The 56,187-nt window shown below is 63.0% G+C and carries 55 protein-coding genes and 3 pseudogenes (1 of these 58 only partly in view); 38 read left to right on the top strand and 20 right to left on the bottom strand.

All coding sequences use genetic code 11. The annotated features are described in order from the left end of the window. The 7 genes from LCF60_RS11880 to LCF60_RS11850 all read right to left on the bottom strand — a co-directional run. Positions 1-97: the beginning of an AarF/ABC1/UbiB kinase family protein gene (locus LCF60_RS11880; RefSeq protein WP_292292008.1), read on the bottom strand. The gene continues 1,223 nt to the left of window position 1, outside the view; only the first 97 of its 1,320 coding nucleotides appear in the window; the start codon lies at positions 95-97; its stop codon lies off the left edge, out of view. An 80-nt stretch (positions 98-177) separates the two neighbouring features. After that, complete coding sequence (gene yghU, locus LCF60_RS11875; RefSeq protein WP_292292007.1) at positions 178-1,044, bottom strand: glutathione-dependent disulfide-bond oxidoreductase; 867 nt, start codon at positions 1,042-1,044, stop codon at positions 178-180. Between the two features lie 93 nt (positions 1,045-1,137). Next, positions 1,138-1,569, bottom strand: a complete 432-nt coding sequence (locus LCF60_RS11870; protein ID WP_292292006.1) for a DUF1489 domain-containing protein — start codon at positions 1,567-1,569, stop codon at positions 1,138-1,140. Positions 1,570-1,703: 134 nt separating this feature from the next. Further along, a complete protein-coding gene (locus tag LCF60_RS11865) occupies positions 1,704-2,198 on the bottom strand; it encodes a YetF domain-containing protein (RefSeq protein WP_292292005.1) in 495 nt (164 codons plus the stop codon). Beyond that, positions 2,185-2,829, bottom strand: coding sequence for a DUF998 domain-containing protein (locus LCF60_RS11860; RefSeq protein ID WP_292292003.1), 645 nt, complete (start codon positions 2,827-2,829; stop codon positions 2,185-2,187). Before LCF60_RS11860 ends, LCF60_RS11865 begins: the two co-directional genes overlap by 14 nt. Positions 2,830-2,940: 111 nt before the next feature. After that, positions 2,941-3,171, bottom strand: coding sequence for a hypothetical protein (locus tag LCF60_RS11855; protein WP_292292002.1), 231 nt, complete (start codon positions 3,169-3,171; stop codon positions 2,941-2,943). A 118-nt stretch (positions 3,172-3,289) separates the two neighbouring features. Continuing rightward, positions 3,290-3,496 carry a cold-shock protein gene (locus LCF60_RS11850; protein ID WP_292292000.1) on the bottom strand — a complete coding sequence of 69 codons (207 nt, stop codon included), beginning with the start codon at positions 3,494-3,496 and terminating at the stop codon, positions 3,290-3,292. A gap of 336 nt (positions 3,497-3,832) precedes the next feature. On the opposite strand from LCF60_RS11850, the gene LCF60_RS11845 reads away from it, so the two are divergent. From LCF60_RS11845 to LCF60_RS11825, 5 genes are all read left to right on the top strand, one after another. Next, entirely contained in the window at positions 3,833-6,124 is a 2,292-nt protein-coding gene (locus LCF60_RS11845; RefSeq protein ID WP_292291998.1) for an adenosylcobalamin-dependent ribonucleoside-diphosphate reductase, read from the top strand. Positions 6,125-6,996: 872 nt separating this feature from the next. Beyond that, entirely contained in the window at positions 6,997-8,544 is a 1,548-nt protein-coding gene (locus tag LCF60_RS11840; protein WP_292291997.1) for an alpha/beta fold hydrolase, read from the top strand. A 5-nt stretch (positions 8,545-8,549) separates the two neighbouring features. Continuing rightward, complete coding sequence (gene fabI, locus LCF60_RS11835) at positions 8,550-9,323, top strand: enoyl-ACP reductase FabI (protein ID WP_292287360.1); 774 nt, start codon at positions 8,550-8,552, stop codon at positions 9,321-9,323. After that, positions 9,313-10,719: a bifunctional enoyl-CoA hydratase/phosphate acetyltransferase gene (locus LCF60_RS11830; protein ID WP_292291996.1), complete on the top strand. Its 1,407-nt coding sequence runs from the start codon at positions 9,313-9,315 to the stop codon at positions 10,717-10,719. Before fabI ends, LCF60_RS11830 begins: the two co-directional genes overlap by 11 nt. Further along, positions 10,716-11,867, top strand: a complete 1,152-nt coding sequence (locus tag LCF60_RS11825; protein ID WP_292291995.1) for an acetate/propionate family kinase — start codon at positions 10,716-10,718, stop codon at positions 11,865-11,867. The genes LCF60_RS11830 and LCF60_RS11825 overlap by 4 nt, the downstream gene beginning before the upstream one ends. Positions 11,868-11,913: 46 nt before the next feature. Here LCF60_RS11825 and LCF60_RS11820 read toward each other — a convergent pair whose 3' ends face one another. From LCF60_RS11820 to LCF60_RS11810, 3 genes are all read right to left on the bottom strand, one after another. Then, positions 11,914-12,606, bottom strand: coding sequence for a DUF4386 domain-containing protein (locus LCF60_RS11820; protein WP_292291994.1), 693 nt, complete (start codon positions 12,604-12,606; stop codon positions 11,914-11,916). A gap of 33 nt (positions 12,607-12,639) precedes the next feature. After that, positions 12,640-13,335, bottom strand: a complete 696-nt coding sequence (locus LCF60_RS11815; RefSeq protein WP_292291993.1) for an NAD(P)H-binding protein — start codon at positions 13,333-13,335, stop codon at positions 12,640-12,642. A 134-nt stretch (positions 13,336-13,469) separates the two neighbouring features. Next, entirely contained in the window at positions 13,470-13,577 is a 108-nt protein-coding gene (locus tag LCF60_RS11810) for a hypothetical protein (protein WP_292292016.1), read from the bottom strand. A gap of 323 nt (positions 13,578-13,900) precedes the next feature. Between LCF60_RS11810 and LCF60_RS11805 the strand changes: the two genes are divergently transcribed. From LCF60_RS11805 to ugpC (LCF60_RS11750), 12 genes and pseudogenes are all read left to right on the top strand, one after another. Further along, entirely contained in the window at positions 13,901-14,860 is a 960-nt protein-coding gene (locus LCF60_RS11805; RefSeq protein WP_292291991.1) for a LysR family transcriptional regulator, read from the top strand. Positions 14,861-14,931: 71 nt separating this feature from the next. Beyond that, on the top strand, positions 14,932-16,449 hold the full coding sequence (locus tag LCF60_RS11800; protein WP_292291990.1) for an alpha-N-arabinofuranosidase: 1,518 nt from the start codon (positions 14,932-14,934) through the stop codon (positions 16,447-16,449). A gap of 31 nt (positions 16,450-16,480) precedes the next feature. Then, positions 16,481-17,566: a sn-glycerol-3-phosphate ABC transporter ATP-binding protein UgpC gene (gene ugpC / locus LCF60_RS11795; RefSeq protein ID WP_292291988.1), complete on the top strand. Its 1,086-nt coding sequence runs from the start codon at positions 16,481-16,483 to the stop codon at positions 17,564-17,566. Positions 17,567-17,595: 29 nt separating this feature from the next. Beyond that, positions 17,596-18,873 (top strand): extracellular solute-binding protein, encoded by a 1,278-nt coding sequence (locus tag LCF60_RS11790; RefSeq protein WP_292291987.1) that lies wholly within the window; start codon positions 17,596-17,598, stop codon positions 18,871-18,873. 64 nt (positions 18,874-18,937) lie between these two features. Then, the gene (locus tag LCF60_RS11785; RefSeq protein WP_292291985.1) at positions 18,938-19,822 is read left to right on the top strand and encodes a sugar ABC transporter permease; all 885 of its coding nucleotides are present in this window, start codon (positions 18,938-18,940) and stop codon (positions 19,820-19,822) included. Beyond that, positions 19,819-20,643 carry a carbohydrate ABC transporter permease gene (locus tag LCF60_RS11780; protein WP_292291984.1) on the top strand — a complete coding sequence of 275 codons (825 nt, stop codon included), beginning with the start codon at positions 19,819-19,821 and terminating at the stop codon, positions 20,641-20,643. The genes LCF60_RS11785 and LCF60_RS11780 overlap by 4 nt, the downstream gene beginning before the upstream one ends. Positions 20,644-20,647: 4 nt before the next feature. Beyond that, positions 20,648-20,845: pseudogene (locus LCF60_RS11775) on the top strand (dihydroxy-acid dehydratase); the annotation flags it as partial. Between the two features lie 71 nt (positions 20,846-20,916). Further along, positions 20,917-21,897 (top strand): aldose epimerase family protein, encoded by a 981-nt coding sequence (locus LCF60_RS11770; protein WP_292291982.1) that lies wholly within the window; start codon positions 20,917-20,919, stop codon positions 21,895-21,897. Positions 21,898-22,100: 203 nt separating this feature from the next. Then, entirely contained in the window at positions 22,101-23,348 is a 1,248-nt protein-coding gene (locus tag LCF60_RS11765) for an extracellular solute-binding protein (protein WP_292291981.1), read from the top strand. A 10-nt stretch (positions 23,349-23,358) separates the two neighbouring features. Beyond that, complete coding sequence (locus LCF60_RS11760) at positions 23,359-24,309, top strand: sugar ABC transporter permease (RefSeq protein ID WP_292291980.1); 951 nt, start codon at positions 23,359-23,361, stop codon at positions 24,307-24,309. Then, positions 24,306-25,145 (top strand): carbohydrate ABC transporter permease, encoded by an 840-nt coding sequence (locus LCF60_RS11755; protein WP_292291978.1) that lies wholly within the window; start codon positions 24,306-24,308, stop codon positions 25,143-25,145. The genes LCF60_RS11760 and LCF60_RS11755 overlap by 4 nt, the downstream gene beginning before the upstream one ends. 52 nt (positions 25,146-25,197) lie before the next feature. Beyond that, positions 25,198-26,262 (top strand): sn-glycerol-3-phosphate ABC transporter ATP-binding protein UgpC, encoded by a 1,065-nt coding sequence (gene ugpC / locus LCF60_RS11750; RefSeq protein WP_292291977.1) that lies wholly within the window; start codon positions 25,198-25,200, stop codon positions 26,260-26,262. Between the two features lie 375 nt (positions 26,263-26,637). Here the strand turns inward: ugpC (LCF60_RS11750) and LCF60_RS11745 are convergent, their stop codons facing one another. From LCF60_RS11745 to araD, 4 genes are read right to left on the bottom strand one after another with little or no spacing between them, the layout of a single operon-like run. Continuing rightward, positions 26,638-28,164, bottom strand: coding sequence for an aldehyde dehydrogenase (NADP(+)) (locus LCF60_RS11745; RefSeq protein WP_292291975.1), 1,527 nt, complete (start codon positions 28,162-28,164; stop codon positions 26,638-26,640). Positions 28,165-28,178: 14 nt separating this feature from the next. Then, positions 28,179-28,904 carry a ribonuclease activity regulator RraA gene (locus LCF60_RS11740; protein ID WP_292291973.1) on the bottom strand — a complete coding sequence of 242 codons (726 nt, stop codon included), beginning with the start codon at positions 28,902-28,904 and terminating at the stop codon, positions 28,179-28,181. 10 nt (positions 28,905-28,914) lie between these two features. Then, complete coding sequence (locus tag LCF60_RS11735; RefSeq protein ID WP_292291971.1) at positions 28,915-29,814, bottom strand: dihydrodipicolinate synthase family protein; 900 nt, start codon at positions 29,812-29,814, stop codon at positions 28,915-28,917. Then, complete coding sequence (araD, locus tag LCF60_RS11730) at positions 29,814-31,556, bottom strand: L-arabinonate dehydratase (protein WP_292291970.1); 1,743 nt, start codon at positions 31,554-31,556, stop codon at positions 29,814-29,816. The genes LCF60_RS11735 and araD overlap by 1 nt, the downstream gene beginning before the upstream one ends. Before the next feature lie 230 nt (positions 31,557-31,786). Here araD and LCF60_RS11725 point away from each other — a divergent pair, with 230 nt between their 5' ends. The 4 genes from LCF60_RS11725 to LCF60_RS11710 all read left to right on the top strand — a co-directional run bounded on the left by LCF60_RS11725 (position 31,787) and on the right by LCF60_RS11710 (position 35,901). Continuing rightward, complete coding sequence (locus LCF60_RS11725; RefSeq protein WP_292291968.1) at positions 31,787-32,836, top strand: hypothetical protein; 1,050 nt, start codon at positions 31,787-31,789, stop codon at positions 32,834-32,836. 61 nt (positions 32,837-32,897) lie between these two features. Further along, positions 32,898-33,317: a tripartite tricarboxylate transporter TctB family protein gene (locus LCF60_RS11720; protein WP_292291966.1), complete on the top strand. Its 420-nt coding sequence runs from the start codon at positions 32,898-32,900 to the stop codon at positions 33,315-33,317. A gap of 12 nt (positions 33,318-33,329) precedes the next feature. Then, positions 33,330-34,832: a tripartite tricarboxylate transporter permease gene (locus LCF60_RS11715; RefSeq protein WP_292291964.1), complete on the top strand. Its 1,503-nt coding sequence runs from the start codon at positions 33,330-33,332 to the stop codon at positions 34,830-34,832. Positions 34,833-34,863: 31 nt separating this feature from the next. Beyond that, positions 34,864-35,901 carry a LacI family DNA-binding transcriptional regulator gene (locus LCF60_RS11710; protein WP_292291963.1) on the top strand — a complete coding sequence of 346 codons (1,038 nt, stop codon included), beginning with the start codon at positions 34,864-34,866 and terminating at the stop codon, positions 35,899-35,901. A 75-nt stretch (positions 35,902-35,976) separates the two neighbouring features. Here LCF60_RS11710 and LCF60_RS11705 read toward each other — a convergent pair whose 3' ends face one another. The 4 genes and pseudogenes from LCF60_RS11705 to LCF60_RS11700 form a co-directional block, all read right to left on the bottom strand. Further along, entirely contained in the window at positions 35,977-36,516 is a 540-nt protein-coding gene (locus LCF60_RS11705) for an anti-sigma factor (RefSeq protein ID WP_292291961.1), read from the bottom strand. Between the two features lie 34 nt (positions 36,517-36,550). Further along, positions 36,551-36,772 (bottom strand): annotated as a pseudogene (locus tag LCF60_RS24610) (hypothetical protein); the annotation flags it as partial. 6 nt (positions 36,773-36,778) lie between these two features. After that, entirely contained in the window at positions 36,779-36,892 is a 114-nt protein-coding gene (locus LCF60_RS24605) for a hypothetical protein (RefSeq protein WP_363318406.1), read from the bottom strand. Positions 36,893-37,172: 280 nt separating this feature from the next. Beyond that, a complete protein-coding gene (locus LCF60_RS11700) occupies positions 37,173-39,749 on the bottom strand; it encodes an AAA family ATPase (protein WP_292291960.1) in 2,577 nt (858 codons plus the stop codon). Between the two features lie 169 nt (positions 39,750-39,918). On the opposite strand from LCF60_RS11700, the gene LCF60_RS11695 reads away from it, so the two are divergent. Then, the gene (locus LCF60_RS11695) at positions 39,919-40,143 is read left to right on the top strand and encodes a hypothetical protein (RefSeq protein ID WP_292291958.1); all 225 of its coding nucleotides are present in this window, start codon (positions 39,919-39,921) and stop codon (positions 40,141-40,143) included. A 265-nt stretch (positions 40,144-40,408) separates the two neighbouring features. Here the strand turns inward: LCF60_RS11695 and LCF60_RS11690 are convergent, their stop codons facing one another. Beyond that, entirely contained in the window at positions 40,409-40,606 is a 198-nt protein-coding gene (locus LCF60_RS11690; protein ID WP_292291956.1) for a hypothetical protein, read from the bottom strand. Between LCF60_RS11690 and LCF60_RS11685 the strand changes: the two genes are divergently transcribed. From LCF60_RS11685 to LCF60_RS11655, 7 genes are all read left to right on the top strand, one after another. Then, complete coding sequence (locus tag LCF60_RS11685; protein ID WP_292291954.1) at positions 40,605-40,871, top strand: hypothetical protein; 267 nt, start codon at positions 40,605-40,607, stop codon at positions 40,869-40,871. The two genes, LCF60_RS11690 and LCF60_RS11685, sit on opposite strands and share 2 nt — an antisense overlap. After that, positions 40,871-42,091 (top strand): glycosyltransferase, encoded by a 1,221-nt coding sequence (locus LCF60_RS11680; protein ID WP_292291952.1) that lies wholly within the window; start codon positions 40,871-40,873, stop codon positions 42,089-42,091. The genes LCF60_RS11685 and LCF60_RS11680 overlap by 1 nt, the downstream gene beginning before the upstream one ends. Positions 42,092-42,125: 34 nt before the next feature. After that, the gene (locus LCF60_RS11675; protein ID WP_292291951.1) at positions 42,126-43,373 is read left to right on the top strand and encodes a glycosyltransferase family 4 protein; all 1,248 of its coding nucleotides are present in this window, start codon (positions 42,126-42,128) and stop codon (positions 43,371-43,373) included. Further along, a complete protein-coding gene (locus LCF60_RS11670; RefSeq protein WP_292291950.1) occupies positions 43,370-44,518 on the top strand; it encodes a glycosyltransferase in 1,149 nt (382 codons plus the stop codon). Before LCF60_RS11675 ends, LCF60_RS11670 begins: the two co-directional genes overlap by 4 nt. Further along, the gene (locus LCF60_RS11665; protein WP_292291949.1) at positions 44,518-46,356 is read left to right on the top strand and encodes an ABC transporter ATP-binding protein; all 1,839 of its coding nucleotides are present in this window, start codon (positions 44,518-44,520) and stop codon (positions 46,354-46,356) included. Before LCF60_RS11670 ends, LCF60_RS11665 begins: the two co-directional genes overlap by 1 nt. Then, on the top strand, positions 46,271-48,478 hold the full coding sequence (locus LCF60_RS11660) for an aminoglycoside phosphotransferase family protein (RefSeq protein ID WP_292291948.1): 2,208 nt from the start codon (positions 46,271-46,273) through the stop codon (positions 48,476-48,478). Before LCF60_RS11665 ends, LCF60_RS11660 begins: the two co-directional genes overlap by 86 nt. A 209-nt stretch (positions 48,479-48,687) precedes the next feature. Then, positions 48,688-50,124: a DUF6880 family protein gene (locus tag LCF60_RS11655; RefSeq protein WP_292291947.1), complete on the top strand. Its 1,437-nt coding sequence runs from the start codon at positions 48,688-48,690 to the stop codon at positions 50,122-50,124. A 131-nt stretch (positions 50,125-50,255) separates the two neighbouring features. Here the strand turns inward: LCF60_RS11655 and LCF60_RS11650 are convergent, their stop codons facing one another. Then, positions 50,256-51,221 (bottom strand): CAP domain-containing protein, encoded by a 966-nt coding sequence (locus LCF60_RS11650; RefSeq protein ID WP_292291945.1) that lies wholly within the window; start codon positions 51,219-51,221, stop codon positions 50,256-50,258. 418 nt (positions 51,222-51,639) lie between these two features. Here LCF60_RS11650 and LCF60_RS11645 point away from each other — a divergent pair, with 418 nt between their 5' ends. The 9 genes and pseudogenes from LCF60_RS11645 to LCF60_RS11605 form a co-directional block, all read left to right on the top strand. Next, positions 51,640-52,128, top strand: a complete 489-nt coding sequence (locus LCF60_RS11645) for a twin-arginine translocation pathway signal (protein ID WP_292291943.1) — start codon at positions 51,640-51,642, stop codon at positions 52,126-52,128. A 19-nt stretch (positions 52,129-52,147) separates the two neighbouring features. Beyond that, positions 52,148-52,756: a ferric reductase-like transmembrane domain-containing protein gene (locus LCF60_RS11640; RefSeq protein ID WP_292291942.1), complete on the top strand. Its 609-nt coding sequence runs from the start codon at positions 52,148-52,150 to the stop codon at positions 52,754-52,756. A 290-nt stretch (positions 52,757-53,046) separates the two neighbouring features. Continuing rightward, positions 53,047-53,328, top strand: a complete 282-nt coding sequence (ihfB, locus tag LCF60_RS11635; protein ID WP_292291940.1) for an integration host factor subunit beta — start codon at positions 53,047-53,049, stop codon at positions 53,326-53,328. A 6-nt stretch (positions 53,329-53,334) separates the two neighbouring features. Beyond that, the gene (locus LCF60_RS11630; protein ID WP_292291938.1) at positions 53,335-53,685 is read left to right on the top strand and encodes a LapA family protein; all 351 of its coding nucleotides are present in this window, start codon (positions 53,335-53,337) and stop codon (positions 53,683-53,685) included. A 12-nt stretch (positions 53,686-53,697) separates the two neighbouring features. Then, on the top strand, positions 53,698-54,348 hold the full coding sequence (locus tag LCF60_RS11625; RefSeq protein ID WP_292292015.1) for a phosphoribosylanthranilate isomerase: 651 nt from the start codon (positions 53,698-53,700) through the stop codon (positions 54,346-54,348). A 135-nt stretch (positions 54,349-54,483) separates the two neighbouring features. Further along, positions 54,484-54,837: a hypothetical protein gene (locus LCF60_RS11620; RefSeq protein WP_292291937.1), complete on the top strand. Its 354-nt coding sequence runs from the start codon at positions 54,484-54,486 to the stop codon at positions 54,835-54,837. Between the two features lie 596 nt (positions 54,838-55,433). Continuing rightward, complete coding sequence (locus LCF60_RS11615; protein ID WP_292291936.1) at positions 55,434-55,667, top strand: hypothetical protein; 234 nt, start codon at positions 55,434-55,436, stop codon at positions 55,665-55,667. Between the two features lie 145 nt (positions 55,668-55,812). Next, a complete protein-coding gene (locus tag LCF60_RS11610; protein WP_292291934.1) occupies positions 55,813-56,040 on the top strand; it encodes a hypothetical protein in 228 nt (75 codons plus the stop codon). Positions 56,041-56,104: 64 nt separating this feature from the next. Continuing rightward, positions 56,105-56,187 (top strand): annotated as a pseudogene (locus tag LCF60_RS11605) (IS5/IS1182 family transposase); the annotation flags it as partial.

Below are 56,187 nucleotides of genomic sequence, written 5' to 3'. Positions count from 1 at the left end.
ACCCCAGAACGCCACCCGCCAGCCCGCCCATGCGCGCGGCGCGGGCGGCGCGCCCTGTCGGGACGGCACGGCTGTTGGGATCGGCTTCGTCAGTCATCAGGGGGAAGTAACGTCCCGAGAGGGCAGGGCAATGCCGGCGCGCGCCAAAACCGGGTCTGGCGCGCGCGGGATCGGTGATTATCCGGTGGCTTCGATCTTGTCTTGCGTCCTGGTGTCGAAATCCGACGCGTCGTGGCGTTCGCGCAGCTGTTCGCTGGGATCGCCGGAGGCGCGGTTGACCATGCGACCCCGTTTGACGGCGGGGCGGGCGTCGATGGTCTTGGCCCAGCGAAGGACGTTGGTGTAGCTTTCGACGTCAAGGAATTCGCCGGCGTTGTAGAGCCGACCCAGAACCAGGCCGCCATACCAGGGCCAGATCGCCATGTCGGCAATGGTGTAATCGGGACCGCTGATGAAGTCGGTGTCGGCCAGCTGGCGATCCAGAACGTCAAGCTGCCGCTTGGCCTCCATTGCGAAGCGGTTGATCGGGTACTCCATCGGTTCCGGTGCGTAGGCGTAGAAATGGCCAAAGCCGCCGCCCAGATAGGGCGCGCTGCCCATCTGCCAGAACAGCCAGCTGAGCATTTCGGCGCGGGTTTCCTTGGCCCCGAGGAAAGCATCGAATTTCTCGGCCAGATGCATCAGGATTGCGGCGGATTCGAACACGCGCACCGGTGTGTCGCCTGACCGGTCCATGAGCGCGGGGATTTTGGAGTTGGGGTTGATGTCGACAAAGCCCGATCCGAACTGGTCGCCATCGCCGATCTTGATGAGCCATGCGTCATATTCCGCATCCGAATGCCCGGCCGCCAGCAGCTCTTCCAGCAGGATGGTGACTTTCTGACCGTTCGGCGTTGCAAGGCTGTAAAGCTGGAACGGGTGTTTGCCGACGGGCAGTTCCTTGTCATGGGTCGCACCGGCAATGGGGCGGTTGGTGCTGGCGAACTTGCCGCCGTTTTCCGAGTCCCAGGTCCAGACTTTCGGGGGCGTGTAGCTGTCGGTCATGAGTTGCGTCCTGCTGTTTGCGTGTCGACCCTCAACCTAAGGATCGTGGCAGGAAGTACCAGTGCACAGGTGCAGGTTGGCTGTGCGGTCGGGTCAGAGCACGCCGATCTCTGCCAGCGCACCGGCCAGTTCGGGGGGCAGCGTGTCATCGTTCAGGCGCGATTTGCCAAGGTCCGGCGGGGCGTCTTCGGGTTTGAGGTATCGCCAGCCCTGAAACGGACGCTTGGGGGCCGTGGCGGTGCGGATCAGCTCAGGATCAAGGACAATGCCGCAGCGGCGGATGCCGTCGGCGCCGATGATCTCTTCCAGACCGATGATCCGCTGGCGAGCCTGGACCAGCCCCTTCACGACCCAGAAGATCGACCCGCCGTTCAGGACCTCGGCCTCGCGTTTGGGCCACATCCGGGTGAGGTGGTAATAATGGCCATTCGCCCGCTGCTGAGAGCGGTTCTGTTGCCAATCCTTGATCTGTTCGACGCTGTCGGAGCCGACCGAGAGTTTGATGAGATGGGTGGTGCCTGCCATACCTTGAAAATAGCGGAGGGGGAGGGGAGGTCAATGGGCACGTCCCCGGCGAGGATGCGCTGACGGCCCCACAATATCAACGGGTTACGACAGGCGGCGCGGAATTTTCCAATCTTTTCAAGGCGTCGGAAATCCTACCGTCGCACGCCGCTCAACAGCTCCGGGCTTACGGTGTCGTCGGCGTCGCCGTGCAGCACGCTGACATCGCCGGTGGTCTCGAAGACAACGGCATGTACCCGATCTAGGTCGTAGGCGTTCGCTTCCCGCAGCTTGCTGTAAAGGTCGTCTTCGGTCATCTTGGTGCGCCGCAGATTGTCTGGAAGGATCCTGCCGCCCTCCATTATCAGGATCGGTTCATTGTCGATCAGGGATTGCGCCCAGCCGGTATGGGTGCGGATCCGCGCGACTGTGGCCTGTACGACAAAAAGACCCACCAGCGCAAAGATGCCCAGAAGAACGCTCTGGTCCGGCGAAATGACGGTGCTGGCGATGACCGACCCGCAGGCGACGGTGGTGGCGAAATCGAAGCTCGACATCTTCGAGAAGGACCGCAGCCCGTTCAGCCGAAGCAGGAGGATCACCGTCACGACGCTGACGAAGGCGCGAAAGATGATTTCAACGGCGATCATCGAACGCCCTCCCGTGGCGGATGAAGAAATGCGACAGCGTGAAGATGAGGGCGAGGGCAATCAGACCAAGATAGCGTTCGTAAAGCCCGTCGACGGTTGTGGGCAGAAAGAAGAACCACGGGGCCGAGATCGTCCACATGACCCCGACGGCCACGAGGCAATTGCCGTAGGTGGCGCTGGCACGGCGCGCGCCGGAGTGGAGCAGGGCCGGGATGAGCGCCATCAACAGCCCGAGCAGATAGACCAGGTAGCTGTGGATCACCCAGCCGTCATTGTCGCTGTCGCCGTATTCGTTGCGCGCGCCGACCAGAAAGACCACCAGTCCGAGAACGGCAAGGCCGACGATGCCGACGCTCCAGCCCCAGCCGCCCATATGGACATGGGCGGCCAGAAGGGCGAGCGCGATGAAGGATGCCGAGAGGGAATAGAGCCCGATATCGACGATGTATTCGAACCGCCCCGCACCCAGATCGCTGATCGTGTCGGCGATCCAGTCGTGTTCGGGCACCACGAAATCGGCAATGAGGATCGAGACGACAAACACAACACCCCCGACGGCCGCATACCAGCCCAGGGTAATCATCAAAGTGGGTTCGTTTTCGATCCTTGGCTGTCTCGGAGCCTCGGACATGACTGTCCTCCCTCAGGCGCGGAAACAACGCCGCAGGGGCGGATTTGGTTCACATCGACCCGCAATACCGAGAGCGGAGCTTCGGGCGGCGGGATGAACGGGGTTCCGCGGTCAGCCCGTCGAGGATTTGCGCGCGCGGGTCTTGGGTTTCGCCTCGGGGGCGTCCTCCTGCGTGGCCGCTTCGCGCTCCAGTCGGGTCTTGCGAAGGCGCTGGGTCTTGGCCTCGCGCTTTTCGGTTTCGGTGTCGAGCATTTCGCGCACGACGCGTGTTGTCTTGTCCATGACCGTTTCGGCCTTGTTCTGCGGCGCCTTGAAAAGAGTGTCTTTGTTCAGTTTTGCCATCAATGGATCTCCTTGACGGTTGGGCTGTGAAGCCGTGGGCTGATAAAGCGGGCGTGCAAATGAAAAAGCGGGCGCCGTCCGAGGACCGCACCCGCCTTGAATTCAGTCCAGCAGTGGCTTATGCCAGCGCAAGATTTGTCGCGCTTTCGCGGCCGTCACGGCCACTTTCGATGTCGAAGGTCACAGCCTGACCATCGTCAAGCTGGTGCAGACCGGCGCGCTCGAGCGCGGAGATGTGAACGAAGATGTCCTTCGAACCATGCTCGGGTGCGATGAAGCCAAAGCCTTTTTGGCCGTTGAACCATTTCACGGTGCCATTTGCCATCGTGTTGTCTCCTAAAGTGTAGTCGCCACCCGCAACATGCGATGGCCCGGCTCAGTGTCGTCGTAGGATCGCCTGAGGCCGTTAGGAAACAGAAGGTCATCGGAAGAATCTTTGCCTCACTCATATGCACTCTTTGGGCGCAGAATACAAGGGCGATCCTTAAAGCGGCGGAAAAGGGTGCGGTTGCGCGCCTGCCCGGCCTGCCGGGTTATCCACAAGGTTCTCCACAGGTGCCGCAGGATGTGGTAGGGTTGATGGATCGCCAATCAAGACGTTGTGGAAAGACCGATTCTTGCGTTATGTTGTCGGTCTGCTCTCCAAATGGGAATCGCTGCCATGTCTCGCTTTAACGCTCCGATTGCTGAACAGATCTGGGATATGAAGTATCGCCTGAAACAGGCGGACGGGACCCCTGTGGACAGCACGGTCGAGGACACGTGGCGCCGCATCGCGCGGTCTCTGGCCGAGGTCGAGGCAGAACCGCAGGTCTGGGAAGACCGGTTTTACGCGGCGCTTGAGGATTTCAAATACCTGCCCGCCGGGCGGATCACGGCGGGCGCAGGTACGGCGCGGTCAGTGACGCTGTTCAACTGCTTTGTCATGGGCACGATCCCCGACAGCATGGGCGGCATTTTCGAGATGCTGAAAGAGGCCGCGCTGACCATGCAGCAGGGCGGTGGCATCGGCTATGATTTCAGCACGATCCGCCCCAAGGGCGCGGATGTCAAAGGTGTGGCGGCGGATGCCTCGGGGCCGCTGTCCTTCATGGACGTGTGGGACGCGATGTGCCGGACGATCATGTCGGCGGGGTCGCGCCGGGGCGCGATGATGGCGACGATGCGCTGTGATCACCCGGATATCGAGGATTTCATCGGCGCCAAGGCCGATGCCGCCCGGCTGCGCATGTTCAACCTGTCGGTGCTGGTGACGGATGCGTTCATGGAAGCGGTCAAGGCGGACCGGTCGTGGGATCTGGCCTTTGACGGCACCGTCTACCGTACGGTTCAGGCGCGCGATTTGTGGAACCGGATCATGCGCGCGACCTATGACTATGCCGAACCGGGAGTGATCTTCATCGACCGGATCAACCAGGCGAACAACCTGAGCTATGTCGAGACCATCGCGGCGACGAACCCCTGCGGCGAACAGCCCTTGCCGCCCTATGGCGCGTGCCTTCTCGGGTCGATCAACATGGCGCGGCTGGTGACGGACCCGTTCGAGGACGCGGCGGCGCTGGACGTGGAGGCGCTGAACGCTCTGGTCGCCACCGCCGTGCGGATGATGGACAACGTGGTCGACGCCTCGCGCTTTCCGCTCGAGGCGCAGCGGGCCGAGGCACAGGCCAAGCGCCGCATCGGGCTGGGTGTCACCGGGTTGGCCGATGCGCTCCTGATGCTCGGTCTGCGCTATGGCTCGGACGAGGCGGCGCGACAGACCGAGGCGTGGCTCAAGGCGATTGCGCGGGCGGCCTATCTGGCGTCGGTGGACCTGGCCAAGGAAAAAGGCGCGTTCCCGCTTTTCGATGCCGACAAATACCTGGCGTCGGGCACGATGATGCAGATGGACGATGATGTCCGCGAGGCCATCCGCGAACACGGCATCCGCAACGCGCTGCTGACCTCGATTGCCCCGACGGGAACGATCTCGCTTTATGCCGGCAACGTGTCGTCGGGGATCGAGCCGGTCTTCGCCTATGCCTATACCCGCAAGGTCTTGCAGAAGGACGGCACCCGCACCGAGGAAGAAGTGGTCGATTACGCCGTGCAGATGTGGCGCGAGAAATTCGGCGACCGCGACTTGCCGGAGTTTTTCGTGAACGCCCAGACGCTGGCCCCGCTGGAGCACGTCAAGATGCAGGCGGCGGCGCAGAAATGGGTGGACAGTTCGATCTCCAAGACGATCAACTGCCCCGAGGATATCAGCTTCGAGGCGTTCAAGGACGTCTACATGGAGGCCTACGAGACCGGCTGCAAAGGCTGCACGACCTACCGGCCAAACGATGTGACGGGGTCGGTGTTGAGTGTTTCGGATGAGAAGAAATCGGACGCACCGGAAGTGGTGACGTCTTCGGACGACGAACCGCAGCAGCCGCATGGCGACGTGATCTACATGTCCGAACCGCTCGACCGGCCCAAGGCGCTGGAAGGCGCGACCTACAAGCTGAAATGGCCCGACAGCGAACACGCGATCTACCTGACGATCAACGACATCATCGTCGGCGGGCATCGCAGGCCGTTCGAGGTGTTCATCAATTCCAAGAACATGGAGCATTTCGCCTGGACCGTGGCCCTGACGCGGATGATCTCGGCGGTGTTCCGGCGCGGCGGCGACGTGTCCTTCGTGGTCGAGGAACTCAAGGCGGTGTTCGACCCGCGCGGTGGGGCTTGGGTGCAGGGCAAGTACATCCCGTCGATCCTCGCCGCCATCGGCGGGGTGATCGAACAGCACATGATCGCCATCGGATTCCTTGCAGGCGAAGGCATGGGTCTCAAATCCGACCCGCAGGCACAAGTCGTCAACCTCGATCCGCCGCGCGGCAAGGCCTGCCCATCCTGCGGCCAGTACGACATGCGCATGATCGAAGGCTGCATGACCTGCGGCTCCTGCGGCCACAGCAAGTGCGGCTGAGGCGGGTGGGGGTCTGTTGAAGCGACCACCAAAACTTGACCATCAGGACCGTCCAAATGTCCATTGGACAGTCAATTCGTGTCCTCTGGCCGGACTTGAGCACAGCAAGAAGTCGTATGTTTATGGTAGAGCGAAAGTTGACGTGATCTGCATGGCGCTTGAGGCTCAACTTCTATCCCTCCGTTAAGCAGTGGCGATTGAGCACCCGGCCAACTTGAAAGGGTGTGAATATTGACAGCCAGAAATCCTTCCGCGAGATTCAGGCGGCTCCTTTCGCATGGCTTCTTCGCGCCCGAGCTCCCTGCCTGCTGCATCTCAGAAGACCTTGCTCGCTGCAGGGCGGCGATCTGGCGGGATATTCAGGGGCGGCGCTGCACCGAGGGCACCGACTTCCGGGATCGGCTGCCCGAAGGCGCAACATAGATCGCAAAGCATCGCGAACCCGCTGGAATGTCGAGTTCGTCCGGCAGGTCGCAGAGCCGCCGCGCCTGGTCCCAGTGTGATCGAAGATTTCACAACGCGACGCTTTGAGCGGACGCCTGAAAAAGCGGCAAACTGCGTGGATTGGGCTCCACTCCGGTCAAAAAGACCCGTTTGTCGAGAGTTACCTGAAAGATCTTCAGCGGTGTTGTTGGACTGTTATGAAAAGGTTCTAAGCGGGAGGCGGTACATGATGACTTCGCCAGGATCCGATGAAAGATTTTCAACCCAAAGCATCCGACACTGAGGACGCTCCCGCGCACAGTATACACCAACGCCCGCTTCGGAGACTGCTTACCAAGTGGTCTCAAGGCAGTTCTCCGGTCTCGACGCAGGCCTTGTGGAGCGACTGGGCGGTGCATTTTGCAACCGCCCCCGATCTTCACGTCGACTTGGCCAAGTCGGCCACAGAGGGATGGATGGAGTGGTTGCGCTACGTCTCGTCGGGCTGTCCCGATGATCCGGACCTGCAACCGGTGACACCTCCGAAAACGGACCGCAGGTTCACCGGTCCCGAGTGGCAATATCCGTCATTTGCAGCGGCGGCACAGGCATTCTTGTTGACCGAGGAATTGGCTGAGAAAGCTGCCCGCAACGTGCCGGGGCTTGCGCCCTCGCGTCAGGCGTCGATGGCGTTTCTCACGCGCCAAATCCTCGACGCGGTTTCGCCCTCCAATTTTCCGATGACCAATCCGAAGGTTTTGGCCCGGACACTGCAGACAGGTGGAGCAAACATTCATCACGGTCTGGACCGCGTGGTGCGTGACGTCACATCAGGAGAGCAACCCGCGAAGACTGCCAAGATCGGCAAAGATGTCGCCACGGCACCGGGCAGGGTGGTGTATCGCAATCACCTGATCGAATTGATCCAGTACGAACCGACAACGGAACAAGTTCACCCCGAACCGGTTCTGATCGTTCCGGCATGGATCATGAAATACTACATTCTTGACCTCAGCCCCGGGAACTCGCTTGTCCGCTATCTCACGGAGCAAGGGTTCACGGTTTTCATGATTTCCTGGCGCAACCCCACCGCAGAAGATGCGCATTACGGCATGCAGGACTATCTGGACCTCGGTCCGCGCGCCGCACTCGATGTCATCGCGGATCGGACTGGCATGCATTCTGTGCACGCCGCGGGATATTGCCTTGGCGGCACCTTGCTCTCGATTGCAGCCGCGGCGATGGCGCGGGACGGCGATAACCGCCTCGCAAGCATGACGCTGCTGGCCGCGCAAACCGATTTCAGTGAGCCGGGGGAACTCAGCCTTTTCATTGACGAAAGCCAGGTGTCGTTTCTCGAGGACGTGATGCACGCGCAGGGCTATCTCGATGCCAGCCAGATGATGAGCGCATTTCAGATGTTGCGGTCGAACGACCTGGTCTGGTCGCAGATGATCCATAAATATCTGCTCGGAGACGAAGACGCGCCGATGAACGATCTCATGTCATGGAATGCGGACACGACACGTATGCCTGCCCGGATGCACTCGGAATATCTGCGGCACATGTTTCTCAACAACGACCTCGCAGCGGGTCGGTATCATGTGGATGGGCATCACATTTCCTTGCGTGATATTCGCAGCCCGGTCTTTGCCGTGGGCACGGAAACCGATCACATCGCACCGTGGACCTCGGTCTTCAAAATCCACAATCTCGCCCATGCGGATGTCACCTTTGCCTTGACCAATGGCGGGCACAACGCCGGTGTTCTCTCGGAGCCCGGCCACAGCCACCGACACTATCGCCTTCACACAGCCCGCGATCAGGGAAAAGCCCTGTCTCCGGAGGATTGGATGCAGGCGGCGCAGCGTGAAGACGGAAGCTGGTGGCCCGCATGGGCGGCATGGTTGGCAGATAAGTCGGGACCGAAAGGCCAGCCGCCGAAAATGGGCAAGGCGCTCGATGATGCGCCCGGCACATATGTATTTCAGGAGTGACCGGCATGTTTCCTGAAAATGACTTTCTCAAGGGCAAGGTCGGGCTTGTGGTTGGCATTGCAAACGAGCACTCCATCGCAGCGGGCTGCGCCGCCGCGTTCAGGGCGTCCGGAGCAAGGCTTTGCCTGACCTACCAGAATGAAAAGGCGCTCCACTACGTTGAACCCGTGGCGACGTCTCTGGACGCTGACTTGCTCTTGCCCCTCGACGTGACGGACAGCGCACAGTTGGACACTGTCTTCACGCAGATCCGACAGACCTGGGGCAAGCTCGATTTCCTGGTGCATTCAATCGCCTTTTGCCCGCGCGACGATCTGCACGGGCGGGTCGTGGACTGTTCGCAGGACGGGTTCGCGCTGGCCATGGATGTCTCGGTGCATTCGCTGATCCGCCTCGCCAAGCGGGCGGAACCACTGATGGCGGATGGCGGGACGATCCTGACCGTCTCTTATCATGGCGCAGAGAAAGTCGTCGGCAACTACAACATCATGGGGCCGGTCAAGGCCGCCTTGGAGGCCACGACACGTTATCTCTCGGTGGAGCTTGGGGAAAAGAACATCCGGGTGAACGCATTGTCACCCGGACCGTTGGAAACGCGTGCGGCTTCGGGCATTGATCACTTTGACGAACTGATCGATGATGCTCGCACGCGCGCACCACTGCACCGCCTGACCACAATCGAAGAAGTTGGCGCGATGGCTGCGTGTCTCGTGTCCGACTTTGCGGTCTCGGTCAGCGGCAACACGGCTTTCATTGACGGAGGACATCATGTTGTCTGACCCGGAACCGCTGGGGTACATCGAAAATCGCCCCTTCGACGAGATCAAGATAGGCGACTCCGCAGAACTGGTGCGCACTTTGACGGCGCAGGATATCGACGCGTTTGCCGTCGTGTCGGGTGACGTGAACCCGGCCCATGTGGACGTCGAATTCGCCGAGGGCGACATCTTTCACAAGGTGATCGCGCACGGCATGTGGGGCGGTGCTCTGATCTCGAACGTGCTCGGCACGCAACTGCCTGGACCGGGGACAATCTATCTCGAGCAATCGCTGAAATTCCTGAAGCCGGTCGGTGTTGGCGACACGGTTGTGGTCCGCGTCGAGGTCACGGACCGCGACCCGGAGCGTCACAGGCTGACGCTTGCCTGTACCTGTACCAATGGCGATGGAAAGCCGGTGATCGAGGGCGTCGCCAGAGTGATCGCCCCGGATCGCAAGATCCGTCGGCCCCGCATGACCATGCCCGATCTTGTGATGCACCGACACGGCAAGGCACATGGCGAGATGCTGGTCCGTGCCCAGGCGCTGGATCCCACGGTGACGGCGGTTGTTCACCCATGCGACAAGCCCTCGCTTGAAGGCGCCCTGCAAGCGCGCGATCTCGGAATTCTCTCGCCCATTCTGGTGGGACCGTCAGCGCGGATTCGGGCCGTTGCCGACGAACATGCCCTCGATATCTCGGGGTTGAAGATTGTCGACACGCCCCACAGCCACGCTGCAGCCGAGGCCGCCGTCGATCTGATCCGTGCCGGCGCAGCCCAGGCCCTGATGAAAGGCGCATTGCACACGGACGAGGTGATGTCCGCCATTGTCTCCAAGACCGGCGGCCTGCGCACCGAACGCCGCATGAGCCATGTCTACGTGATGGACGTGCCGACCTATCCCAAACCGCTGATCATCACCGATGCCGCGATCAATATCGCGCCGGACCTCGAGACCAAGGCGGACATCATCCAGAACGCCATCGACCTCGCGCGGGCCATTGGCATCGATGTTCCGAAGGTGGCGATCCTGTCGGCGGTCGAAACCATCAACCCGCGGATGCAATCCACGATCGAAGCGGGCGCCCTGTGCAAGATGGCGGATCGCGGTCAGATCACCGGAGGGCTTCTGGACGGACCCCTGGCCTTCGACAATGCCATCTCGATGCGCGCCGTTGCCACCAAGAGCATCGTGTCCCCCGTGGCAGGGCAGGCGGATGTTCTGGTCGCTCCCGACCTCGAGGCCGGCAACATGATCGCCAAGCAGCTGATGTATCTCGCGGGCGCCGAAGCCGCTGGCGTGGTTCTGGGCGCACGTGTGCCGATCATCCTGACAAGCCGCGCCGATGACGCAAAGACCCGCACTGCCTCTGCGGCAATCGCGGCGCTTTACAACGCCTCCCAGCGTCCATGAACGGGGTCCTCACGCTCAACGCCGGGTCGTCTTCGCTCAAGTTCGGTCTTTATGACGACACGGTTGATGCAACGCTGCGCGTGGGGGGGCAGGTGGACGGCATCGGTCGTACCCCGCAACTGGTGCTCCAGACTGAAGACAACTCGACGACGACACCGTGCAGCGCACAGACCCATCGCGACGCGCTTGCCGCGGTGCTTGATGCGCTGGCACCGTATCTCGAGGGGCTCACGATCGCTGGAATCGGGCACCGCGTCGTTCACGGCGGGCCGGATTTCTCGGACCCGGTGCGCGTCACGCCCGAGATCGAAGCCGCCTTGACCGACTTGGTCCCGCTGGCGCCCCTGCATCAACCGCATAATCTTGCCGGGATAGCGGCGGCGCGAGACCTGTTTCCGGACGCCGTGCAGGTCGCCTGTTTCGACACCGCGTTCCACCGCGGGCACCCTTGGGTCAATGACACCTTCGCCCTGCCGCGCCGGTTCTATGAGGACGGCATACGGCGCTACGGCTTTCACGGTCTGAGCTACGATTACATTACCGGCGTCATCGCCCGCGACGAACCGGAGCTTCACGCCGGTCGCATCATCATCGCCCATCTGGGCAACGGCGCATCCATGTGCGCAGTCCAGCGCGGCCAGAGCATTGGCTCCACAATGGGGTTCTCCGCTCTGGACGGGCTGCCCATGGGCACGCGCTGTGGTCAGATCGATCCGGGGGCGGTGCTTCACCTGATCGAGCAGAAGGGCATGACGCCGAAAGAGGTCCTCTCCCTGCTTTACACCGAAAGCGGGCTTCTGGGATTGTCCGGCATCTCAAGCGACATGCGTGAATTGCTGGCGTCCGACCGGTCCGAGGCCCGGGAGGCCATCGACTACTACGTCTTTCGCGCCAGACGAGAGATCGGTGCGCTCTCCGCCGTTCTGGGAGGTCTCGACGCCCTGGTCTTCTGCGGCGGCATCGGCGAAAACGCAGACATCATCCGGCGCAGCATCGTTGACGGGTTGGAGTATCTCGGGTTGAGCATCGACACCGACGCTCCCGCCGGATCCCGAGATATCGGATCCGGCGCAACCCGCATCCTGGTGATCCCCACGGACGAGGAACGCATCATGGCCCGCGCTACCGTATCTGCCTGTTCTGATTGATGGATTTTCTCACTTGGTACGAATGCGAACACGCAGGTCGCCGGCATCAAGCGGCCCGCATCCGCCGTTGCCGGGTCCAGCCCGAGAGCAAGACAAGGCAGAACGCGCCTTCGGCCAGCACGGTCACAGCATAGGCGGGGGCGAAGGCTTCGAACAGGGCAGGTGCAAAGAATCTCAGGAAACCTCCGATCAGGTAGACGATCCCCGCCGCGGCGATTCCGGCCCCGACAAGGCGCGGGAACAGACCTGAGACCCAGATCAGGACGCCGGTCAGCAGGCTGTTGATCGCGAAGAAGACCAGCCCGAGGTCATAGCCATGGGCGTGCAGGTTCAAGGCGTGAAGGGCCATCTCCTCGGCCTGAAGCACAGCGAAGTCGGGCGCTCCGGTGATCAGAAGCAGCGCGGATTGCATGTGCATGAGGTTCATGGTGATTATCACGGACTGGATCAGCCGGAACACCATCGCGGCCAACGCGAGCACCGGAGCGACCGGGCGAAAGATGATATAGAGCAGGATCGCCAGAGCCGCGTCCGCAGCCGCCATGAGAATGTCTGCCGCGATCGCCAGTCGGAAGGTGCCCACCGCGTCCCGAATGGCGCTTGCTGTGGCGGCGGCGTCGCCGGTATCGACAAGCGGTCCGCGAAACAGCATCTCGGCACTGATCCCGCATATGATGATGGCAAGATAAAGCAGTCCGGCAAGGCGGAGTGTCGCCGGGGATTGGGTGAAATGGGTCACTTGGTTCTCCTTTCGGGTACAATGTCAGTCCGATCAGGCCGATGCCGGTTCGGCATGCTCGGCCACGGGGGCCCTCCCGCGCCCGACGATGGCCGGGGCTTGGTGGACGAGAGAGGGGTCGGTCAGCGCGCCGACCATGAACATTGCGAAATCCGTGCGGCGCAGACGTTTCGATTTGAGACGCGGGTCGCCCACATGGGGTGACCAGACCGGCGGCCCTTCGCTCTCACCGTCCTCGAGGTCGGCCGCGCGCACGACCGTCCAGTCGCGCTCCGAAGCGTAGACCAAAGCCGCTGCGCGCCTGTGATCGGCGATGTCGGCCATTCCCGCAAGCCGGGAGGCCAGCACCATGAGCCCGGTCCTGATCCGATCTGGCAAAGCGTAGTGATCGCGCGCGTCTCGGGCAGCGTGCCAGCCCATCGAAAAGACGAGCCGCGCGCCGGGGTCGGCATGGTCCAGCACGGCGCGCGCGGTGCGCGTGGCCATTCCATCCGTGCCCCAAGGCACGAGAACGGTCAGCACCCCGTCGCAGCGGTGAACGGCGCGCGCGATGGTCGCAGGATCGCTGGTGTCGCCGGTGACCAGCCGGATGCTGTCGCCGAAAGTCGAAAGCTTGGAGGCGCTCTGCGGTCGGCAGAGGCCGGTCACGTCATAGCCCTTGGCGAGGCAATGCTGAGCCATGAACACCCCCAGCTTCCCCGATATTCCGATGATGCAGATGCGCTTCATTTCGACCTCCCATGTGGTGCGGGCGTGGGTTGCCCCTTTTGCGATGGGATCGGGTCTACGGTATCGGGCCCCGGCCGGTATTGGCCCTTTCCGCCGAATTTTTGACCGGTTCTGCCGGATTGCGTCTTGGCGCGTCAGGTGCCTTTCGCGTTGCGGCGAAAGCTGCCCGGCGGCTCGCCGCACCGGCGCTTGAATGCGCGACTGAAGGTGCTTTGCTCTGCAAACCCGGTCAGGAACGCGATTTCCGAAATTCAGCAGTTCCTCCGGGCCAAAGATTTCGTAACCGATATGGCTGAATACACCGCAGGCAACTCGGCGTTCATCCGTCGCGCGGTGGCCGCTGCACGCGAAAGAAAGGGCCGTCCGCGGGAAGAAGACTGGTCCGAGCAAGCCACTTGGATGCGGAAGGCGGATTCCCGCGACGCGCCCCGGCAGCTTGTGATACTGCTCGACAAGGGCGGCCAAAGACAGCGTCTCGGACCGATCGTCTGTCGAAATCGTCAGGACGCAATGGTATCGACGCTGACATCGCTTCAGGTATGGCCTCCACGGATCAACAACGCGCATGACCTCATATCTTCGTTCTCTTCGCCCTGTCCAATTGCGATTGATCGCTGCCGTGGCGCGGCTGGGCAAGTTAAGCCTTGCAGCCGATGCCTGCTCGATGACCACGCCAGCCGCATCGCGCATGCTGGCGGACATGGAGACGCAGCTGGGCACGGTCCTGTTCGAACGGACCCCGAAAGGCATGCTCGTCACGCCCGCGGGTGACGTGCTGGCCAATCACGCGCGGAAACTGGTGCACGACATCGACCAGATGACGAAGGACTTCACGGCCCACCTCGACGGCTCCGGCGGAAGCGTCCGCGTTGGGGCGGTGACAGGAGGCGCCCTGGGCGTCTTGATCCCCGCGATCCTGGAGCTTCACCGACATGTGCCATTGGTCGATGTCTCGCTGGATGTCGCATCGTCGGCGCAGCTGATGCGCGGGCTTGAGGCAGGAGAGTATGATTTCACCTTGAGCCGTCTGGGACCCAAGGACTATTCGCGCGACCTCGACATCCATCCCGCAGGCCGGGAGTCCGTCTTGCTGATGGTGCGGCGGGAACATCCCGTGGCCGATTCCGGGCCGGTGCGCCTGCGAGATTTACGGAACTACCTGTGGACCATGCAGGATCGTGGCGCACCGATCCGCCATGCAGTCGAAATCGCGTTCCATGAAGAAGGCACAGACATCCCGGCCCGTCTGATCAAGACTGCCTCGGTGGTCGCGATCATGGCCATGCTGCGCCATTCTGACGTGATCGCGGTTGTTACTGAAGAAGTGGCCGACCTCCTGCTGTCGCCGCCCTACAGTGCTGACCTCGTGTTGCTGAACATGGCCAGACCAATAACGATCGAACCTTATCACATCCTTTGCCCCAGAGACCGATTGCTGTCGGCAGCCGCGCAGCGCCTTCTTGACCATGTCCGGGATCAGGCCGGCAATCAGGTAATTACCAATTCTGTCAACGCGATAGATTGAAATGTAAATTGTTTGTTAAGGCGAACTGCCCGTAAATTGGCAAAAAACGACATTTGCCACTGGGAGGGGATATGAAGGCTCGTGCCACGATCAACCGGGATTTTGCGCTCGCGCAGATCGACGACCGGCTCTACTCTGCCTTTATCGAGCATATGGGTCGGGCAATCTACAGCGGCATTTACGAGCCCGATCATCCGACGGCCAATGCGCACGGTTTCAGGCAGGATGTTCTTGACCTTGTCCGGGCTCTCAGCATTCCGGCCATCCGCTATCCGGGCGGCAATTTCGTTTCGGCCTACAAGTGGGAAGACGGGATCGGCCCGAAGGAAGACCGCCCGGTGCGCCTCGACCTTGCCTGGCGGTCCAAGGAAACGAACCAGGTCGGGATCAATGAATTCGCCCAGTGGGCCAAGGATGCCGATATCGAGATGATGCTGGCGGTCAATCTCGGGACCCGGAGTATCGAAGAGGCACGCAATTTCGTCGAATACTGCAACCACCATTCGGGCACCTACTGGAGCGACCTGCGCCGCAGTCATGGAGTCGAAGAACCATATGACGTGAAGATGTGGTGCCTTGGCAACGAGATGGACGGCCCTTGGCAGATCGGCCACAAGGAGGCCAAGGAATACGGTCGGCTTGCGGACGAAACATCGAAGGCGGTCAAGGCCTTCGGCGGCGGCATCGAGACCGTTGTCTGCGGATCCTCCAACGACGGTATGCCGACTTATCCCGACTGGGAACGCCAGGTGCTCGAAGAGTGCTACGAGAACGTCGATTACATCTCGCTGCACAAGTACTTCGGCAACAGCAGCCACAATCCCCTTAACTACTTCGCCAAGATCGAGGAAACCGGACGCTACATCCAGGCCATCGGCGGGGTCATCGACTATGTTAAGGCCAAGAAACGGGCCAAGAACGATGTCTATATCTGTTTCGACGAATGGAATGTCTGGTACCATAAACGCGAGCAGGACGCCAAGAACTGGAAATCCTGGGATTGGCCCGAAGCTCCTGCTTTGCTCGAAGAGGACTACAACCTCGAGGATGCGATCTTTGTCGGCGGCTTGCTGAACGAATTCATTCGCCGGTCCGATCGGGTCAAGATCGCCTGCATCGCGCAGCTTGTAAATGTCATCGCGCCCATCCGCGCCGAACGGGGGGGCGCCGCCTGGGCCACGTCGATCTATTATCCCTACCAGTTCGCCAGCCTCCATGGTCGCGGAACCGCGCTGAACGTGGCGGTGGACGGGCCGCGCTATGACGCGGACGCCGCTCAGGACGTGAATTACCTGGATGTCGCGGCAGTTCTGGCGCCGGACGGCGCGTCGATCACGATCTTTGCCATCAACCGCAACCCGGAAGACACGATGGAGTTGGACGTGGCCCTGCAAGGCTTCGAGGGACTGCAGTTGGTCGAGCACAAGGTGATCGGCGGTGACAGCGCCGAGGCCCGCATCGCCAACACCAGCGACGCGCCCGACAGGATCAAACCACGCAACGGCGAAAAACTGGCTGTCGGGGATGGCGGCATCAAGGGCGAATTGCCGGCCTTCTCATACAGCATGATCCGACTGTCGGTTGGGTAAGCGTGGCTCGGGAGACAAGGGGGACGTGGTCATGAAAGCCACCGGCGTCCATTTGAAGTCGGTCAAAAAGAACTTTGGCGCAGTCGACGTCATTCGCGGCGTCGACATGGACATCGAGCGGGGTCAGTTTGCCGTATTTGTCGGGCCGTCGGGCTGTGGGAAGTCGACGCTTCTGCGCATGATCGCGGGGCTGGAAGAGACGAGCGACGGTGAGATCTTCATCGGTGATCGCGACGTCACAAACGAAGACCCGGCGGATCGTGGCGTGGCCATGGTGTTCCAATCCTATGCGCTCTATCCCCATCTGTCGGTCTACGAGAACATGGCATTCAGCCTGCGCTTGGCCAAGCGTCCCAAGGCAGAGATCGACGGCAAAGTCCGCGAAGCCGCCGGCATCCTGCAATTGGCGGAGCATCTGGAAAAGAAGCCGGCGCAATTGTCGGGAGGGCAGCGCCAGCGCGTTGCCATTGGCCGCGCCATCGTGCGCGCGCCGGATGTCTTTCTGTTTGATGAACCGTTGTCGAACCTCGATGCAGAACTGCGGGTCCAGATGCGTCTGGAACTGGCGCGCCTGCATCAAAAGCTCGGCGCCACGATGATCTATGTCACCCACGATCAAGTCGAAGCGATGACGCTGGCAGACACGATCTTTGTGCTTCAGGGCGGCCATGTCCAGCAATCGGGCGCTCCATTGGACCTTTATGACGACCCTTCGAACCGGTTTGTCGCCGGGTTCATCGGATCACCGTCGATGAATTTCTTCAGCGCGACCATCGAGGACCGAAGCGAAGATGGCGTCGTCGTCCGCCTGACCGGGCAGCCCGACCTGACCCTGGACGTGCCGCTCTCGCAGCCACCCTCGAAGGGCGCATCGGTCGAACTGGGCGTGCGGCCCGAGCATCTGATCGTGAGCCAGTCGGAGGGCCTGCGCGTTACCGTCGATGTCGCCGAGGAACTGGGAGGTGTCTCGTATCAGCACGGCACATTGGAAGGCGGCGATGCGGTGATTTTCCAACAGGCCGGCGTACGGCACGGCATGCATGGCACAGTACAGACCGTCACGCCCGAACCGGGGCGCGTCTTCGTCTTCGACACCGAAGGCGAACGTATCCGGTGAACTGACTGACAACATGGAGGAGGACTGAAATGAAAAATGTTATTTCCAAACTCGCGGCGACCACGGCACTTGTCGTGGGCTTGTCCAGCCCGGCCTGGGCTCAGGTCGAAGTCGAATGGTGGGATTTCCTCGCCGGCGGCGACGGTGTCCGCATGAAGGCGCTGATCGACGAGTTCAATGCCGAACATCCCGACATCGAAATCAGCGGCACGACGCTGGAATGGGGCCTGCCTTTCTACACCAAGGTGCGCACTGCGGTCGCGGTCGGTCAGGGGCCGGACATCATGACCTATCACCTCTCACGCCTGCCACTGGCGTTGGAAGAAGACGTCCTTTCACCGATTACGGCGGAGGATCTGGAAACCGCAGGTCTTTCCAAGAGCGATTTCTTCGAAGCGTCGATCACTGCCGCGTCCACCGATGATGGCCAGCTGATGGCGATCCCCTTCGATATCCACTCCATCGTCGCGCATTACAACCGCACCGCGCTGGAAGGAACGAAGTGGCTCGACGAGGATGGCAACCTGACCAACCTGAATTCCATCGAAGCCATGACCGAGATGCTGAACTGGGCCAAGGAAAATGGCTTCTCCGATCCGCTGAGCTATCAGACATCGGGCGGCGGTGGCACATGGCGGATGTTCTACACCCTGTTCAGCCAGCAGGGCGGCGAGATCTTGTCTGATGGCGAAGTCTTGGCAGGCGACAACCTCGACAAGGCCGTGACCGCCATTCAGGCCATGGCCGACTGGCGGTCGGCGGGTCTGATCCCGGAACAGGCCTCCTACGAGGCAGGGGTCGCACTCTTCTCGGGCAATAAGTCCGTGCTTCACATCAATGGCGTGTGGGAAGTGCCCACATTCAAGGATCAAACCGAAGCCGGAACGCTGGGCTTTGAATGGTTCGCCAACGAAGTTCCCCAGATGATGGACCAGCCTGCGACCTGGGCGGATTCCCACGCTTTCGCCATTCCGAATGATCCCGAGATGAGCGAAGAGATGCGGGATGCCGTCCTGACCGTCATCGGCTGGATGCAAGAGCATTCGCTGGCCTGGGCAGGTGCGGGTCACATCCCGGCTTACAAGCCGACGGTGCAGAGCGACGAATATGCCGCGCTCGAACCCAACGCGACCTATGCATCGCTTGCCGACAATGCGGCCTTCGATCCCCGGTCAAAGATCGCCGGTGTCGCCTCGCCGATCTATGACGCCGTCGACAATCTGATCGCGCCCGCGGTGCACGGTTTCCTCAGCGCCGAGGACGCCGCTGCGCAAATGAAGGATCAGTTGCAAGGCCTGCTGAACTGATCAACCTTACCGGAGGGCGCCCTTGGGCGCCCCCGGCCAAAGCCTGCAGGGGGAGGAGGCCGCCATGTCGAAAGCGAAACGACGCCGCCGCGAGCTTCGGGCCGCTGGCCTTTTGACGGCGCCTTTCCTGTTCGTCTTCCTGATTTTCTTCCTTTATCCGACCTACAAGGTCATCGCGCTCAGCTTCACTGACGCCCCGCTGATCGGTGACGGGCAGTGGATCGGACTGGCCAACTACGCCAAGCTGCTGAATGACCGGCTGTTTTTCACATCGCTCTGGAACAACCTCTACTTCGTGCTGCTGACTGTTGTGCCGACGACGGTGATCGCGCTGCTCATCGCGCTCGCGGTGAGCAAGCTCAAGGGCCGGATGCAGGCATTGGTGCTGACGCTGTTCTTTCTTCCTTATGTCCTGCCGGTCTCGGTGGTCACGCTGATCTGGGCCTGGATGCTGGATTTCCAGTTCGGCATCCTGCAGCCTCTGATCGCGGCCGTGACCGGAAAACCGGTGCCTGTTTTCAGGAATCCCTATTGGGTCATGCCGATGATTGCGGTTGTCACGATCTGGTGGACCAACGGGTTCAACGTTCTTTTGCTGATTGCGGGCCTTCGCAACATCCCGGAGGATCTCTACGAAGCCGCGTCGCTTGACGGCGCAACACCGTGGCAAAGGTTCTGGCGCGTGACCTGGCCGCTGCTTTGGCCCGTGACCGCACTCGTGCTGACCTTGCAGCTCATCCTGCAACTCAAGCTGTTCGATCAGGTCTACCTGCTCTCCAACGGGGGGCCGTTCAACTCGTCCTATGTCGTTCTCATGCAGATGTACCGCGAGGCGTTCCAGCTGAACAACGGCGGCTATGCCTCGGCCATCGCGATGGTGTTGTTTCTGGTCATCGTCATCGTATCGGTCCTGCAATTTCAACTGCTGCGCATCGGAGGACGCAAATGACCGCCAGACGCGCACGCAACTTCGCTTTCTCCGGTCTCGTCCTGATCGCGGCGATGATCTGGATCTTCCCGCTCTACTGGGCGCTGACCACATCGTTGCGCAGCGAAAACCGTATCGTCTCGGATGCCGGCGTTTTCATCGACGAGTTGAACATTTCGGCCTATGTCGAGGTCCTGTCGACCTCGAAACTTCCGATCTGGTACCTCAACTCCGTGGCGACCTCGGTGATCACAACCGCGATCGTCCTGGTGACCGGCATGATGTGCGCCTATGCCCTGTCGCAGCTGCGCTTTCCCGGACGCAAGACGCTTTACCTTCTGGTCGTGGCCAGCTTCATGGTCCCCGTGCCCGCGCTCTACGTCGCGCAATTCATCCTGATGAGCGATCTGGGGCTGGTCAACACCTGGTGGGGCATCATCCTGCCGCAGCTGATCGTGCCGGTCGTGGTGATCGTCTACAAACAGTTCTTCGACGCGATACCCAAGGAAATGCGCGAGGCCGTGCTTCTGGATGGCGGCGGGGAATTCACCCTGCTTTTCAAGCTTTACCTGCCGCTCAACTGGGGGATCACGGCGGCGTTGGCGATCATCACCTTCATCACCACCTGGAACAATTTCTTCTGGCCTTTCCTGGTCGTCACGAGCGAGGACATGATGACGATCCCGGTGGGGATCACCCAGGTCAATGATGCTTTCGGCGTGGCCTATGCCCGAATGATGGCGCTGGCTCTGCTTGCCGCCGCCCCCGTGATCATCGGTTACCTCATCTTCCAGAAACGCGTTACCGAAGCTGTCATGATATCGGCCGGTGTAAAGGGATAAAGGCATGACATTCAAACCTGCCGAATGGCCACGCGAACTGCGGTCTCAGGAATGGTACCGGGGTGCCGCCAAGAACGTGATCTGCCAGCTGGGCTGGAGGAAGAACCAGGGCTATCCGGATCACCTGTTCGACGGGCGGCCGGTGATCGGGATCGTGAACACCTGGTCGGACACGACGCCCTGCAGTGGCCACCTGCGGGACCAGCACGTGCCGGCCATCGCCGGTCGCTCTGACCAGGACCTGGCGATCGATCGGTTTCCCGAGGCAAGACAATGATCCTCGGCGCGACGCCTGACGGCAACGAGATCCAAGGCGTGGAGATCACCAACGGCCCCGCGCGGGCGCTTGTCATGACCTATGGCGCGACGTTGTGCCGATTTCATCTCGACGGGATCGATGCGTCCTTGGCGCTCGGTAGCCCGGATATCGAAAGTTACCTATCGCAAATGCGCTATTTCGGTGCGATCGTGGGGCCGGTCGCCAACCGGATCGCCGGGGGGCGCGCGCCATTGGATGGCGATGTGTTGCAGCTTGACGTGAATGAAAACGGCAACGCGCTGCATGGTGGTCTCAACGGTCTTTCGCAACAGGTCTGGACCGTCGCCGAAAGAGGAGCACACAGCGTGACCTTGCGACTTGGGGTTCCCGATGGCGCGGGGGGGCTGCCTGGTCCAATCGACATTTGGGTGACATATGCGCTCGATCCCGAGGGCGCCCTTGAGATCGACATCACGGGGCAGAGCGAGCGCGCAACGTTCTTCAACCCGGCGTTTCACGGATATTGGTCGCTGAACGGCACGGGGCTGGCAGGGCACCGGCTGCAAATCGATGCCGACACCTACCTTCCAGTCGATGATGCGCTCGTTCCGACCGGCGACATCATGGCCGTAGAGGGCACGCCCTACGACCTGCGCCAAGCGACCCCGTTGCCCGCGATGATCGACCTGGACACGAATTTCTGCCTCAATAGCAAAGGCATGCGCCCCGTCGCACGGCTCGAAACCGATACACTTGCAATGATCATTGAAACGGATGCGCCGGGGCTGCAGGTGTACGACGCCGCGCGCCTGAACACGGCCCCCGCCAGAGGGCATCATGGCCTGCCCTACGGGCGGCATGCCGGAGTCGCGATGGAGCCGCAGCATTGGCCTGATGCACCCAACCACGCTGATTTTCCGTCGATCGCGCTGCGGCCCGGCACGCAGTTCCGCCAAACATCCCGATTTCGGTTCATCCGAAAGGAGGGCGCTTGAGCACGTCGATATCAGCTCATGCAGGGCAATCATGTGCCCGACAACCTGAACTCCAGTTGAGGGGGGACCTGTGACCAAGGAAGTTTCTTGCGCCAATCCAAAGCGGACATACCGCGTGATCCGGGCAAGGAGGACCTGACGAGCAGATCGGAAACCGCCGGGCAGGAGGAAGGCTCGGCTCATAACGTCCAAGGGAGAAAGACATGACAAATCGCCTTAGTGTTACCAGGAAGGTGAAGGGCGCGACCGCGGCCTTGCTTCTTTCCTCGATCGCGTCCAGCGCGGTGGCGCAGGATGCCATCCGCGTCATCAGCCACCGCCAACCGGCGCTGGAATACTACACCCAACAGATGATCGACGCGCTGCCTGAAGGCAGGGTCAGCGTCGAACTGATGCCGATCGACAAGCAACTGGAGCTGGCCTCGATCACGATGTCGGCGGAATCCGACGCCATTGACGTTCTTTATCTCAACGACTCGTCCTTCCGGCGCTTTGCGTCAAATGGTTGGCTCGAGCCCATCGACGACCTCTGGGAGAAATACCAGGATGAATATGATCTCGACGATTTTCCACAATCGGTGATCGACGCGGTCAGCTTTGACGGCAAGATCTATGCGATGCCGATCCTGACCAACACCGAACTGTTCTTCTATCGCAAGGACCTCCTCGAAGATGCCGGCGTCGCGCCACCGCAGACCATGGAAGAATACATGGCACTCGCGGCCCAGCTGGATTCGGCCCGCATGGCCGGCACGATCATGTCGCTGAAGCCCGTGGATGCCGCCCTGAACGAGGCGCATTGGTACATCAATGCCATCGGTGATGGCTGGTTCGACGCCAACTGGAAGCCAATCTTCAACAATGCAGCCGGTGTCGAGGCGATCACAAAGCTCAAGGAGATGTCGGAATACGCGCCACGCGGCTTCACGGCGCATGCAAACGACGAATCCACCATAAACCTGCAACAGGGTCTGGCGGCAATGGGCCTGCAATGGTTCACGCGCGCCGCGGCGATGGACAATCCCGAACAGTCACGGGTGGTTGGTCAAATCGACTGGGTGGCCCCTCCGGGAGGTGGCGCGCGTGTCGCCAATGACGGCTTTGCCATCTCGGCCTTTTCCTCTGCCGACCGGGAGGAGATGTTCAAGATGATGGCAGAAGCGGCAAGCAAGGAAAGCATGCAGGAAGGTGCGAAATACGCCATGCCGCCACGGCTTTCCGTGCTGGAAAACGCCGACCTGGCACAGCAATACCGCTGGTATCCGGCGGCCCGCGCGGCGCTTGAAAGCGGCAAGGCTTTCCCGGCCATGCCCGACTTCAACGATGTCGGCGAGATCGTCACGCGCCACATTCTGCGCGCGGTGACCGGCGAGGCCGAGGTCCAGGAGGCGCTCGACCAGGCTGCAGCCGAGACAGAGGAACTGCTTGCCAGCCGCGGCTACTACAACTGAACCCCTGATCTTGCGCAAGCTGGCCCGCGGTGCGTCGTCTGCATCGCGGGCCTCGATCCGGGTTCTCTGGAAAGGGCATTACGACATGGTACGCTGGCAACGCGGCTTGTGGCTGTTCTTCTTGCCCAGCTTCGGCCTATTGGCTCTCGTGCTGCTGTGGCCGTTGAGCTACGCCGTCTATCTAAGCTTCTTTGACTACTACCTCGGGTCGGGCGAGCGGACCTTCATCGGTCTGGGCAATTATGTCGACCTGCTGACTGAAGCGCGCCTGTGGAATTCGATGCGGACGACGATCATCATCGCCTTCGGGTCCGTCGCGGTGGAATTCCTCGTCGGCTTTGCACTGGCGCTTGCGCTTTACCGGCTGCACGGCAGCGCCAAGGTCTTTTCCGTACTCTTGTTCCTGCCGCATATCGTGACCCCGGTCGTGGCCGCCCTGTTCCTGAAATGGATGCTCGCCTCAAACTGGGGCTTCGTGGATGCGACACTTCTGACCTTCAACATCGAACCGCCCGATTGGCTGGGCGACCCGGTCTGGGCCAAGGTCAGCGTCATCCTGGCGGATGCCTGGGTCTTCACGCCTCTGGTCATGATGGTGCTCTATGCAGCCCTGCAGGGGCTTGATACTTCGCTGCTCGAGGCTGCGCAGATCGACGGGGCCAGCAGCTGGAACACCCTGCGCCACGTCATCGTCCCCGCGCTGATCCCCGCCATCATCTTCGTCATCTCGATCCGTTTGATGGATGTCTTCCGCTTTTTCGACCTGATCTATGTGTTAACGGGCGGCGGACCGGGAACGGCGACCGAAACGATCACGATCTATACCTACCAGCTGGGCTTCCGCATGCTTGAAGTCGGCAAGGCTTCGGCCTTGGGGGTCATCACGCTGATCGTCGTCGCGATGCTGCTTCTGACAATCAACCGCGGTCTCAACAAGGCATACCGCGGGGGCGACCGATGAGTGCCCAATCCTACCCCGGCCGTCGAAGAACGACTTGGGTTATCTTCATCGCTTTGTGCGTCTTCACCTTCATCAACCTGACGCCGCTGATCTGGGCAGTACTGACCTCGCTCAAGGATCCCCGCGACGCCTTCACCATCCCTCCGACGATCATTTTCGAGCCGACTCTCAAGTATCACATCGAGGTCTGGACCGAGAATGACTTCGTCTTCTATCTGATGAACAGCCTGATCATTTCCGCCGGCACGGTTTTCATTTCGGTACCGGCGGGCAGCCTTGCCGCCTACGCACTCTCGCGCATTCCGCGGCGCAGCGCCGGACCGATCCTCAGCGCGCTGTTCACGATCCGCATGTTTCCGCACATGCTGTTGGCGATCCCGTTCTTCGTGATGGGCACGTTCCTCAACATGATCGACACCTATCCGTTGCTGATCCTGGCGCTGGTGGCGATCAATCAGCCGTTCACCATCTGGCTGATGCACGGCTTCTTCCTCGAGATTCCGCGCGACCTGGACGAGGCTGCGGCCATCGATGGCTGTTCCAACTGGCAGGCTTTCCGGATCGTCATCTTGCCGCTGGCGCGGCCCGGCATGACGGTGGCGGCATTGTTCAGCCTCCTGCTGTCCTACAACGAGTTTCTTTTTGCGCTGATCCTGACCGGCACCGATACCAAAACGCTGCCCGTCGCCATTGCGTCCTTCGGTGGCGAGGACATCTCGTCGTGGTCGCTCTCCGCCGCGGGGGCGATCGGTATCATGCTCCCCATCGTCCTGGTCATGCTGCTTCTGCAACGTCACCTGGTGCGCGGGCTGACCGCAGGGGCCGTGAAGGGATGAGACGCGACAGCCGGAAAGTTCGATACGCGCGTCCGGAGAGGGAGACGACAACATGGCACCACTGACGATCCAGCAGGCAACGAAATCCTTTGGTGGCGTTCAGGTTCTGCACGGTGTGACCATAGACATCGACGACGGCGAATTTGTCGTTCTCGTCGGTCCGTCGGGCTGCGGCAAGTCCACCCTGCTGCGCCTGATCGCCGGACTCGAGGACATCACCAGCGGCGGGATCCTGATCGATGGGAAGGATGTCAGCCGTCTGCACCCCAAAGATCGCGACATTGCCATGGTGTTCCAGTCCTACGCCCTTTATCCGCACATGACCGTCGCCGAGAACATGGGCTTCTCGCTGCGCATGCGTGGGGCTAAAAGCGACGAGCAGCGCCGAAAGGTCGGGCAGGCGGCAGGCATTCTCGACCTCGACGCGCTGCTTGACCGCTATCCCAGGCAGCTTTCCGGCGGTCAGCGCCAGCGTGTCGCCATGGGCCGGGCCATCGTGCGTGATCCCAAGGTCTTTCTTTTTGATGAACCGCTGTCCAACCTTGATGCCAAGCTGCGGGTGCAGATGCGGTCCGAGATCCGGACGCTTCACAAGAAGCTGAAAACGACGATCGTCTACGTGACACATGACCAGATCGAGGCGATGACCATGGCCGACAAGATCGTGGTCATGCGTGGCGGTCATGTCGAGCAGATCGGTAGCCCGATGACGCTTTATGATGCGCCTGCGAATGTTTTCGTCGCCGGGTTCATCGGGTCTCCTGCCATGAACCTTCTGAAGGGTCGTATCGGCGCCGATGCGCAGTCCTTCGATCTCGATGCAGGCGGGGCGCTGCAATTCACATCGGCCCTCGACGCGCGACCCGGCCAGTCGGTCATCCTGGGAATCCGGCCCGAGGATGTGACACTTTCGGACAACGGCAGTCCTGCGACCGTCAAGCTGATCGAACCGACGGGCGCTGATTTGCACGTCAATCTCGACGTTGCAGGAAGCGACATCACGGCCGTCTTCCACGAGCGACTGTCATTGAAAGAGGGACAGGAGGTGAGTTTGGAACTCCCTGCGGACTGCGTGCATCTTTTCGATGCCGAGACAGAAACGCGTCTGTCGGCATAATGCGATCCTGCGACCCAGGTCGCCGTGTTCGGGTGACAGGTGTCGGTGGCTGTCGATGCGCGCGTCGGTGCTTTTCGGGAACCGGGCGATCACGCCTCGATTGATCCGACCGGTGGTCTTTGCCGATAGGGACTTGGACCCTCGAAAAGACAGCGGCTTGCCATCTTCCTGGCCTCGACCGAAACAATGTCTCGCCCGTGCAGCGATAGCTGGTTTGGGGACGCTCCGGCGCAGCGTGCCCCGCCCTTTGTGGATGGCAGGCCGCCAAGTTTGTGACAGCGGCCCAGTCACCTCACACAACAATCATGGGGGATAAAGGCCTTGATTGCTTGCGTCACTTTGCAAGCAATCAAGTGCCACCGCGACATTGCGCGGTTACTTCAGGTCCCCCGGCAGCAGTTCGCCCGGCATGTTCTGATAACAGACGGGGCGCAGGAAGCGCCGGATCGCAAGCGTGCCCACGGATGTCGCACCGAAATTGGTCGACGCGGGGTAGGGGCCGCCGTGTACCATGCTATCACAGACCTCGACACCGGTCGGGAACCCGTTGGCAAGCACGCGGCCGGCCTTGCGTTCCAGAACCGGCATCAGTTTTTGACCGGTTTCGGTGTCGCCCGCATCCAAGTGCAGGGTGCAGGTCAACTGACCGTGCAAGGACTTCGCAACCTCCAGCATCTGCTCAACATCGGTCACCCGAACGACCAGGCCGAGCGGCCCGAACACTTCTTCGCCCAGAGCCTCGTCTGCCAGCCACGCGTCACCGGTGGTTGCATAAAGATACGGCGTCGCGTTGCGCAAATCGCACATGGAGGTCACGACTTCCTGCACGCCTGCGGTGCTGGCGATGCGATCGCGGCCCTGACGGTAGGCGGTCGCGATGCCGTCCGTCAGCATGGTCTGGGCCTCGACAGGCTCCAGCGCCTTGCCCGCTGCTGCGATGAACGCATCTGCGTCCGGGCCGTCGATGACAATTGCGATGCCGGGATTGGTGCAGAACTGTCCGGCACCCATGGTCAGCGATCCGGCCCAGCCTTCGGCAAGGGCCTGCCCGCGCGCCTTCATTGCGTCTGGCAGCAGGAACATCGGATTGACCGAACCCAGCTCGCCGAAGAACGGGATCGGCGTCGGGCGCTGCGCGCACAGGTCGAACAGGGCGCGACCACCACCGAGGGAGCCGGTAAAGCCGACTGCATTGATCAGCGGATGCTGGACGAGCGCTTGTCCCACGTCACGCTTGCCGCCCTGGATCAGCGAGAACGCACCCGGGTGCACGCCGCATGTCGCGATTGCGGCCTTGATGGCCTCTGCCACGATCTCGCTAGTTCCGGGGTGGGCCGAGTGGCCCTTGACCACAACAGGGCACCCTGCGGCCAGCGCGCTTGCGGTATCGCCACCGGCGGTGGAAAACGCCAGCGGGAAGTTGGAGGCGCCGAAAACGGCCACCGGGCCGATGGGGCGCTGCACCATCTTCAGGTCGGGCCGGGGCAGGGGCGCCCGGTCGGGCAGCGCCGCGTCATGGCGGCGGTCAAGGTAATCCCCCTTGAGGATATGATCCGCAAAAAGCCGCAGCTGCCCGATGGTGCGTCCGCGCTCGCCCTGAAGCCGGGCTTCGGGAAGACCGGACTCGCGGCTGCCGATCTCGGTGATCTGGTCGGCGCGCGCGTCGATTTCATCCGCGATGGCGTTCAGGAAAGCCGCACGCTCTTGGCGGGTCGAATATCCGTAGGTCCAGAACGCCTCTTCCGCAGCGCGGCAGGCCTGATCGACAAGCGCCGGCGTGCCGACGGCAAACTCATGCGCCGGGCCGCTTGCCGGTTCGTTCTGGAAGGTGGTCTCACCGGCGACCCATTCGCCGGCAATCAGATGCTTGCCGTGCGGTGTGAATGTGGTTTCGTCGAGCATGGGAGCCTCCTGTTTCATCGATTGTTCTGTTTGCGCCATTCGGCGAATTTTTCGAGGTTTTCTTCCTTCGTCGCCGGATAGAGCCCGATGATCGTCGCACCGTTCTGGACCTGCTCGAGGGCGAAATCCTCGTAGGCGGTCATCTCGATCGCCTCGTCTGCGACCTCGTCCGCCAGATGCGCGGGAACGATGATGATGCTGTCATCGTCGCCCACGACGATATCGCCCGGAAACACCGGAGCATCTCCGCATCCAATCGGCTCATTGATGGCGATGGCTTCGTTGGTGGTCAGATTGGTCGGGCTCGACGGGCGGTTGTGATAGGCGGGCATGTCGAGCCTGGCGATATTCATGGCGTCGCGGAATCCGCCATCGGTGACCACGCCGGCAGCGCCGCGGACCATCAGCCGGGTGATCAGGATGTCGCCCGCACTTGCCGCATAGGCGGATTTGCGGCTGTCCATGACCATGACGTGCCCCGGCGGGCAGTCTTCGATCGCCTTGCGCTGCGGATGCTCGGGGTTGCGGAATTCCACCAGCTGGTTGCGATCTTCGCGGGCGGGCATGTAGCGCAGGGTGAACGCCGGGCCGACCATGTTCTTGCCCTTTTGCGAAATCGGGCGCACGTCCTGAATGACCTGGTGGCGCAAGCCGCGCTTGAAGAGGGCTGTTGCCAAGGTCGCAACCGACACCTGCTCGAGCTTTTCCTTGGTTTCGGGTTTCAGCGGATGATCCGTCATCTGTGGGTCCTCAGGTAAGGCCGTTCGCGGCCATGAAAGTGTCAAGCTGTTGCTGTTGCGCCGATGTCAGGGGCCAGGCCGAGGGTGGGCGCGTCGGGCCGCAGTCCAGCCCCTGCGCCAAGAGCGCCGCCTTGACGCCGGTCACGTTGGTGCCGTTCAGTTCTTCGGCGCGGATGTCCTCAAACGCGCGCATCCCGGCAATCAGCCGGTTGGCCTCGGGATAATCCCCGGCGTTCAGGGCTGCGTGGATGGCCATGGACCGTTCCGGCCAGACGTTGATCAGGCCACTTGTGAAGCCACGCGCACCGACCGCGTAAAGCGGCGGCGCCCATACTTCGGCCAGCCCGCCGACCCAGGTGATGCCGGGATCGCAGGCGTTGATGGCGGCGGCGAGTTTCAGCGGGTTCGGAGTGGCCCATTTCACGCCCTTCACACCCGGAAGGGCGCACAGGTCTGCGATCGCCTGCGTGCCGATGGCATCGTTGCGCAGATAGAGCATCACCGGCATTCCGCCGCTCGCGTCGATGATGGCCTGGACATAGTCCAGCGTACCACGCGGGCTGACGAAGGGATCGGGGGGCTGGTGCACCATGAGCGCGGTTGCGCCCGCTTCGGCGGAGGCTTTGGCCAAGCGGCAGGCATCGCGCAGGCCGCGACCGACCCCCGCCAACACCGGCGCACGCCCGTCGACCAGCGCGGTCACCTCGCGCACCATCGTGCAGGCTTCGTCGGTGGTCAGCGCGTAGAACTCGCCCGTGTTGCCGTTGACGACCGGCATGTGGACCCCGGCACTCAGCGCCCGGTCGAGGATCGGCGCCAGCTTGTCCGGCGCGATGTCGCCCTTGTCATCGTAGGGTGTGACCAGAATTCCGGAAATGCCGGCCAGGGCGGTATCAAGATCATGTGTCATCAGAAGATATCCGGTTCGCCTGCCGCGGGGCCATGCTCGCGGGTCAGGTAGTCAAAATCACAGCCGGTATCGGCCTGTCCGACATGCTTGGAGAACATCCAGCCCCAGCCGCGCTGGAAACGCGGTTCCGGAGCGACCCACGCGGTGCGGCGCGCCTCCAGTTCCTCGTCGGACACCAGCATGTCCAGCGTCCGGTTCGGCAGGTCCAGCCGTACGATATCCCCGGTCTTGAGCAGGGCCAGCGGTCCGCCGACAAAGCTTTCGGGGGCGACATGCAGGACACAGGCGCCGTAGGAGGTGCCGGACATCCGCGCATCCGAGATCCGCAGCATGTCACGGTGGCCCTGCTTCAAGAGCGCCTTCGGCATCGGCAACATGCCCCATTCCGGGAATCCGGGTCCGCCCTGCGGGCCGGCGTTGCGCAGCACCATCACGTGATCCGGCGTGATATCGAGCGTTTCGTCATCCACCGCTTTCTTCATCTCGGGGTAGCTGTCGAAGACGATCGCGGGGCCTTCATGCACGTGGAACTTGGGATCGCAGGCCGCCGGTTTGATCACGGCCCCCAAGGGCGCGAGATTGCCCCGCAACACGGCGAGGGATCCCTGGTGGTAGACCGGGTTCGACAGCGGGCGGATCACGTCGTCATTGTAGACCTGCGCGGAAGAGATGTTCTCGCCCACGGTCTTGCCGTTGACGGTGATGCACGAGGTATCAAGCCGATCCTCAAGCTGTTTCGCCATCGCGAGCAGGCCACCGGCGTAGTAGAAATCCTCCATCAGGTAATCCTTGCCGGACGGGCGGATATTGGCGAGCAGCGGCGTGTCGCGCCCCAGCGCGTCGAGGTCGTCGAGCGTCAGCGACACACCGGCGCGGCGGGCCATCGCGATCAGGTGCACAACCGCGTTCGTCGAGCATCCGGTCGCCATCGCCACGATCGCCGCGTTCTTCACCGCGCTGTCGGTCACGATCTTCTCCGGTGTGAGGTCTTCCCACACCATGTCCACCACGCGGCGGCCGCATTCGCTGGCCATCCGGCTGTGGTTGGCATCGACGGCCGGGATCGACGACGCGCCGGGCAGGGTGAGCCCGAGCGAATCCGCGATGGCAGTCATCGTCGAGGCCGTGCCCATCGTCATGCAGACGCCATGGCTCCGCGCGATGCCGCCCTGAACCCCGCGCCATTCCTCTGCCGTGATGTTGCCCGCGCGACGCTCGTCCCAGTATTTCCACGCATCGGCCCCGGAACCCAGAACCTTGCCGGCATAATTGCCGCGCAGCATCGGCCCGGCAGGCAGGTAGATGAAGGGCACCCCGGCGCTCAGCGCGCCCATGATCAGCGCGGGTGTCGTCTTGTCACAACCGCCCATCAGGACGATGCCGTCGAACGGATGAGACCGGATGACCTCTTCGGTCTCCATCGCCAGCATGTTGCGATAGAGCATGGAACTGGGCTTGGTGAACTGCTCGTCCACCGACATCACTGGCATTTCGATGGGAAAACCACCGGCCTGAAGAACGCCGCGCTTCACTTCCTTGGCGCGTTCCGGAAAATGGCCGTGGCACGAGTTGATCTCGGACCAGGTGTTCAGAACGCCGATGATCGGCTTGCCGCGAAATTCCTCTTCGGCATAGCCCAGTTGCATCATCCGCGACCGGTGCCCGAAACTGCGCAGGTCATCGGGTGCGAACCAGCGCGCGCTGCGCAGGTCATCTGGGGTCTTGAGCGGCGAATCCTTCATGCTTTCCTCCCGGCAAGTTTCTTGTATTGTATGCGCATACATTTCTGGATCGTCAACGCAGTTGGCGGAAAACGGGCGAATAAAATTGTCGGGTTGACACGCGATGCAGCTTTGTGGTCAGACAATGTATGCGCATTCATCATCAGGGTGAGTCGCGTGGCGCACCCTTTGAAGCGTGTGACCCTAATGGAGCCAAACGCCGCCACCCGGCGGTTCATGGGAGGAAAACAATGCCCTTTACCCGGAGAACCCTTCTTGCCGCAGCCAGCACCGCTGCGCTGTTGATTCAACCGATCGCCGCAGCCGCGCAGGAGCTGCCACGCAATGTCCGCATGGTCATCGGTTCGACATCGACCGGCGGCGACACCTATCAGAACTCGGCGATTGTCGCAGACGCTCTGGCTGAGCATCTGGGCATCAACATCAAGGTCGATGCTGTTGGCGCGACCGAGGCGTTCAAGGCGCTTGGCCGTGACAGCCGCGGCACCACGCTGATGATCTTCCACGACCAATCCTATCTCGGGAACCTTTATGGCGTGACCGGCTATGACAACCCGTTCGAGGAGTACACCGTCGGCCAGACCGTCGCGATCAACCCGGGCAACGCCTATCTCGTGTCCTGCGACAGCCCCTACCAGTCGATGGACGACATCCTGAGCGCAGCCGAAAGCGGCGAACGCGTTCGCGTCGCCATCCAGCCGGGCGGGGTGTCCGAGATCGGTTTCTCGGCGATGAAGAACGCCGCGTCGGTCCGTGCGCCGGGCTCCGAGGAGAACATCGTCGCCGTGAACACCGGATCGCAATCCGACAAGAACCAGGCGATGTGGGACGATCTGGCCGATGTGATCAACGGCTCCATTCAGGCCAACGAGCAGTTCACCCAGCTGCCGCAGGACGACCAGAAGTGCATGCGCTTCGTCTGGATCACCGCGCGCGCCGAAACGCTTGCTCAGGCCCCGGCCGAAGGCATGGGCGACACCACACGTGACGAGCTGCTGCAATACGCGTCGCCCGAAACAAGCGTGACGCTCGACGGCGAGGAAGACTTCACCTTCGACAAGGAATTCTTCTTCCTCTACAATCCGGAGATGGACCCGGCGATCATCGAACAGATCGACACGGCCCTGACCGAGATATACGAAGCGGGTGAGATCCAGGAACGTCAGAAGGCATCCTTCTTCATTCCGAACTTCCTGCCGGCAGAAGACGCCCGTCAGCATCTGATGGACAAGCGCGACACCTATTCCGAGGTGATCGAGCAGATTTCCGGCGACAGCTGAGTGCCAACCGGCCCGGGCGACACGCGCCCGGGCCTTTGCTGTTCTTCCACGGGAGGAAAGAATGGACAGCCTGACACAGGTCACCATCGACTTCGATCGCTCGCACCTGATCTTTCCGACGCTGATCGGAAGCATCCTTGTGCTGCTGAGCCTCGCCATCATCGCCAAGCGGCGTCACAAGCTTGCCGAGGCGGGTGCCTATTGGGGGCAGATAACCGGCCACATGGACAAGCCGCGCTTCTTCGGAACGCTGGCTCTGACGGTGCTTTATTTCTCTCTGATGGTTCCCGTCGGAGATATCTGGCCCAATACCGGACTTGGCTTCCTGATCTGCTCGATCCCGTATGTCTTCGCGACAGGCGTGCTTTTCATGCATGAACGGACATTGAAACAGATGCTCGTGATGCTCGTCATTTCTGTCTTTGCACCCGCGCTGGTCTGGTGGCTCTTCACCGAGATCTTTTTCCTGACCCTTCCCTGACGGACACGCCCCATGGAATTCCTGTCGCTCATCACACCCCTGTTCCTTGCTCTCGTTGTCGGGGGCACCTTCGTCGGGATCATCTTCGGTGCCATACCGGGAATGACCGCGACAATGGCCGTGGCCGTCTGCCTTCCGCTGACGTATTCGCTTGGCCTGGAAAACGGTCTGGCGCTGCTGCTCGGTCTTTATGTCGGCGGCATCTCGGGGGGGCTTGTTCCGGCGGTCCTGCTGGGTATTCCCGGCACGCCGTCTTCGATCACGACAACGTTCGACGGCTATCCGATGGCCCAACGCGGAGAGGGCGAAAAGGCCCTGCGCATCGGGATCACGTCGTCCTTCGTCGGCGGGACCATCAGCCTGTTCGCGCTCTACTTCTTCGCCCCGACGCTTGCGGATTTCGCCATCGAATTCTCTTATGTCGAGAAGTTCCTGATCATTCTCTTTGCCCTGACCGTCATGGCCGCGCTGTCGAAAGACATGCTGATGGGCATTTTCTCGGGGTTTCTGGGGATCTTCATCGCGCTCATCGGCACATATGACATCTCCGACGGCGGCAACGGCAATCTGCGCCTCGTTCCGCCGGGCACCGAATACTGGCTGGACAGCGGCTTTTCACTTCTGCCGGTGCTGATCGGCCTGTTCGGCCTTGCCGCGATCCTCGACGAGGCCGAGCTTGGAGTGCCGAAGGGCCAAAGCCGGGAAGATGTGAAGATCGGCTCGGGATCGACATTTTCCTTCTCGGTCTTCAAGGGCCAGGCCGTCAATCTGATCCGCTCTTCGGGCATCGGCACCTTCGTGGGCATCCTTCCCGGTGTCGGTGGCTCCGCAGCGTCCATCCTCGCATATTCCAACGCCAAGACCTTCTCCAAGACGCCGGAAACCTTCGGCACGGGGGAACCCGCCGGGCTCATGGCCTCGGAATCCGGCAATAACGGCCTGACCGGTGGCGCGCTGGTGCCGCTTCTGTCGCTCGGCATTCCCGGTGACAGCACGACGGCGCTCCTGATCGGTGCGTTTACCCTTCAGGGCATCCAGGTGGGGCCGCTCTTCATCGGCAACAATCCCGAGACATGGAACGCCATGATCTTCGCCATGCTGATCGCGAATGTCGCCATGTTCGCCATGATGTACGTGGCGATCCGCTATTTCGCGCTGGTGGTGACGATCCCGAAACACGTGCTGTTTCCGATCATCCTGATGATGTGCGTGATCGGGGCCTACACGATCAACTACGGCATCATGTTCGACGTCTGGACGTTGCTGATTTTTGGCCTGTTCGGCTGGGTCGCGGTCAAGCTTGGGCTCGAGGTTGCGCCGTTCATCATCGGTTTCATCCTCGGCCCCTCGGCAGAGATCTACTTCGTGAAGAGCCTCGAAAGTTTTGGCGACCTGACAATCTTCTTCACCAAGAGCTGGATCGCCGCGGTCTTGTGGGTGCTGATCATCGGCTCCCTGATCGCATCGGTCTATATGTCAAAGCGTCAGAGAAAATTGGAAACGCGCTCGTCATAGCACTTGCGTGACGTCGGGAGGGCGTCAGAATATGCCACCGATGACACAGGAAAAGTTCAGACAGAACGGAGCGTCTTCGAAGCGCGTGACCATGGCCGCCGTGGGCCGGATGGCCGGAGTGAGCCAGGTCACCGTGTCACGGGCGTTGTCGGATCCCTCCAAGGTGTCTCCCGATGCGCTGCGCCGCATTCGCGAGGCCATCGAGGTCACCGGCTTCGTGCCCAACGCCATTGCGGGGGCGCTGGCATCGAACAAGTCGCGGCTGGTCACCGCCCTGATCCCGTCGATCACGAACATCGTCTATTCGTCCTTCGTCCGCAGTTTCAGCGAACGCATTCGAAATGCAGGGTACCAGATCCTTTTGTCCGAAACCGGTTTCGACCCGGCCGAGGAAGAAGCGCTGATTGCGGCGCATCTGTCCCGCAGGCCGGATGCCATGCTGCTGACCGGGATCCACCACACCGCACAGGCGCGCCGCCTGCTTCTGGGGGCCAATATCCCGGTGGTCGAGGTCTGGGACCTGACGAGTTCGCCCATTGATTTCTGCGTCGGGTTCAGCCACGCCGAAGCAGGTCGCAGCGTCGCCGAGTTCGCGCGCGAGAAAGGCTATGACCGGGCCGCGACCGTGACCGCCGCGGATGAACGCGCCGACCGACGGCGGGATGCATTTTCCGCCCGGTTCGAGGCACTTGGCGGGCAAAAGGTGGCCCGCGCAGATATCGGTGGGGCCGCGCGCATAGGCGCAGGGCGATCGGCGCTTCGGCGTCTGATGCAGGAACAAGGTTTCAGGCGGGGCGTGATCTTTTGCAGTTCAGACGTTCTGGCCCATGGCGTGCTCGTCGAGGCACAGGTCCGCGGACTCGACGTTCCGGGTGACATCGCCGTGATCGGTTTCGGCGATCAGGACTTCGCCGCTGACGTGTCTCCAGCGCTCACCACTGTCCGGGTTGACCGCGACGCACTGGGCACGCGCGCAGCAGAACAGGTGCTGGCGCGGCTGGATGAAAGCGACGGCATCGACGCTGTGACCGATGTCGGTTTCGAAATCCAACAGCGCGAGTCCTGCTGACCGCGCCGTCATAGGCGGGAATTCCCGCAGTGTCGCGATGAGAACGTCACGTCCGCCGCACCCCATGACCAAGAACTAGAGGCGCGGCTGCGTGAAGCCCTTGCCGAGAATCTCGCCCGTCGGCAAACCAGTCGGTGATCCACCCTGCTGCTCGACGGTGATCTCGTACAGCTGATCCACTGTCGGTGGCGGCAATTCCGGTGAGCGCAGCACCAGCGACTGGACCTGCTCGATCAAGCCGACGGAAACTGGCGGACCATCGGGGTCCGGCTTTGTCCAAACCTGCATGATCCGCCCATCCGGGATGTCGACTGCAGACAATATCGTAACTTCCGTGATGTTTTGATCATTGGTTCCGACCAACGCAAACGGAGCGCCGTCATCGTTGAACAGAACAGCCACGACCTCTGCGTCCGGTTCGTTGGCAACCATCCAACCAAGAACCGCCGAAAGCACAAGAGAGGCGGCCAAAGCGAATGCCAGCAAGGGGCGCTTGCGGTCGGATCGAGCTGTGGTGCGACTGCGCGCCCTCCCGCGCTCTGTGATCGGTGGCAAAGACGGGGTGTCGTCGATCGCGCTCAATATCCCGCGCCACAGGTCGTCGGACGGTGCCATCGGGTCGGCTGTATCATCGAGTGGAAGAAATCGATCACGGCTGCGCCCGACGTCGCGCCAGCTTTCCTCGCCGACAGCGGTCGTCGAGGTGCCTGCGGCATCTGCCATGTCGCAGAATGGCAAGCGAGTCCACGCCGGCTGCACTTGCACCATTGCCGATGGCCGTCGCGTTGTCAGTTCCGGCCATGGCGGCCTCGCCGACAGCAAGGCTGAAGTCACCCGTCGCGGCGGCGATGTGACCAAGAGCAAGGGCCCGTTCGCCTTATGCAAGAGACCGCCAGCCAAACGCGGTCGTCGCTGTTCCATCCGAGGTGCTTTCTCCGCCGATAGCCGTGGTCGACGTTCCGGTTGCCAAGGCCTGATCACCGACCGCAATTGGATCGCGCCCTGTTGCGCTCGCCCCGTTGCCAAGCGTAATCGTGCCGGTCGTGTCGGTGAGTTAAGCTAAAGACAACGTTTGCGTGCACCGCCATGTTCTGCCGATCTCGTCGTTCCGAGCCGCGGGCTGGCTGTGCACGATGATGCGCTAGCATCCAAGCCCATGTTTTGTGCACGGAGGTGAATTGGGCATAAGACCGACAGAGCTTCTCGCTTGCACGGGAACGGTGGACGCGGGAACTGCCGCGGCAGGCAATGGAGAGGGCTGCCTCCGTCTTTCAGACCCAACCCGAGTCGCGGGCGCGGGCAGCGGCTTCGCCACGCGAGGCGACCTCGAGCTTGCCGAGGATGGCCGAGACATGGTGATCGACGGTTTTTGCCGAAACGAAAAGCCGCTCTGCAATCGCGGCGTTGGACAGGCCTTCGCCGAGCAGGCCGAGAACCTGCATTTGCCGTCTTGTCAGGCCTGCTGGGTTTGCGCGCGTCGACGCCCTCGGCACGGATGGCGCGTCGACGGACACGCCGCGATCCCGCGCTTTGTCCAGGGCAGAGGCACGCAGGCGCGCTGCCCCCAGATGATCGAAGATCGCGAGCGCGCGTGTCACCGCCGCGGCGTCGCCTTCGGCCAGCGCAAGCGCCTCCCGGTAAGGGTCGGCCGCCCGCTGCCAACAGGCTGCGGCGGCTTTCCAGTCACCCATGAATTCCGCCTGATACGGTTCATGCAGGCCATTCAACCCGGCCGGTAACAAGGTCGGATCGACCCGGCGCTGCCAGGAGAGGAATTCTTCCTTGAGCATCGGGTTGATCGGGAGCGCCAGCGCTTCGTTCATCAGCGCCTGTGCGCGGTCTTTTTCTTCCAGCCCCAGCCAGGCGCGTTCGGCGATCAGGCATGCCACGTCGCAGATGTGGCGGCCATCTTCCTCATCGCCCATCAGGGCGGTGATGTCTTCGAGATGCTCGGAACCATCGCTGTCACCCCGCCGCATCGCGATGCGGGACGCGGTCAGACGCAGCATGATCGCCGGCGACGACTGCTCGAGCGGCCGGGAGAGGATGTCGAGGGCAGTCTGGAGCGCTTCGTCCCACCGACCGAGCCGGTCCAGCACATGTACCCGAAAGCCCTGATGAAAATCCGCCTGTTCAATGGTGTCGGTCTCGAAGGCTGTCGCGATCGCACTGTCGAAGAGGTCGAGAGCCTCTGCAAAACGCAGGCTGTACCAGTTGACAACGCCAGCATTGGACATGCTTCGCGTCAGGTTTATCGGGCTGCGCGCGGCCTCGGCCGCCGCGATGCTTTCCCTGTAAAGCGCATTCTTCTGCGAGCTGTCGAACAGCTCCGCCAGAGACTGAGTGCTGAGCGCGTGGCTGACGATGTCGGTCCGACCCAGCCGGCGCGCCATCTCCAACGCCCGTTGCGCGACCGGCAGGCTGGCCTCCATCTGGTAATCCGACATGGCGATCTGTGCCCGGCTGGCCAGCGCCATTGCCAGTTCCTCGGTATCCGGCCCTTCCTGCACGGCGATCGCCTCGTCGCCCAGCGTGCGGGCCTGCGCCTTCTGGCCGGCAGTCCATTTCACGCGCGACAGGCGTTGCAGGACACGGCCCCGGAGCGTTTTTTCAGAGCCGACCACGTCGAGCGCGCGCTCGAAATATCCCATTGCATCGCTCAGCCGGCTGACAAGGCGGCACGCCTCCCCGGCATCGAACAGGAGCGCAGCAAAGGCGGCTTCATCCTTCGGATCTGCGAGATCGACCGCGATGGACAGGTAATCGGCGGCCTGTCGGTTCGCCCCTGCGGCCATGGCTTCACGCCCTGCCAACGGGGCAAGACGCGCGATCTGCGCGCTGTCGGCTGCGGCGCGGGCGTGGTGCATCTGCCGCGCGTTCGGCACGCGCCCGTCCGCCTGCATCTTCGCCAGCAAGGCCGCGTTGAGCGCGCGTCGTCGCGTCGGGCGCAAAGCCGTTTCCACCGCGAGGCGAGCGATTTCGTGCCGGTATGCGACATGTTCGCCGTCGTCTTCGACAAGATCACTGTCGATCGCTGGATCAAGCGCCGCGTCACCGACACCGGCAATCTCAAGCGCCCAGTCGCGTTCCGCACGTCGCGGGAAAACGGATACAGCCTCGAGCACGTGCTGCGTATCGGGTGGCAAGCGGCCCAGCCGGTGCAACACCGTGTCCTGCACGCTGCGCAGCGCGTCGTCTTGGCCGCCGCGCAAGAGTTCCGTGACATAGAACGCGTTGCCCCCGGTGATCTTGTGCAATTCTGCCGGAGACTGGCCGCTGCCCGCCGCCAGAAGGCCTACCGCATCGGCGGAGAGCGGCTGCAAGGCGATACGGGTCGCGTCCGAGGATGTCACACCGCCCATCGCCCGGCGCAACTGCGGGCGGCCCTCCATTTCATCGTCGCGCGCGGTGACGACCATCAGGATACGGCGCGTCCGCAGGCGCCTTGCCGCGAAGCGCACGAAATCCAGCGTCGCCTCGTCCGCCCAGTGCAGATCCTCGATCAGCAGCAGCGCGGTGTCCTGAGAGCCTTCGATGGCGGTCAGCAGCGTCAGGAAGGCCGACAATCTGTCGCCCTCGTTCATCCACAACGCATCGAGATCGACCCCGGCATCCAGCGCGATGTCCCGCAGCGGGCCAAGGGGCTCGGGGATCGACAGGTCTTCGCATGCGCCGCGAAACGCTCTGGCGCCGCCCATCCGCGCCTCGAAGGCGCGCAGGAGGGTCGTCTTGCCTGCACCCGCCTCGCCGGTGACGAAGACGGTGTGACCGGTTCCCCCGTCTGCGGCGCGGGCCAGCGTCTCGAGCTGCCCAAGCGCTGCGTCGCGTTCGAGGATCGGAGTGTCCAAGACGTCGTCTCCCTATGGCATGCCTCGTCAGCGGCGGTCTTGGGAGGACCATGGCGCAAAAATGGGGAATGCCAAAACGCAAAAATAGGGAGTCTCCCCGACGCGGGCGCGCCGGCGCGCGGGTAGCTTGGTCTTCAGACAAACACACGACATCAGCAGGAGCCGACCCATGACCGACATCCACGAAACGCACACCATTCGTTCCCATGCCGCAAGCGATGCGCGCGCTGTCCTTTTCGTCGGGCTGGCAGCGGCGCAAAAGCTGGCTATGGCCATCCTTGCGCGCGTCACTCGGACTTCTTTCCAGGATCCGCGCCCTCAAGCAGAACGCGAGATACTCGTCGAAAGCCTTCGCGAGGACGCTCGGCGCAAAGTGGATCGCCTGATGATGTGAGGCGCAGAGGAACGCGCAGCCAAACGGGCTCGAACGTTTTTGCCCGGCCTGGCCATGGCCCGACCAACCCAGATGATGCACGTCGCCCGAGAGCAGGCAGCAGGTTCAACCTGCCGCCACGGTGGCCGGTCTTCGCATCCCCGGTCTCATCGCCCATGTTCACGATCCCGCCGAGGATCGGAACACTGATCTGCGCCGTCAGGTCCGCTGCGCCGCCGGCCCAAGCCTCCATTCGATCTTGGATGTAACGCTGAGGTCTTCCGCCTCAGCGAGAGAGCGCGGACCCGTGACGGACAAGCCGGTGATGCGCAGCGAGGCGCATGACAGGCTTCAACTGTCCGATCCCGACAAGTCCGCCGCTGACATGTGACTCTGCCATCCTGATCCATGCCTGACCCTGAAGGCTACCGTGGGGTGCGGCGATGGGCGAATAATCGCTGAAAAAGGTTGGAATATATCTCATGTTTATGTCCGACGCGGCCGGTTATGCCCTCGGTTTATGGACGTGGATGGCGCCTGGCTCAATTCCTGGAGGCAACACCGCATCCAGGAAAATCAACATGATCCCCGCACGCAAGACGCCCCCGGCAGATATCCTCGACTGCCCCGTCGCCGCGAAGATGCACGGTCCGGCGCGACGCCGCGTCGATATTCGCGAGACACCCGCTCTCGCGAAGATAGGCCTTCGCCCTGAACATTTTCATGTCACAACGATGAAGGTTTCGTGATGGCACAAGCTCCTGCCCAGGACCCGGTTTCCGCCCTGTCACCCGGACCGGCGAAAGGCGCGCTCCGCCGCGTTGTCCTCTATTCACATGACACGCTCGGCTTCGGGCATCTTCGGCGCAACCTGATGCTGGCTCAAAGGCTCAAGGCGATGTCTCCCGTACCCGAAGTTCTTCTTGTCGCTGGAACAAGCGAAGCAGGCGCCTTCGACCTGCCGGCCGGTGTAGACCTGATCACCTTGCCGGCCTATGCAAAGCAATCCTGCGGGACCTACCGGGCGCGTCGCCTGTCGATGGCACTGGCTGAACTGCGCGATCTGCGCGCGGGGATCATAAAGGCGGCGGTCAAGAATTTTCGCCCCGATCTCTTCATCGCCGACAACGCCCCGCTTGGCGCCCAGGGAGAGCTGGAGCCCGCGTTGCGCTGGATGTCGAAAGAACCGGCCATCACCCGTGTGCTCGGTCTGCGCGATGTGCTGGACGACCGCCGGTCCGTCCGCGCGCAATGGACCCGCGAGCGCAATGTCGAGGCGGTCAACGCGTTCTACGATCATGTCTGGGTCTATGGCGACCCACGGGTCTGCGACCCGGTATCGGACTCTGGCATGTCGGATGCGATCCGGGCGCGGGTCAGTCATACCGGCTACCTCTTGCGTCCTGTGCCCCCGGCCTCCCCGCCCCATGGGACGCCCTACGTCCTTTGCACGGTCGGTGGCGGCCGTGACGGCGCGGCGCTGCTCGAGACCTTCGTCGCCGCGCCCTTGCCGGAAGGAATGCGCGGGATCGCCGTGACCGGAAGCCAGCTCGATGACGGGTTGCGCGCAAGGATCGAGGCCGTGGCCGCCGCGCGTCCCGAACTGGAGATCCGACGGTTCGTTCCCGACCTGATGCCGCTTCTGGCCGGGGCCGAACGCGTCGTCGCCATGGGCGGGTACAATACGGTCTGCGAGGTGCTGCAACTTGGAAAGCCCGCGTTGATCGTGCCGCGCGTGCGACCGCGCAAGGAACAGTTGGTCCGCGCGGAACGCTTCGCCGCCCTCGGTCTGATCGACATGCTACACCCCGACCGGCTGGATGCGGCCAGGCTCGCGGCCTGGATGTCGCAACCACTCACCCCCCCGATGCAGGGACGCCTTGATACCGATGGACTCGACCGGTTCGCTGCATTCGCCGCCGCCGCGCTCGCCGCTCGTCCGGGCACGCTTGCCCGTGCCGCAGCCTGAGCGCTTCCCCAACCCTCTCCGAAAGGCTCTTGCAATGGCACAGCTCTCCGACCCCCTCTCAACGAAGATCGGTTATGTCGTAAAGCGCTATCCCCGCTTTTCGGAAACCTTCGTCGTCAACGAGATCCTTGCCCACGAGGCCGCTGGCACCGGGATCGAGATCTTTGCGCTGCGTCCGGTGCAGGAGACGCATTTCCAGGACGCGATCTCGCGGGTGCGGGCCCCCGTCACCCATGTGCCCGACCGTCACCGCACCGCCGACGTTCTCTGGACGCAGCTTGCACGGGCCGAGGCGGTTTTTCCGGGTGCCGCGGCTCGCGCCATGTGTGCCGGAGGCAGTGCCGCGGACGTGACCCAGGCGCTGGTGATCGCCACGGCCTGCCGCGAGCGTGGCATCGGGCACCTTCACGCCCATTTCGGCACGCTGGCCACGACCGTGGCCCGCCTTGCTGCCGCCATCGCAGGCATCGGCTACAGCTTCACCGCCCATGCAAAGGACATTTACCACGACTATGGCCATGACACCGGTCTTGCCGAAAAGCTGCGCGATGCCGATGCCGTGGCAACGGTATCGGAGTTCAACCTCGCCCATCTGCGCAACACCTATGGCGCAGACGCCGAAAAGGTGACGCGCATCTACAACGGGCTCGACCTCGGCGGACTGGACTGGCGCGCGCCGGACCCCGATGCCACCGAGATCCTCGCCGTCGGACGGCTGGTCGAGAAGAAGGGATTTCACATCCTGATCGAGGCTTTGCTGATCCTCGGGGAACGGGGGCCAAGGCCGCGCTGCCGGATCATCGGGCAAGGCGAGGAAGAGGAAAACCTGCGTGCCCAGATCGCCGGGGCGGGGCTGGCCGAGACCGTCACGTTGGACGGGCCACTTCCGCAACCCGACGTTTTTGCCGCCATGCGCCGGGCCGCTGTGCTGGCATGCCCTTGCGTCGTGGGCCGCGACGGCAATCGCGATGGCCTGCCGACCGTCCTGATCGAGGCGCTGGCTCTGGGCACGCCCTGCGTGGGCAGCGACGTGACCGGCATTCCAGAGATCGTACGCCACGATGAGACCGGCTTGATAGCGCGGGCCGGCGATTCCATTGCGCTGGCCGATGCGCTGCAACGCCTGCTGGCCGACGCGGATGCGCGGAGCCGTCTGTCGCGGGCAGGCCGAGCGCTTGTCGAGCGTGACTACGACATCCACCGCAATGCCGCCGCTCTGCGCGGGGTTTTCGCGGACTGCCTCGCGCGTCGCTCCGAGGCAAGGATGAGGGGGGCGGCATGATGCGGGTGGCCTATGTGACAACCGATCCGGGCATCCCGGCCTTCGGGACCAAGGGGGCGTCGGCCCACGTGCAGGCCATCCTCGCGGCCTTCCTGCGCCGCGGTGCCCGGGTCACGCTTTTTGCGCCCGATCCCGGGCCGGTGCCGGCGCGGCTTGAAGGGCTGCGCGTTGTGGCATTGCCGCCTGCGCCCAAGGGAGACCCCGACGGAAGGGCGGCGCGGCTCCTGGCGATGGACGCCGAACTGCCCTCGAAGCTGGCAGCCGAGGGACCCTTCGACCTTGTCTACGAGCGTCATGCGCTGTTCGCCTCGGGTGCGATGGGGTTTGCCAGGTCGCACGGCCTTGCCGGGGTGCTTGAGGTGAATGCCCCGTTGCTGGAAGAACAGGCGCGCCACCGCTCGCTCGCCCGCGCGAGCGATGCCGTCGCCGCCGCTAGCCGTGCAATGACGACAGCCGGGCGGGTGGTCTGCGTCTCGGGCGCGGTCGCCGAGTATGCCCGTGCGCTGGGTGCGGTTGCGCCGATTGTCGTATCCAATGGCGTAGACCCCGACCGTTTCGCGACCGACCCGCGCGGCGACGGGCCTTTCACGGCAGGTTTCATCGGCACGCTAAAGCCCTGGCACGACACCGCGACGCTGATCGCGTGTCTGCCGCATCTTCGCGCGCGCATCCCCGAGGCGCGGTTGCTGATCGTCGGCGACGGACCAGAGCGTCTGCCACTCGCGGCGCAGGCCGAGGCGCTGGGGCTGGCCCATTCCGTCGAGTTCACCGGCGCGCTTCCGCCCGAGGAGGTGCCGGCGGCGCTGGCGCGGATGCATGCTGGAACGGCCCCCTACAGCGGCGACCAAGCGTTCTACTTCTCGCCGCTGAAGCTTTATGAATACATGGCCGCGAGCCTGCCTGTCGTGGTCAGTGACGTGGGCGATCTTGCCGCCATCGTCGGCGCGTCGAACTGCGGCGTGGCCGTCGCACCTGACCGGCCGGACCTTCTGGCCGCGGCGCTCGCTGATCTTGCAGCCGGGCCGGGGCGGGCCGCAGCCCTCGGAGCAGCGGGCAGGGCGCATGTCGTGGCGCATCATTCCTGGGATCGGGTGCTTGATCGCAGTCTCGACGGCCTCGGGCCAGCGAAGCGGGGGGCCGCGTGATGGCGGGCAAGCGACCTGACGGCCTGCGCAAATCGATCCCCGGCCTGCGCCGTGTGCTGGCGCATCTTGCACCGTATATCCGGGGCCAAACCGGTCTGATCGCGGGCGGGGCAGGGGCGATGATCGCCGCTGTTCTGGCCAAGCTGGCCGAACCCTGGCCGCTCAAGATCGTGATCGACCACGTTGTTCCGGTGGGCGCCGATGGTGTGCCGGGCACGGGCATCGCCGCTCTGGACGGGCTGACAATCCAGATGTTGCTGATCGTGGTTGCGGTGGGGCTGGTGCTCGCCATCGGGCTCAGAGCGCTCTTCGAATATCTCGCGACAATCGCCTTCGCGCTTGCGGGCGCCCGCATCCTGACGCGGGTTCGGGGCGATCTCTTCCGCCATCTGCAAGCGCTGCCGCTGTCCTTTCACCAATCCGCGCGGACGGGGGATCTGACGGTGCGCCTGATCTCGGATATCGGGATGCTCAAGGAAACCGCCGTGACCGCGCTGATGCCGCTGGCGGTGAACACGCTGGTCCTCGCGGGGATGGTCGGGATCATGCTCTGGATCGACTGGCAGCTGGCCCTGATCGCGCTGGCTCCCCTGCCGCTTCTGTGGCTGTCCACGGTCAAGTTCGGCCGCCGCATCCAGACCGTCGGCCGCAAGACACGCGCGACCGAGGGACAGATGGCCGCGACCGCCTCCGAGGCGCTGGCGGGCATCCGCACGGTGCAGGCGCTGGGGCTCGAGGCCGGGATGCAGCAAAGCTTCGCCGGTGCCAATGACGCGGCGTTGACCCAGGACGTCAAGGCCAAGCGGCTGGCCGCAGGGCTGGAGCGGCTGGTGGACCTCCTGCTCGCCGGGGCCATTGCGCTCGTGCTCTATTTCGGCGCGCGGTCCGTCATCGACGGGCGGATCACGCCGGGCGATCTGCTGGTCTTCATCACCTATCTCAAGAACACGTTCCGCCCGGTACGCAGCTATGCGAAATATTCCGCGAGGCTGGCCAAGGCCACGGCCGCAGGCGAACGGGTCGTAGAGCTGCTTCAAACGCAATCCAGCCTTCCCGACCGCCCCGGCGCACCCGCGCTGGCGGTATCGGAGGGCGCGCTTGCTTTCGAGGATGTGCGTTTCGGCCATGGCGGCAGGCCTGTGCTTGACGGTCTGTCGCTGCGGATGCTGCCCGGTCAATCGGTCGCCCTGACGGGTCATTCGGGGGCGGGCAAGTCGACGCTTCTCGGTCTCGCTCTGCGGCTTTCCGATCCCGAGGCGGGGCGCGTCAACATTGACGGGCAGGATCTGCGCGAGGTGTCACGCGACAGCCTGCGCCGGGCCTTTGCCTTCATCCCGCAGGAAACCGTGCTGTTCCGCGCCAGTGTCGCCGAGAACATCGCCATAGCCGCCGGCCGCAAGGTCGCGCGTTCGGACATCGTGGAGGCCTGCCGCCTTGCCGCCGCGCATGACTTCATCGCGGCCCTTCCCGAAGGCTATGACACGGTGCTGGCCGAACGCGGGGCGAGCCTGTCGGCGGGGCAGCGCCAGCGCCTGTCGCTCGCGCGGGCGGCGTTGCGGGATGCTCCGTTCCTGGTGCTGGACGAACCCACCGTCGGGCTGGACGCCAAGAGCGAGGCGCTGGTCTCGGCCACGATCTGGCGGCTGGCGAAGGGGCGCACGACGTTGATCGTCACCCACGACCTCGCGCTCGCTGCCCGCGCCGACAGGGTCATCGTCCTGGACGACGGTCGCGTGACCGAGGACGGAACGCATGCGGAGCTTCTGGCGCAAGGCGGGGCCTATTCCGGGCTTTGGACCGCGCAACAGGGGGGGCACGATGCTGTCGCCGCCGAATAGCGGATTGGCGGCCCGCGACCCCGCGCTGCCGGGGCTTGGCCTGTTGCTCGATCCCGAGGCGTTGGCCGCAGCACTTGGGACAAGCGCGGTCACCCTGCGCCACCTGCGCTACAAGCCGGGCACCAGTTGCGCCGCCGCTGCCGTGACGGCGGAGGGGCAGTGGTTGCGCCTGCGCGCCCTGAGCCGGGCCAGTTACACCAGGAAAGGCTATCCGAAAAACGGGGCGCTGGGCGCATACTGCCTTGCCCAAGGCACGCCCGACGACGACAGGGCGGTTCCCGGTCTGCGGCGGTTCTGGCCCGAACGACGGCGCGCCAAAGTCCAGGCCGAGGTCTTTGGCGAAAGCCACATGGTCGAAGCACGCCTCGTGCCGTTGTCATACCGGCTGGGCCGCAGGCTTGTCGCGCGGCTTGACCATCCACTGGGCGGGGCGCTTCTCAAGCTGCATGCCCCGTCCCGCTTTGCCCAGTCACAGGCCGGGGCACTCTGGGCAGCGTTCCATGGCCACGGGACGCTCATACGCGCCTGCGCCGTGCAATTCGCCGTCACCACCCGCTGGCAGCCCGGTACTGTGCTTACCGCGGAAGACGGGCCCGACGGCTTTGCCGCTGGGGGCGCTGCGCTGGCCGCCATGCACGCCGCGTCCCATCCGCTGCCCTTCATGCGAAGCCGGTTGGACGAGATTGTCGCGGTCACACGAACGCTGAGCGACGCGACCCAACTGCTGCCCGAGGCCCGGGCACGGCTGGCCGATCTGTCCGGCCGCCTGACCGACGCGCTGGCCGCCACGCCCGCCGACCCCGGCCCCATCCACGGCGATTTCAGCGCCGATCAGGTGGTCATCACTCCGGACGGCCCCTGCATTATCGACTGGGACCGCGCCGGAATCGGCGACCGCGGGAGCGATCTTGGCTCGGCGCTCGCCCGTCTCGAGGCAGATCGGCTGTGGGAGGGCGTACCCGAGGAACGGACCGACCAGGCAAAGCAGGCGCTGATGACCGGTTATTGCGCGCATCGTGCTCTTCCCGCGTCGGTGGAAACGCAGCGGCTGGTGCATCTGGCGCTTCTCATGTGCGAGCCTTTCCGACGGCAAATGGCGCAGTGGCCCGCGGCGATGACCAAGATGATCGACGTCATCGAGCAGGGTCTCGAGCGTCTGAAGACACCGGGTCCGGCCGATCGGGCGCTGCCGCATCTGGCCACATTCTGCGATCCGCGTGGCGCACAGGCTTTGCTGGACCTGGCCGGTATCGGACGCCTTGCGGCACCGCCACGTCTGATGCGGCACAAGGCCGGGCGCAGGGCGCTGGTGGAGATTGTTTCGGAAAGCGAGGCGGGCCCGCGCCGATGGTTGGCCAAGACCCGGTCGAAGCGCCCCGATCACGCGTCGCCCGCGCTGCACCGAAACCTCCGCGCAGCCGGGTTCGACGGCAGCCCGGGTGCGTCCTTCGGCGTGCCGGCAGTGCTTCCTGCGCCGGCGGGTCTGCGGACCTTCCTGATGGAGCATGTCGCGGGTAATCCGCTTGCGGACTGGCTGGTGCCCGATTGCGACCCGGTGCCGTTCCGGGCAACCGGCCGCGCCCTTGCCGCGTTGCATGCCAGCCCCGTCGAACCCGGCCGCACGTGGCAAGCGTGCGAAGAGCTTTCCGTGGCCGATCGCGCCCTTGTCGCGGCATCCGGTCGGCATCCGGACGCGGCCCACCGGATCACCGAGCTGCGCAATTGGGCCAAGACCCTCGCGCAGGCTGGTTCTTCGGCGCCGCCCGTCCTGCTCCACCGCGATTTCCATCCGGATCAGGCGCTGGTCGAAGCAGAGCGCGTCTGGCTCATCGACCTCGATCTCGCGGCGCGCGGTGACAGACACATCGACCTGGGCAACCTGCTCGCCCATCTGACGGAATACAGCCTTCGTCGGTTCGGAGAACCCGATATCTTCGCGCAGGCTGCGCGGGCCTTTCTCGCGGGGTATGCCGAAGGTGGAGGCCGCTGGTCCGACGGACGCCTGGATGCGATGCTTGGCCTGTCGCTGCTGCGCCATCTCGACATCTGCGGGCGCATCGCGGGCCGGGAAGACGCCTTTCCAGCCCTCCTGGACCTGCTACAGGATCTGTCGAAACGCTGACGGCTTTCCCGACGACGCCAACGGGCTCAATGCTCCGATCGGCGGGCGGAACCGATCCGCGCACCCGTTCTGCCGGTTGGATGCGAACGCGCCTCCATCGGCTTGTGATCACCTCGTACGGCCCGCGAAAATGGCCATTGATCCTTGTCGCGGCAAGCCGTGTGCGACATTGTCTGGACGAACACTGCAACAAGGCCCGGCACCTCATCATGTCCAAGAAGACCCTGAACCAAGCGAACCTCGAAAAGCTGGGCGCTGCGAGCCTCGCCGCGCTGGTCATGGACCTGGTCCAGGGTAGCGCGGCCCTGCAGCGCCGCGCGCGGATGGAACTCAGCGCCGCCCAGGGGCCCCGGGAGGTTGCCGCCGACCTGCGCAAACGCTTCGCCTCGCTGCGGCGCGCGACCAGCTTTGTCGACTGGCGCAAGCAACGGGCGCTGGTCAAGGATCTCGAGGGGCTTTTGGGCATGATTGAAACCGTCATCGCCCCGCAAGATCCGGACGAAGCCTTCGAACTGCTCTGGTCCTTCCTGCAACTGGCTCCCGCGATTTACGAACGCACGGATGACAGCAACGGCGCGATTGGCAGCGTCATGGGTGACGCGGTCGACCTGATCGCACAGATTTCGCCCAGGGTTTCCAAGGACCGGACCGCCCTGGCAGAACGCGTTCTCGATGCTGTCGCCGACGCCGGCTACGGCGAGTTCGACGGGATCATTCCCGCGACGGCGGAAATGCTTGGCCAGGAGGGGCTGGAGCATCTCAAACGCATCACGCAAGCCTGGGCCGACGCGCCACCGACCGAGCATGAAATCGAACGATATCAAGGCTATGGCCTCATGTCGTCTCCCGAAGACAGCGTGCGCCGCAACAAGCAGGCGACGCGGTCGATCATCCTGGCTGATATTGCGGACGCCCAGGGGGATGTCGACGCCTACATGGCCCGCTATTCCGCTGAACAGCTGACCTTTGGCACGATTGCGCCCGACGTGGCCCGGCGCTTGCTGGACGCGGGCCGTGTCGACGAGGCTTTCGACATCGTCACCCGCGCCCGCGCAGCCGAGGAGGGCACGTCATTCCGGATGTTCCGCTACGATCTTGATGCGGTGTATGAGGAATGCCTTGAGCGGCAGGGCAAGTCGGAGGAACTGAAGGCCCATCTGTGGACGACCTTCGAGCAGACCCTCAGCGCGCCGTGCCTTCGCAAGTATCTCAAGCTGCTGCCCGATTTCGACGATGTCGAGGCCGAAGAGGCCGCTCTGGACTTTGCAGAGGCCTATCCGCACCCTGGCGCGGCGATCAGTTTCCTTGTAAACTGGCCGTCCCACGACCGCGCGGCACGGGTCGTGGTCTCCCGCGCCGACGCGCTGGACGGGAATGCCTGGCACACTTTCACCACAGCGGCCGACGCGCTCGAGGCGGGGCATCCGCTGGCCGCCACGCTGATGCGCCGCGCCATGATCCTGGACACGCTGACGGGCGCGAAATCCAAGCGCTATCGCCACGCGGCCCGCCATCTGGCCGAATGCCAGTCATGCGATGCCGCCATCGAGGATTACGGCGACTTTCCCACGCACGCGCGATTCCATGAGATGCTCAAGCAGGACCACGGCCGAAAACACGGATTCTGGCGCCTGGTCGATCTGTAACTCGGGTCCTGAACCGGATATCGCGATCCGCCCCTTTGCGCCCGAATGCGTCTACCGCGCCTCTCTCGCGGTCTCGACTGTGCGCACGCCGTCCAAGCCGGCCCGGGCGTTCATCCGTTGCTTTCAAGCAATCAGTCTCGTCCACCAAAGACGGCAACCGCCGTGGTTTGTCCGTCACCCGGGGATTTTGCAGCAAAGCCGAAGTGGGATGAGGCTGGCCCACCAAGCGGTCTGCCGTCCTCTGATGCCGCAGCCCAGTTGGAGATGACCGCCACGACATCCGCTTGCGACAAGGTGGGTCCCGTTCCGCCGAGGCTGGCAGACTGGATGTCGAGCCGCGTCCATCCCGTCGATCCTTCCGGCAAGAGGCCGAAGACATCCTCCGGCAGAGCCTGTGGATTGGCGGCGAGACTATCCATCACGCGGTCGGCGACACGATCCAAGGCGTCACTTCCGTCCAGCGGATCATGTCCTGTGTCTGCACGCTGCGCGTTGATTTCCTCAAGCGCCACGTCCCGCGCGGCCTCGGGGGTCAGCGCGTCACCGGTCCCGTCGTCCGCACCGGGGCCCGAGAAGGTCTGGACGGCATAGATCTCGTCGTCTTCTCCGGCTATCCCGAACCCGAAGCTGTCGAAGCCCTTCGAAAGGATGTTTTCGCGGTGGCGGGGACTTTGCATCCAGCCTTCGTGAAACCCACGCAGGCGGTCGGTATCTGGCGGAGTAGGGCAGCCTTCGCAGGTCGCGATGTTCTCACCGCTGACCGCCCAACGGTTTCCTCCTGCCGCAAGGAACCGATCGAAAGGCGTTTCCCCGTCCGGCGTCACATGAGCGTAGAAATCCCGTTCCAGCATGTCGGTGGCATGACCCTGTGCCGCCCGGTCCAGAACGTCGCTGGCTGCAAGTTCCGGTAACCCTGCTTCGGCACGGGACCCGTTCACCAGGTCCAGCGCCTCGGCCCGCAATTCCGACAGGTTTTCCGTTTCCTGCGCACCGACAGAAGCTTGATCCTGTGCGTCCGCAGGGGCCTGCGGGAACACAGGACCCGAAAGCGTGCCCACCATTGCTGCCCATGCTGCATATTTCGCAATGCCGTTCATGATCATCCTCCCCAGCGTTTTGTTTGCGACCACTTTTTACCGCCGCTTCAAGGATGAACCTGCGGAGGCGTCGCGTGTTCCGCGCCAAGTCGCTTCGCGGAAACATGCATCTTGCGCGGTGATCCCGAAGCTGGTCAGGCGTCTGTTCGCCAAACGAATGGGGAGCGATGCCGGTCCGCCTTGGGCGGGAACTCAATGGTACGGCGCAATCTGCTTGCCTTGGCGGGGCCGGAGAGTGGGCGGCGCAGCCCGGTGAGCAAGCGGGTTTCCGCGTGTCCGTGCGCTGTGCAGCGCATCACGAAGCTGTGGGATCGCTTTATCGGCAGCGTCATCTGGCCTAGCTTTTAGCAAAGGCGTGCGCCGAGGCCGTTTGAAGTCCTACAGGTTCGGAGCGCAGATACCGGAAGGAGGCCCCTTGATGACCACCCCTCTGTTCACCCGCCGCGCCCTGTGTGCCATGGGCGCTGCAACGCTTGTCACCGGACTGTCCGGGCTGATTGTGCCCGCCCGCGCGCAGGGGGTTGCGCCCACGCGGTCGATGCGGGGCGGATCGAACAATTACCGCCCCGGCGCACCCATCGTGGAGCGGATCGGCGGCGGTGGTTTCTGGATGACCGGGACCGTGCGGCGCGCCGGTGACGGCGCCCCGTTGGCGGGCCAGCGCATCCAGGTCTGGGCGCATACGACCGAAGGCCACGAACGCGACCCGCAGAGCCACGGCGCGACGCTGAGCGATGCCAAGGGGGAATTCCGGCTTGAGATGCCGCAGATCGTGCCCGCCTTCGGGCAACCGCATGGGCACCTGGCCTATGACAGTGCCGAATTCAAGACCGTCTTCCTGCGTCCCGTGATGCCAAGTTCGAGCGACACGACCCTGCATGCGGATTTCGTCCTGGAACCGGCCTGATCTTCTCGGGATCACTTTGATGCACAGGCCCGGCCGCTGGATGATCTGGGTCGCTCTTGCGGCGGCGATCGCGCTGCCTCTGGGGCTGGCAGCGCAAAGCCCGCTCCTGGCCTACCGGTCGCCGGTCTACATCACCGCCGGATTTGCCGGGATCGTCGCGATGGCGCTGCTCTTGGTCCAGCCGCTGCTGGTGGGGGGGTATCTGCCGGGCCTGTCCGGATTGCGCGGCAGGCGCGTTCATCGGCTGGTCGGCGCCGGGCTCGTCTTGGCCGTGATCGCGCATGTCGCCGCGCTCTGGGTCACCAGCCCGCCGGACGTGATCGACGTGCTGACCTTCACCTCACCAACGCCGTTTTCGGTCTGGGGCAACGTGGCCATGTGGGCGGTCTTCGCCGCCGCCTTGCTGGCCGTCTTGCGCCGCCCTCTGCGTCTGCGCCCTCGGATCTGGCGCAAGGCCCATACCGCGCTGGCTGGCGTCGCCGTTCTGGGCTGCGTCGTGCATGCCGTGCTGATCGAAGGCACGATGGAGCCGCTGTCCAAGATCGGACTGTGCGCCCTGGCCGTGGTGGCGACAGTCTGGGTGCTCCGGGATCGCCGAATCTGGACGCCGCGCGCGACGTCGCGATGACCCGTCGCGCGCGGGAAATTCTGCCCTTCCAGCCCCGGCCCGATCGGAGTTCTGGCGGCCCGAGACAGGCAATTCGGGCGCGAATCGTAGCGTGACCGTGATATCCGCGGACCGGGCATCAGCCGCGCAGAGGAGCCGAAAAGAAACCTTTGGCGGCTCTGAACCGCTTCATTTGGCTGAACTTTCTGCGGTTTGCGCGCATGCTGCGGTTTCAGTTTCAAATTGTCCTGCGTATACTCCGTTCTCGGGACATGCGTTTTTGCGGCGTGTCATGAAGGGGATGCGAGCCTATGATACGGTCTGAATTGATTCAGAAGATTGCCGACGACAATCCGCATTTGTACCAACGCGATGTCGAGCGTATCGTGAACACGATTTTCGAAGAGATCATCGACGCCATGGCGCGGGGAGACCGGGTGGAACTGCGCGGATTCGGCGCGTTTTCGGTGAAGAAGCGGGACGCCCGTGTCGGTCGCAATCCGCGCACCGGCGAGGCGGTCGAGGTGGAAGAAAAGTATGTGCCGTTCTTCAAGACCGGCAAGCTCCTGAGAGACAGGTTAAACGGGAAGTAAACTCTGATGCGATACATTCGCTATGCATTTCTTGCGACGCTGGCCATCGTGCTGGTGTCGGTGGCGCTGGCCAATCGCGGCATGGTCACGTTGCAGCTTCTGCCGTCCGGGCTGGCCGATCTGGCCGGGATGAACCGGTCGATCGACCTGCCGCTGTTCATCATCATCTTCGGCGGGATCGTCGCCGGTTTGCTGATCGGTTTCGTCTGGGAATGGCTGCGCGAACACAAGCACCGCGCCGCCGCGGCCCGGCGTCAGGCCGAGGTCAAGAAGCTTGAACGCGAATTGCGCCGGACCAAGGCAGAGCGTGACAAGGACAAGGACGAGGTTCTTGCGCTTCTCGACGAGGCGGGCTGAGCTGATCCGATGATCCCTGGAATTCGGACAAAGATCTGCGGGCTGACCCGGCTCGAAGACGTGGCGGCCGTTGCCGAGGCCGGGGCGGCCTATTGCGGTTTCGTGTTCTTCCCCAAGAGCCCGCGCAACCTGTCGGTGGCGGCGGCGCGCGAGCTTGCGGTCGAGGTGCCGGTCGGCGTCGCCAAGGTGGCGCTCGTTGTCGACGCCGAGGATGCGCTGCTGGATGAGATCACCGGGTCGGTTCCGTTGGACATGTTGCAGCTCCACGGCTCGGAGTCGCCGGAGCGCGTGTCCGAACTGCGGGCGCGCTACGGCCTGCCGGTGATGAAGGCAGTCGGCGTGGCCGATGCCGAGGACGTAGACGCCCTCGATCTTTACGCGCAGGTCGCCGACCAGATCCTTGTCGATGCCAAGCCGCCGAAACATGCCGATCTGCCGGGGGGCAACGGGATGTCGTTCGATTGGCGGCTGATCTCGAACCGGCGTTGGCCGGTGCCGTGGATGCTAGCGGGCGGTCTGACCCCTGACAACGTGGCCGAGGCGGTGGCGCTGACCGGGGCACGGCAGGTGGACGTGTCCTCGGGGGTCGAGAGCGCCGCCGGGATCAAGGACGCGGCCTTGATCCGGGAGTTCGTTCGGGCGACGCGGGAGCGGATGCGGTGACGCATCCGGATTTTCCGAGGGCGGAAAATCCTGGGGCTCTGCCCTAAACACAGCGGTTGGTTGATCGTAATGGCGGGACAAATTCTGAACGGGTGAGGCGCATCCGGCGGATAAAAGAAGACCGCCGAGGCCCATGTGGATCTCGGCGGTGATTTTGTCTTCGGCGGCGGCGTCCCGCGTGATGATGATCCTGTCGATGAAGCCCTTCAGGAATGCGTTGGCTTCGACGACAGCATCGGGCTGCGAGAGCAACTCGCCGAAGCGTTGCAGCGCCCGAGAAAGCGTCACTGCGCTACTGGTGGGCACCAGCGCACTCGCCGCGGTCATGGCGTCGACTTCTGCGGCGTCGGCGTCGATCGCCGCGATCTCCCGCTCAAGCTCTGTCAGACGCGTAAGAAGAGAGGCCGGCGCGTTCCCGTCCGCGATCATTCCCACGATATTGTCGATCTTTCGCTGCGCCCCCGCCCGGCGCCGCGCAAGCATGGCTAGCGGATGTAGATCGTGGCGCGTTTCGTGCGTCTTCCTTTCGTTTTGGTTGTTGATCGGTGTTCGCAGGAGGGGCGACGTCTTGGGCGCTCAGGGCCGCAGCCCGCGCGAGCAGGGTCACCAGATCGCTCAAGGCGATGCTGATCTGGTGCTCTCCTCCGGGATTGTCGTTTGCTGCGGTGAGATAGGTGTTCATGGTGTCAGTCCTTCCGGGTCAATCAATGGAAGGAGTTTGGGATCGTTTGAATCCGCTTGGAAAAGATCGCGTGCATTTTTTCAAGCGCCCCCCAAAAAACAGAATGCTTTCAGCCAGAGATCTTCCTCGATCAGTTGGCGCCAATCCTCCCAGCGACGAGAACAGGCAACTCGCGACAATGCTGTGGGGATGCATCCACGAAATTTGCGCTGAAGACCTGCAAGATCGATCGAGAAACGCGCGCAAGTTGGTGATGCCCTGAGGGGCGGCATATCATGGCGGTGTCGAGTCGCCGTTAATTCTCTGCTGAGAAAGAGATATGATGGTGTGGATGCCGGCCCCTGAAGGCATCACAATTTGGTGTCATGGTATTGTCACGGAATGTAACTGAAAGGAGGGACACATGACAAACGCGACCATCATCGGCCTTGATCTGGCAAAGAACGTTTTTCATGCGCATGGCGCACCCGGGTCGGGCTCGGTTGTTTTTCGCAAGAAGCTCGCTCGAAACCAGGTTCTGCCGTTTCTGTCTGAGAAACCGGCCTGTATTGTTGCCATGGAAGCATGTGCGACAGCCCATGGCTGGGCGCGGGAGATTGAACGGCTCGGTCACAATCCGCGTCTTGTTCCGCCCTAATATGTGAAGCCTTATGTTAAACGCCAAAGGAACGATATGGCTGACGCTGAAGCTATCGCTGAGGCGTCCTCTCGACCGACGATGAGGTGTGGAGGTCAAATCCGAGGGGCAACAGGTCAATGCCATGGCGTATCGGACCCGGCAGATGTTTGTCGGACAGCGCACCCAGACGATCAACGCTTTGCGCGCGCATCTGGCTGAGCACGGCGTGATTGCAGCGACAAGCAAGTGTGGCCTGAAGAAACTGTCAGCGATGATCGACGATCAGACGGTGACCTTGCCCTGCAAAGTCCGGGAATTGGCGCGTGTCTATGTCAGCCACATTGCAGGACTGACAGCGCAGATTGCCGAAATGACTGAGAGCCCGATTTGAAACTAATTGAGTGAGTTCAGCAGGTTGTGCTTCTGTTCGGTTGCAAAGCTGAACGGAGATCACGATGGCCTGGACCGAACTCACCCGACGCCAACATGCCCGAGTGGGCGACAAGTATGCAAGCGATCTGACAGACCCCGAATGGGC

Source organism: Marivita sp. (assembly GCF_020055635.1).
In the GTDB taxonomy this organism is placed as follows: Bacteria; Pseudomonadota; Alphaproteobacteria; order Rhodobacterales; family Rhodobacteraceae; genus Marivita.
This window is presented reverse-complemented; position numbering and strand designations above follow the sequence as displayed.

Coding starts and splice junctions, on each gene's coding strand:
- LCF60_RS11710 (WP_292291963.1), top strand. CDS start 34,864: ATGCCACCGATGACACAGGAAAAGTTCAGACAGAACGGAGCGTCTTCG.
- LCF60_RS11780 (WP_292291984.1), top strand. CDS start 19,819: ATGACCGCCAGACGCGCACGCAACTTCGCTTTCTCCGGTCTCGTCCTG.
- LCF60_RS11740 (WP_292291973.1), bottom strand. CDS start 28,904: ATGACGGATCATCCGCTGAAACCCGAAACCAAGGAAAAGCTCGAGCAG.
- LCF60_RS11755 (WP_292291978.1), top strand. CDS start 24,306: ATGAGTGCCCAATCCTACCCCGGCCGTCGAAGAACGACTTGGGTTATC.
- LCF60_RS11705 (WP_292291961.1), bottom strand. CDS start 36,516: ATGGCACCGTCCGACGACCTGTGGCGCGGGATATTGAGCGCGATCGAC.
- LCF60_RS11790 (WP_292291987.1), top strand. CDS start 17,596: ATGAAAAATGTTATTTCCAAACTCGCGGCGACCACGGCACTTGTCGTG.
- LCF60_RS11685 (WP_292291954.1), top strand. CDS start 40,605: ATGTTTATGTCCGACGCGGCCGGTTATGCCCTCGGTTTATGGACGTGG.
- LCF60_RS11770 (WP_292291982.1), top strand. CDS start 20,917: ATGATCCTCGGCGCGACGCCTGACGGCAACGAGATCCAAGGCGTGGAG.
- yghU (WP_292292007.1), bottom strand. CDS start 1,044: ATGACCGACAGCTACACGCCCCCGAAAGTCTGGACCTGGGACTCGGAA.
- LCF60_RS11785 (WP_292291985.1), top strand. CDS start 18,938: ATGTCGAAAGCGAAACGACGCCGCCGCGAGCTTCGGGCCGCTGGCCTT.
- LCF60_RS11860 (WP_292292003.1), bottom strand. CDS start 2,829: ATGTCCGAGGCTCCGAGACAGCCAAGGATCGAAAACGAACCCACTTTG.
- LCF60_RS11725 (WP_292291968.1), top strand. CDS start 31,787: ATGCCCTTTACCCGGAGAACCCTTCTTGCCGCAGCCAGCACCGCTGCG.
- ugpC (WP_292291988.1), top strand. CDS start 16,481: ATGAAAGCCACCGGCGTCCATTTGAAGTCGGTCAAAAAGAACTTTGGC.
- LCF60_RS11615 (WP_292291936.1), top strand. CDS start 55,434: ATGACAAACGCGACCATCATCGGCCTTGATCTGGCAAAGAACGTTTTT.
- LCF60_RS11660 (WP_292291948.1), top strand. CDS start 46,271: ATGCGGAGCTTCTGGCGCAAGGCGGGGCCTATTCCGGGCTTTGGACCG.
- LCF60_RS11735 (WP_292291971.1), bottom strand. CDS start 29,814: ATGACACATGATCTTGATACCGCCCTGGCCGGCATTTCCGGAATTCTG.
- LCF60_RS11800 (WP_292291990.1), top strand. CDS start 14,932: ATGAAGGCTCGTGCCACGATCAACCGGGATTTTGCGCTCGCGCAGATC.
- LCF60_RS11830 (WP_292291996.1), top strand. CDS start 9,313: ATGTTGTCTGACCCGGAACCGCTGGGGTACATCGAAAATCGCCCCTTC.
- LCF60_RS11745 (WP_292291975.1), bottom strand. CDS start 28,164: ATGCTCGACGAAACCACATTCACACCGCACGGCAAGCATCTGATTGCC.
- LCF60_RS11845 (WP_292291998.1), top strand. CDS start 3,833: ATGTCTCGCTTTAACGCTCCGATTGCTGAACAGATCTGGGATATGAAG.
- LCF60_RS11715 (WP_292291964.1), top strand. CDS start 33,330: ATGGAATTCCTGTCGCTCATCACACCCCTGTTCCTTGCTCTCGTTGTC.
- LCF60_RS11825 (WP_292291995.1), top strand. CDS start 10,716: ATGAACGGGGTCCTCACGCTCAACGCCGGGTCGTCTTCGCTCAAGTTC.
- LCF60_RS11610 (WP_292291934.1), top strand. CDS start 55,813: ATGTTTGTCGGACAGCGCACCCAGACGATCAACGCTTTGCGCGCGCAT.
- ihfB (WP_292291940.1), top strand. CDS start 53,047: ATGATACGGTCTGAATTGATTCAGAAGATTGCCGACGACAATCCGCAT.
- LCF60_RS11655 (WP_292291947.1), top strand. CDS start 48,688: ATGTCCAAGAAGACCCTGAACCAAGCGAACCTCGAAAAGCTGGGCGCT.
- LCF60_RS11675 (WP_292291951.1), top strand. CDS start 42,126: ATGGCACAGCTCTCCGACCCCCTCTCAACGAAGATCGGTTATGTCGTA.
- LCF60_RS11630 (WP_292291938.1), top strand. CDS start 53,335: ATGCGATACATTCGCTATGCATTTCTTGCGACGCTGGCCATCGTGCTG.
- LCF60_RS11665 (WP_292291949.1), top strand. CDS start 44,518: ATGGCGGGCAAGCGACCTGACGGCCTGCGCAAATCGATCCCCGGCCTG.
- LCF60_RS11855 (WP_292292002.1), bottom strand. CDS start 3,171: ATGGCAAAACTGAACAAAGACACTCTTTTCAAGGCGCCGCAGAACAAG.
- LCF60_RS11805 (WP_292291991.1), top strand. CDS start 13,901: ATGACCTCATATCTTCGTTCTCTTCGCCCTGTCCAATTGCGATTGATC.
- LCF60_RS11670 (WP_292291950.1), top strand. CDS start 43,370: ATGATGCGGGTGGCCTATGTGACAACCGATCCGGGCATCCCGGCCTTC.
- LCF60_RS11850 (WP_292292000.1), bottom strand. CDS start 3,496: ATGGCAAATGGCACCGTGAAATGGTTCAACGGCCAAAAAGGCTTTGGC.
- LCF60_RS11865 (WP_292292005.1), bottom strand. CDS start 2,198: ATGATCGCCGTTGAAATCATCTTTCGCGCCTTCGTCAGCGTCGTGACG.
- LCF60_RS11640 (WP_292291942.1), top strand. CDS start 52,148: ATGCACAGGCCCGGCCGCTGGATGATCTGGGTCGCTCTTGCGGCGGCG.
- LCF60_RS11870 (WP_292292006.1), bottom strand. CDS start 1,569: ATGGCAGGCACCACCCATCTCATCAAACTCTCGGTCGGCTCCGACAGC.
- fabI (WP_292287360.1), top strand. CDS start 8,550: ATGTTTCCTGAAAATGACTTTCTCAAGGGCAAGGTCGGGCTTGTGGTT.
- LCF60_RS11680 (WP_292291952.1), top strand. CDS start 40,871: ATGGCACAAGCTCCTGCCCAGGACCCGGTTTCCGCCCTGTCACCCGGA.
- araD (WP_292291970.1), bottom strand. CDS start 31,556: ATGAAGGATTCGCCGCTCAAGACCCCAGATGACCTGCGCAGCGCGCGC.
- ugpC (WP_292291977.1), top strand. CDS start 25,198: ATGGCACCACTGACGATCCAGCAGGCAACGAAATCCTTTGGTGGCGTT.
- LCF60_RS11765 (WP_292291981.1), top strand. CDS start 22,101: ATGACAAATCGCCTTAGTGTTACCAGGAAGGTGAAGGGCGCGACCGCG.
- LCF60_RS11650 (WP_292291945.1), bottom strand. CDS start 51,221: ATGAACGGCATTGCGAAATATGCAGCATGGGCAGCAATGGTGGGCACG.
- LCF60_RS11690 (WP_292291956.1), bottom strand. CDS start 40,606: ATGAGATATATTCCAACCTTTTTCAGCGATTATTCGCCCATCGCCGCA.
- LCF60_RS11695 (WP_292291958.1), top strand. CDS start 39,919: ATGACCGACATCCACGAAACGCACACCATTCGTTCCCATGCCGCAAGC.
- LCF60_RS11815 (WP_292291993.1), bottom strand. CDS start 13,335: ATGAAGCGCATCTGCATCATCGGAATATCGGGGAAGCTGGGGGTGTTC.
- LCF60_RS11645 (WP_292291943.1), top strand. CDS start 51,640: ATGACCACCCCTCTGTTCACCCGCCGCGCCCTGTGTGCCATGGGCGCT.
- LCF60_RS11720 (WP_292291966.1), top strand. CDS start 32,898: ATGGACAGCCTGACACAGGTCACCATCGACTTCGATCGCTCGCACCTG.